The sequence below is a fragment of the Streptomyces sp. NPDC049837 genome (assembly GCF_040674455.1).
Lineage (GTDB): Bacteria > Actinomycetota > Actinomycetes > Streptomycetales > Streptomycetaceae > Streptomyces.
In genome coordinates this window covers 171,451-226,280 of the sequence record NZ_JBFAMP010000006.1, presented here as the reverse complement: position 1 = coordinate 226,280, position 54,830 = coordinate 171,451, and the positions used below count along the sequence as shown (strand labels likewise).

At 73.4% G+C, this 54,830-nt stretch carries 54 protein-coding genes and 1 other RNA gene (2 of these 55 only partly in view); 24 read left to right on the top strand and 31 right to left on the bottom strand.

The genetic code is table 11. From position 1 onward, the window contains the following. On the top strand, nt 1-291 hold the end of the coding sequence (locus AB0J57_RS18715) for an RNB domain-containing ribonuclease (RefSeq protein WP_366129305.1). The gene continues 1,152 nt to the left of window position 1, outside the view; the window shows 291 of its 1,443 coding nt (coding positions 1,153-1,443); its start codon lies beyond the left edge, outside the window; the stop codon is at nt 289-291. Here the strand turns inward: AB0J57_RS18715 and AB0J57_RS18710 are convergent. Further along, complete coding sequence (locus AB0J57_RS18710) at nt 242-1,069, bottom strand: hypothetical protein (protein WP_366129304.1); 828 nt, start codon at nt 1,067-1,069, stop codon at nt 242-244. The two genes, AB0J57_RS18715 and AB0J57_RS18710, sit on opposite strands and share 50 nt — an antisense overlap. Next, nucleotides 1,066-1,845 carry a MerR family transcriptional regulator gene (locus AB0J57_RS18705; RefSeq protein WP_366129303.1) on the bottom strand — a complete coding sequence of 260 codons (780 nt, stop codon included), beginning with the start codon at nt 1,843-1,845 and terminating at the stop codon, nt 1,066-1,068. Before AB0J57_RS18705 ends, AB0J57_RS18710 begins: the two co-directional genes overlap by 4 nt. A 78-nt stretch (nt 1,846-1,923) precedes the next feature. On the opposite strand from AB0J57_RS18705, the gene rnpB reads away from it, so the two are divergent. Together rnpB and AB0J57_RS18695 are read left to right on the top strand one after the other, a co-directional pair. After that, nucleotides 1,924-2,323, top strand: an RNA gene (gene rnpB, locus AB0J57_RS18700) — RNase P RNA component class A. Between the two features lie 127 nt (nt 2,324-2,450). Continuing rightward, the gene (locus AB0J57_RS18695) at nt 2,451-3,056 is read left to right on the top strand and encodes a response regulator transcription factor (protein WP_366129302.1); all 606 of its coding nucleotides are present in this window, start codon (nt 2,451-2,453) and stop codon (nt 3,054-3,056) included. Here the strand turns inward: AB0J57_RS18695 and AB0J57_RS18690 are convergent. The 4 genes from AB0J57_RS18690 to lanKC all read right to left on the bottom strand — a co-directional run bounded on the left by AB0J57_RS18690 (nt 2,986) and on the right by lanKC (nt 9,488). Beyond that, nucleotides 2,986-4,803: an ABC transporter ATP-binding protein gene (locus AB0J57_RS18690; protein WP_366129301.1), complete on the bottom strand. Its 1,818-nt coding sequence runs from the start codon at nt 4,801-4,803 to the stop codon at nt 2,986-2,988. The genes AB0J57_RS18695 and AB0J57_RS18690 overlap by 71 nt on opposite strands. Next, nucleotides 4,800-6,566 (bottom strand): ABC transporter ATP-binding protein, encoded by a 1,767-nt coding sequence (locus AB0J57_RS18685; RefSeq protein WP_366129300.1) that lies wholly within the window; start codon nt 6,564-6,566, stop codon nt 4,800-4,802. Before AB0J57_RS18685 ends, AB0J57_RS18690 begins: the two co-directional genes overlap by 4 nt. Nucleotides 6,567-6,642: 76 nt before the next feature. Next, nucleotides 6,643-6,786, bottom strand: a complete 144-nt coding sequence (locus tag AB0J57_RS18680) for a SapB/AmfS family lanthipeptide (protein ID WP_366129299.1) — start codon at nt 6,784-6,786, stop codon at nt 6,643-6,645. Next, entirely contained in the window at nt 6,783-9,488 is a 2,706-nt protein-coding gene (lanKC, locus tag AB0J57_RS18675) for a class III lanthionine synthetase LanKC (protein WP_366129587.1), read from the bottom strand. The genes AB0J57_RS18680 and lanKC overlap by 4 nt, the downstream gene beginning before the upstream one ends. A 224-nt stretch (nt 9,489-9,712) precedes the next feature. Between lanKC and AB0J57_RS18670 the strand changes: the two genes are divergently transcribed. Then, nucleotides 9,713-10,195, top strand: coding sequence for an SRPBCC family protein (locus tag AB0J57_RS18670; protein WP_366129298.1), 483 nt, complete (start codon nt 9,713-9,715; stop codon nt 10,193-10,195). Between the two features lie 124 nt (nt 10,196-10,319). Next, on the top strand, nt 10,320-10,643 hold the full coding sequence (locus AB0J57_RS18665; protein WP_366129297.1) for a nuclear transport factor 2 family protein: 324 nt from the start codon (nt 10,320-10,322) through the stop codon (nt 10,641-10,643). Between the two features lie 24 nt (nt 10,644-10,667). On the opposite strand, the gene AB0J57_RS18660 is transcribed toward AB0J57_RS18665, so the two are convergent. Beyond that, a complete protein-coding gene (locus AB0J57_RS18660; protein WP_366129296.1) occupies nt 10,668-11,423 on the bottom strand; it encodes an SDR family oxidoreductase in 756 nt (251 codons plus the stop codon). Between the two features lie 121 nt (nt 11,424-11,544). Between AB0J57_RS18660 and AB0J57_RS18655 the strand changes: the two genes are divergently transcribed. Continuing rightward, nucleotides 11,545-13,182: an alkaline phosphatase D family protein gene (locus AB0J57_RS18655; protein ID WP_366129295.1), complete on the top strand. Its 1,638-nt coding sequence runs from the start codon at nt 11,545-11,547 to the stop codon at nt 13,180-13,182. Nucleotides 13,183-13,249: 67 nt separating this feature from the next. Next, on the top strand, nt 13,250-14,587 hold the full coding sequence (locus AB0J57_RS18650; RefSeq protein WP_366129294.1) for a multidrug effflux MFS transporter: 1,338 nt from the start codon (nt 13,250-13,252) through the stop codon (nt 14,585-14,587). A gap of 22 nt (nt 14,588-14,609) precedes the next feature. Here the strand turns inward: AB0J57_RS18650 and AB0J57_RS18645 are convergent, their stop codons facing one another. Continuing rightward, nucleotides 14,610-15,917, bottom strand: a complete 1,308-nt coding sequence (locus tag AB0J57_RS18645) for a hypothetical protein (protein WP_366129293.1) — start codon at nt 15,915-15,917, stop codon at nt 14,610-14,612. Nucleotides 15,918-16,047: 130 nt separating this feature from the next. Here AB0J57_RS18645 and AB0J57_RS18640 point away from each other — a divergent pair, with 130 nt between their 5' ends. After that, the gene (locus AB0J57_RS18640; protein ID WP_366129292.1) at nt 16,048-17,037 is read left to right on the top strand and encodes a small ribosomal subunit Rsm22 family protein; all 990 of its coding nucleotides are present in this window, start codon (nt 16,048-16,050) and stop codon (nt 17,035-17,037) included. Nucleotides 17,038-17,149: 112 nt separating this feature from the next. Next, complete coding sequence (locus tag AB0J57_RS18635; protein WP_366129291.1) at nt 17,150-17,656, top strand: hypothetical protein; 507 nt, start codon at nt 17,150-17,152, stop codon at nt 17,654-17,656. Between the two features lie 47 nt (nt 17,657-17,703). Here the strand turns inward: AB0J57_RS18635 and ddaH are convergent, their stop codons facing one another. Together ddaH and AB0J57_RS18625 are read right to left on the bottom strand one after the other, a co-directional pair. Beyond that, nucleotides 17,704-18,567 (bottom strand): dimethylargininase, encoded by an 864-nt coding sequence (gene ddaH / locus AB0J57_RS18630; RefSeq protein WP_366129290.1) that lies wholly within the window; start codon nt 18,565-18,567, stop codon nt 17,704-17,706. Nucleotides 18,568-18,624: 57 nt separating this feature from the next. Beyond that, nucleotides 18,625-18,804: a DUF6243 family protein gene (locus AB0J57_RS18625; protein ID WP_366129289.1), complete on the bottom strand. Its 180-nt coding sequence runs from the start codon at nt 18,802-18,804 to the stop codon at nt 18,625-18,627. 120 nt (nt 18,805-18,924) lie between these two features. On the opposite strand from AB0J57_RS18625, the gene AB0J57_RS18620 reads away from it, so the two are divergent. Further along, nucleotides 18,925-19,542: a TetR/AcrR family transcriptional regulator gene (locus AB0J57_RS18620; RefSeq protein ID WP_366129288.1), complete on the top strand. Its 618-nt coding sequence runs from the start codon at nt 18,925-18,927 to the stop codon at nt 19,540-19,542. Between the two features lie 173 nt (nt 19,543-19,715). After that, complete coding sequence (locus tag AB0J57_RS18615; RefSeq protein ID WP_366129287.1) at nt 19,716-20,453, top strand: bifunctional DNA primase/polymerase; 738 nt, start codon at nt 19,716-19,718, stop codon at nt 20,451-20,453. A gap of 12 nt (nt 20,454-20,465) precedes the next feature. Here the strand turns inward: AB0J57_RS18615 and AB0J57_RS18610 are convergent, their stop codons facing one another. From AB0J57_RS18610 to AB0J57_RS18595, 4 genes are all read right to left on the bottom strand, one after another. Next, complete coding sequence (locus tag AB0J57_RS18610) at nt 20,466-21,461, bottom strand: hypothetical protein (RefSeq protein ID WP_366129286.1); 996 nt, start codon at nt 21,459-21,461, stop codon at nt 20,466-20,468. 75 nt (nt 21,462-21,536) lie between these two features. Next, a complete protein-coding gene (locus tag AB0J57_RS18605; protein ID WP_366129285.1) occupies nt 21,537-22,373 on the bottom strand; it encodes a heme ABC transporter ATP-binding protein in 837 nt (278 codons plus the stop codon). Beyond that, on the bottom strand, nt 22,370-23,461 hold the full coding sequence (locus AB0J57_RS18600) for an iron ABC transporter permease (protein ID WP_366129284.1): 1,092 nt from the start codon (nt 23,459-23,461) through the stop codon (nt 22,370-22,372). Before AB0J57_RS18600 ends, AB0J57_RS18605 begins: the two co-directional genes overlap by 4 nt. Beyond that, complete coding sequence (locus tag AB0J57_RS18595; RefSeq protein ID WP_366129283.1) at nt 23,458-24,468, bottom strand: ABC transporter substrate-binding protein; 1,011 nt, start codon at nt 24,466-24,468, stop codon at nt 23,458-23,460. Before AB0J57_RS18595 ends, AB0J57_RS18600 begins: the two co-directional genes overlap by 4 nt. Nucleotides 24,469-24,561: 93 nt before the next feature. Between AB0J57_RS18595 and AB0J57_RS18590 the strand changes: the two genes are divergently transcribed. Genes AB0J57_RS18590 through AB0J57_RS18580 form a run of 3 tightly spaced genes read left to right on the top strand, consistent with a single transcriptional unit; the run spans nt 24,562 to nt 28,155 of the window. Then, complete coding sequence (locus AB0J57_RS18590) at nt 24,562-25,923, top strand: HtaA domain-containing protein (protein WP_366129282.1); 1,362 nt, start codon at nt 24,562-24,564, stop codon at nt 25,921-25,923. A gap of 38 nt (nt 25,924-25,961) precedes the next feature. Next, entirely contained in the window at nt 25,962-27,473 is a 1,512-nt protein-coding gene (locus AB0J57_RS18585; RefSeq protein WP_366129281.1) for an HtaA domain-containing protein, read from the top strand. Nucleotides 27,474-27,504: 31 nt separating this feature from the next. Next, nucleotides 27,505-28,155: a PhzF family phenazine biosynthesis protein gene (locus AB0J57_RS18580; RefSeq protein ID WP_366129280.1), complete on the top strand. Its 651-nt coding sequence runs from the start codon at nt 27,505-27,507 to the stop codon at nt 28,153-28,155. On the opposite strand, the gene AB0J57_RS18575 is transcribed toward AB0J57_RS18580, so the two are convergent. Next, entirely contained in the window at nt 28,145-28,810 is a 666-nt protein-coding gene (locus AB0J57_RS18575) for a biliverdin-producing heme oxygenase (RefSeq protein WP_366129279.1), read from the bottom strand. The genes AB0J57_RS18580 and AB0J57_RS18575 overlap by 11 nt on opposite strands. Nucleotides 28,811-28,944: 134 nt before the next feature. Continuing rightward, a complete protein-coding gene (map, locus tag AB0J57_RS18570) occupies nt 28,945-29,802 on the bottom strand; it encodes a type I methionyl aminopeptidase (protein WP_366129278.1) in 858 nt (285 codons plus the stop codon). A gap of 57 nt (nt 29,803-29,859) precedes the next feature. Here map and AB0J57_RS18565 point away from each other — a divergent pair, with 57 nt between their 5' ends. After that, nucleotides 29,860-30,090 carry a hypothetical protein gene (locus AB0J57_RS18565; RefSeq protein ID WP_366129277.1) on the top strand — a complete coding sequence of 77 codons (231 nt, stop codon included), beginning with the start codon at nt 29,860-29,862 and terminating at the stop codon, nt 30,088-30,090. Nucleotides 30,091-30,489: 399 nt separating this feature from the next. On the opposite strand, the gene AB0J57_RS18560 is transcribed toward AB0J57_RS18565, so the two are convergent. Further along, the gene (locus tag AB0J57_RS18560) at nt 30,490-31,104 is read right to left on the bottom strand and encodes a hypothetical protein (protein ID WP_366129276.1); all 615 of its coding nucleotides are present in this window, start codon (nt 31,102-31,104) and stop codon (nt 30,490-30,492) included. 90 nt (nt 31,105-31,194) lie between these two features. Here AB0J57_RS18560 and npdG point away from each other — a divergent pair, with 90 nt between their 5' ends. Next, complete coding sequence (gene npdG / locus AB0J57_RS18555; RefSeq protein WP_366129275.1) at nt 31,195-31,869, top strand: NADPH-dependent F420 reductase; 675 nt, start codon at nt 31,195-31,197, stop codon at nt 31,867-31,869. An 80-nt stretch (nt 31,870-31,949) separates the two neighbouring features. After that, the gene (locus AB0J57_RS18550; protein WP_366129274.1) at nt 31,950-32,120 is read left to right on the top strand and encodes a hypothetical protein; all 171 of its coding nucleotides are present in this window, start codon (nt 31,950-31,952) and stop codon (nt 32,118-32,120) included. Here the strand turns inward: AB0J57_RS18550 and AB0J57_RS18545 are convergent. Next, complete coding sequence (locus AB0J57_RS18545; protein WP_366129273.1) at nt 32,110-32,916, bottom strand: site-2 protease family protein; 807 nt, start codon at nt 32,914-32,916, stop codon at nt 32,110-32,112. The two genes, AB0J57_RS18550 and AB0J57_RS18545, sit on opposite strands and share 11 nt — an antisense overlap. A 92-nt stretch (nt 32,917-33,008) precedes the next feature. On the opposite strand from AB0J57_RS18545, the gene AB0J57_RS18540 reads away from it, so the two are divergent. Then, entirely contained in the window at nt 33,009-36,425 is a 3,417-nt protein-coding gene (locus AB0J57_RS18540; RefSeq protein WP_366129272.1) for a BTAD domain-containing putative transcriptional regulator, read from the top strand. Nucleotides 36,426-36,431: 6 nt separating this feature from the next. Here the strand turns inward: AB0J57_RS18540 and AB0J57_RS18535 are convergent, their stop codons facing one another. From AB0J57_RS18535 to panB, 4 genes are all read right to left on the bottom strand, one after another. Next, nucleotides 36,432-37,241 carry an ABC transporter permease gene (locus AB0J57_RS18535; RefSeq protein WP_366129271.1) on the bottom strand — a complete coding sequence of 270 codons (810 nt, stop codon included), beginning with the start codon at nt 37,239-37,241 and terminating at the stop codon, nt 36,432-36,434. Next, nucleotides 37,238-38,236, bottom strand: coding sequence for an ATP-binding cassette domain-containing protein (locus AB0J57_RS18530; RefSeq protein ID WP_366129270.1), 999 nt, complete (start codon nt 38,234-38,236; stop codon nt 37,238-37,240). The genes AB0J57_RS18535 and AB0J57_RS18530 overlap by 4 nt, the downstream gene beginning before the upstream one ends. Before the next feature lie 110 nt (nt 38,237-38,346). Further along, entirely contained in the window at nt 38,347-38,715 is a 369-nt protein-coding gene (locus AB0J57_RS18525; RefSeq protein WP_366129269.1) for a cupin domain-containing protein, read from the bottom strand. A gap of 123 nt (nt 38,716-38,838) precedes the next feature. After that, nucleotides 38,839-39,702, bottom strand: a complete 864-nt coding sequence (gene panB, locus AB0J57_RS18520) for a 3-methyl-2-oxobutanoate hydroxymethyltransferase (RefSeq protein ID WP_366129268.1) — start codon at nt 39,700-39,702, stop codon at nt 38,839-38,841. A gap of 293 nt (nt 39,703-39,995) precedes the next feature. Between panB and AB0J57_RS18515 the strand changes: the two genes are divergently transcribed. Then, nucleotides 39,996-41,021 carry an endonuclease/exonuclease/phosphatase family protein gene (locus tag AB0J57_RS18515; protein WP_366129267.1) on the top strand — a complete coding sequence of 342 codons (1,026 nt, stop codon included), beginning with the start codon at nt 39,996-39,998 and terminating at the stop codon, nt 41,019-41,021. Between the two features lie 70 nt (nt 41,022-41,091). On the opposite strand, the gene AB0J57_RS18510 is transcribed toward AB0J57_RS18515, so the two are convergent. Continuing rightward, nucleotides 41,092-42,912 (bottom strand): NAD+ synthase, encoded by a 1,821-nt coding sequence (locus AB0J57_RS18510; protein WP_366129266.1) that lies wholly within the window; start codon nt 42,910-42,912, stop codon nt 41,092-41,094. A 47-nt stretch (nt 42,913-42,959) separates the two neighbouring features. Between AB0J57_RS18510 and AB0J57_RS18505 the strand changes: the two genes are divergently transcribed. Next, nucleotides 42,960-43,850, top strand: coding sequence for an alpha/beta hydrolase (locus AB0J57_RS18505; RefSeq protein WP_366129265.1), 891 nt, complete (start codon nt 42,960-42,962; stop codon nt 43,848-43,850). A gap of 36 nt (nt 43,851-43,886) precedes the next feature. On the opposite strand, the gene AB0J57_RS18500 is transcribed toward AB0J57_RS18505, so the two are convergent. From AB0J57_RS18500 to AB0J57_RS18480, 5 genes are all read right to left on the bottom strand, one after another. Further along, nucleotides 43,887-44,306: a CBS domain-containing protein gene (locus tag AB0J57_RS18500; protein WP_366129264.1), complete on the bottom strand. Its 420-nt coding sequence runs from the start codon at nt 44,304-44,306 to the stop codon at nt 43,887-43,889. Between the two features lie 154 nt (nt 44,307-44,460). After that, complete coding sequence (locus AB0J57_RS18495) at nt 44,461-45,102, bottom strand: DUF305 domain-containing protein (RefSeq protein ID WP_366129263.1); 642 nt, start codon at nt 45,100-45,102, stop codon at nt 44,461-44,463. Continuing rightward, entirely contained in the window at nt 45,099-45,749 is a 651-nt protein-coding gene (locus AB0J57_RS18490) for a DUF3105 domain-containing protein (protein WP_366129262.1), read from the bottom strand. The genes AB0J57_RS18495 and AB0J57_RS18490 overlap by 4 nt, the downstream gene beginning before the upstream one ends. A gap of 63 nt (nt 45,750-45,812) precedes the next feature. Continuing rightward, nucleotides 45,813-46,229: a hypothetical protein gene (locus AB0J57_RS18485; protein WP_366129261.1), complete on the bottom strand. Its 417-nt coding sequence runs from the start codon at nt 46,227-46,229 to the stop codon at nt 45,813-45,815. A gap of 66 nt (nt 46,230-46,295) precedes the next feature. Continuing rightward, nucleotides 46,296-47,375 (bottom strand): PP2C family protein-serine/threonine phosphatase, encoded by a 1,080-nt coding sequence (locus tag AB0J57_RS18480; protein ID WP_366129260.1) that lies wholly within the window; start codon nt 47,373-47,375, stop codon nt 46,296-46,298. Between the two features lie 119 nt (nt 47,376-47,494). Between AB0J57_RS18480 and AB0J57_RS18475 the strand changes: the two genes are divergently transcribed. After that, entirely contained in the window at nt 47,495-48,856 is a 1,362-nt protein-coding gene (locus AB0J57_RS18475) for a glutamine synthetase family protein (protein ID WP_366129259.1), read from the top strand. A 58-nt stretch (nt 48,857-48,914) separates the two neighbouring features. Here AB0J57_RS18475 and AB0J57_RS18470 read toward each other — a convergent pair whose 3' ends face one another. Then, on the bottom strand, nt 48,915-49,316 hold the full coding sequence (locus tag AB0J57_RS18470; RefSeq protein ID WP_366129258.1) for a DUF4234 domain-containing protein: 402 nt from the start codon (nt 49,314-49,316) through the stop codon (nt 48,915-48,917). Nucleotides 49,317-49,547: 231 nt separating this feature from the next. Here AB0J57_RS18470 and AB0J57_RS18465 point away from each other — a divergent pair, with 231 nt between their 5' ends. Together AB0J57_RS18465 and AB0J57_RS18460 are read left to right on the top strand one after the other, a co-directional pair. After that, nucleotides 49,548-50,996 carry an MFS transporter gene (locus AB0J57_RS18465; RefSeq protein WP_366129257.1) on the top strand — a complete coding sequence of 483 codons (1,449 nt, stop codon included), beginning with the start codon at nt 49,548-49,550 and terminating at the stop codon, nt 50,994-50,996. A gap of 11 nt (nt 50,997-51,007) precedes the next feature. After that, a complete protein-coding gene (locus AB0J57_RS18460; RefSeq protein ID WP_366129256.1) occupies nt 51,008-51,520 on the top strand; it encodes a DinB family protein in 513 nt (170 codons plus the stop codon). Here the strand turns inward: AB0J57_RS18460 and AB0J57_RS18455 are convergent. Both AB0J57_RS18455 and AB0J57_RS18450 read right to left on the bottom strand, forming a co-directional pair. Further along, nucleotides 51,517-51,948 (bottom strand): VOC family protein, encoded by a 432-nt coding sequence (locus AB0J57_RS18455; protein ID WP_366129255.1) that lies wholly within the window; start codon nt 51,946-51,948, stop codon nt 51,517-51,519. The two genes, AB0J57_RS18460 and AB0J57_RS18455, sit on opposite strands and share 4 nt — an antisense overlap. 59 nt (nt 51,949-52,007) lie before the next feature. Next, complete coding sequence (locus tag AB0J57_RS18450; protein ID WP_366129254.1) at nt 52,008-54,008, bottom strand: PIG-L family deacetylase; 2,001 nt, start codon at nt 54,006-54,008, stop codon at nt 52,008-52,010. 462 nt (nt 54,009-54,470) lie between these two features. Between AB0J57_RS18450 and AB0J57_RS18445 the strand changes: the two genes are divergently transcribed. Next, on the top strand, nt 54,471-54,830 hold the 5' portion of the coding sequence (locus tag AB0J57_RS18445) for a bifunctional [glutamine synthetase] adenylyltransferase/[glutamine synthetase]-adenylyl-L-tyrosine phosphorylase (RefSeq protein ID WP_366129253.1). 2,625 nt of this gene lie beyond the right edge of the window; 360 of the gene's 2,985 nt are visible here — the first part of the coding sequence; it begins with the start codon at nt 54,471-54,473; its stop codon lies off the right edge, out of view.

Sequence of the window (54,830 nt, the reverse complement as noted above, 5' to 3'; positions counted from 1 at the left end):
CTCCCGCAGCGGATGGCGGAGGGCTCACGCCGAGCGGGCACCGTCGAGCGGGAGTGCGTCGACATCGTGGAGGCCGCCCTGCTCAAGGGCCGGGTCGGCGAGGTCTTCGACGCGTACGTCATCGACGTCCACGACCGGGACCCGGCGGTCGGCACCGTCCACCTGGAGGCCCCGGCGGTGGTGGGTCGCGTGGAGAGCGGCAACGAGGCGCTCCCGCTGGGGCAACGGCTGCGCGTACGGCTCACGCAAGCCGATCCGGGGCGGGCGAAGGTGCTGTTCGCCCCGGCGTGAGCGCCCGCCCGAGCGCGGCCACCAGGGCCCGCGCGTCATCGGCGTGGCACCGCACCGTACGCACGTCGTGCCGCTTGCCCAGCAGCCGCACGGCCGTGACCGGCTCGGCGAGCTCGATGGTGACGGACGTCTGCGAGGCCACCGCCAGATTGAGCACCCCGTCCTCCTTCTCGTGCGAGAACAGCAGCTCGTGGCGCACGGCGGCGATCCGCTCCAGCGGTATCGACACATCGACATGCCCGCCCTGCCGCACCCGCAGCACACCCCCGCCCAGCACGTGCGGGCGGGTCACGGACGCGGCGTGCAGCCCCACCACGAACAGCACGGTGTACACGTCCAGCACCAGGACCACCGCGTGGACGACCGGCCGGGACGCCAGCAGGTACGACATGCCGGCCGTCTCCACCACGCACACGAAGGCGAACCCGTACATGTACGCCGCCTGGTCCCGCGCGTGCCCGAACGCCCGCAGCCCCGGGCCCGTCCCGTGCGGCCGCCGCGCCACCCACCGCACCAGGCTCACCATCAGCCGCAGCTCGTGCCCGATCAGCCGCACCACCGGCTCCGGCACCAGCTCGTACACCGCCTCCCGCCGGGACAGCCCGCGCCGCCGAAGCCGCACGAAGACCAGGACCTCAGCCCCCAGCAGCGCCAAGGCCGCCAGCTCCGCCGCCACGAGCGCCGCGCCCGGTATCCGCACCCCCGCCACCAGGAGGACCGCCAGCACCACCTCGGCGGGCAGCACCGCGTACGCGACCCCTCGCAGGACCCGTCTCACCGCGCACGCTCCCCGGCGATCCGCAGCGCCCGCCGGACGGCCTCGGCCTGCGCGGCCGAGAAGTCCGCGAAGAACGCCCCGGGGAACGACCCGTTCTCCAGATCCCCCAGGTCGTCCGGCACCACCTCGTCCGGCAGCAGCGCCGCCAGCGCCCGCGCGGCCTCCTCCACCCGTACGTCGTCGGCCGCCGCGTCCGCGAGCGCGTCGAGCAGCGCGTACACCTCGTACGCCCGCTCCATCGCGCCCGGCTCCTCGGTCATCCGCCGCATCGCGCCCAGCAGCCGGGCGCCCTCCTCCTCCGGCATCACCGTGTCCAGCAGGGCGAGCATCTCCCGGTCCCGGGCGGCCATCGCCGGCTCGGGCCCCGGCAGCTCCGCCGACGCCCTCGCCATGTCCCCGAACAGCTCCGCCAGCCCCGGCGACACCGGCCCCTCGGCGGGCAGCCGCCCCGCCCTGGCCTGCTCCAGCAGCACCCCCAGCCGCTCCCGCCGCGCCCCGATCTCCTCCTGCTGCCGCGCCAGATCGGCGTCCAGCTCCTCCAGTACGTCGACGAGCTCCCGCCCGGCGTCATCGGCGAGCACGTCCCGCACCTCGTCCAGGCCCAGCCCCAGCTCGGTCAGCCGCCTGATCCGTGCGAGCAGCACGGCGTCGCGCAGCGTGTAGTCCCGGTAGCCGTTGGCCAGCCGCCGGGGCTCGGGCAGCAGCCCGAGGTGGTGGTAGTGGCGTACCGCACGCGATGTGATGCCGACGAGGCCGGCGATCTCTCCGATCCGCATGACACTCAGTAGAAACGTTGACGTCGCGACAGGGTCAAGCGCGCGCCGGCCGACCGGTACCATGGTCGACACGGCAGACGAGCCGGGCGGACGGCCGCGTGGAGACCCTTCGGGGCTCCCCGAGGAACGTCCGGGCTCCACAGGGCAGGGTGGTGGCTAACGGCCACCCGGGGTGACCCGCGGGACAGTGCCACAGAAAACAGACCGCCGGGGACCTCGGTCCTCGGTAAGGGTGAAACGGTGGTGTAAGAGACCACCAGCGCCTGAGGTGACTCAGGCGGCTAGGTAAACCCCACCCGGAGCAAGGTCAAGAGGGGGTGCCTCGGTGCCCCTGCGCGGACGCATCAGGGCTGCCCGCCCGAGTCCGCGGGTAGACCGCACGAGGCCGGTGGCAACACCGGTCCTAGATGGATGGCCGTCACCCCGACGACCGCGAGGTCCCGGGGCACAGAACCCGGCGTACAGCCCGACTCGTCTGCCTCATCCCCACCTCGTCCCCCTTGGCTCCAGCCGCACCACCCTGAGCTGCTCCGACTGAAATTCCCGGCATGGGCGGGGATAATGATGTTCGGGGCCAGGTCTCATCGGGGCCGCAGGGAGCCACATTGATCCGTGTTCTTCTCGTAGGGAAGACCCGCCTGGTGCGGGGGGCGCTCGCCGCTCTGCTCTCCCGCGAGGAGGACATCGACGTCGTCGCCGAGGCCGAGGGGGACGGCGACGTCCTGGCGAGGGCGCTGCTGTGCCGGCCCGATGTGGCCGTGATCGACGTCGACTGCGAGGAAGGCGAGGAGTTCGCCGCGAACGGCGAGCTGCCGGCCCGACTGCCGGACTGCCGGATGCTGCTGATGATGGCCTCGCCGACTCCCGACCACCTCCGCCGCATGCTCGATGTGCACGCCGCCGGGGTCATCAGCATGAACGCCCCCGCCGACCGCCTGGTCCATGGGGTGCGCAAGCTGGTACGGGGACAGCGGTTCATCGACCCGGAGTTCGCGCTGGCCGCGCTGGAGGCGGGTGACAATCCGCTGACCCCTCGGGAGGTGGAGGTCCTGCGCCTGACCGCGGACGGCACGCCCACGGCGGAGATCGCCGCGAGGCTGTCGCTGTCCGTGGCCACGGTCCGCAACCACCTGGCGGCGATCACGAAGAAAGCCGGGGCGCGGAACCGGATCGACGCGATCCGGATAGCGCGGGAGTCCGGCTGGGTGTGACCGGGGACGTGGCCGGAGCCGTGGCGGGCGAGGGGTCCGCCGCGTCCCAGTGGCCGACGAGGTCGCGGTAGAGCGCGGAGCCGGCCATCAGCTCCTCATGGGTGCCGACGCGGACCCGCGTACCGTCCATGACCAGGACCCGGCCGGCCCGCAGCGCCGAACTGATGCGGTGGGCGACGACGACCAGGGTGCCGGGGGCACGGGCGAAGGCCCTCTCGGCGACCGCCTCGGCGGCCGGGTCGAGGTGGCAGGTGGCCTCGTCCAGCAGCGTCAGGCGCGGTACGGGGAGAAGGGCCCGCGCCAGGGCGATGAGCTGGCGCTCGCCGGCCGACAGCCGCTTCGGGTCCAGCGGCACGTCGTAGCCGCCCAGGCGCTCCACGAGCGGTGCCGCGCCGACCGCGCGGACCGCCGCCTCCACCTCGGCAGGGGCGGCACCGGGCGCGAGGTAGGTGAGGTTCTCGCGGAGCGTGCCGGCGAAGACGTACGCCTCCTGCGGGATCAGCACCCGGTGCCGGGCCAGGTCGTCGCCGTCCAGGGCCGCCACCGGTGCACCACCCAGGCGCACCTCGCCGGCCTGCGGTGCGAGGACCCCGGCGGTCAGCGCGGCGAGGGTCGACTTCCCCGCGCCGCTCGGGCCGACCACGGCGAGGTGTTCGCCGGGGGACAGGACGAGGTCGAGGTCCTGGACGACCGGGGCGGCGGAGCGGGCGTAGCCGAAGGTGACGGCGCGCAGTTCGACGCGCGAGTCGCGGGGGCGCGGGGACGGCCCGGGGCGCGCCTCGGCGGCTGCGGACGGTTCGGGCGCCACCTCCGCGATCCGGCCCGTGGTGACCAGCAGCCACAGCCCGCTGCTGCCGAGTTCCTCGATGAAGTTCTGAAGCGCCGGATTCAGGCTCTGCGACACATAGGTGAGCGCTCCCAGGACCGCGCCCGCCGTCACGCCGTTGCGCACCAGCCAGGGCGCCCCGGCCAGGATGAGGACGAGCGGCACCCGGCCGCCGATCCCCAGGGCGGCCGTGCGCAGTGCGGTGAGCCGCGCCAGGGCCCGGGTGGCCCGCGCGGCGGCGTCCACCTCGGCGCCGGTCCGGGCGCGGACGCGCTCCTCGGCACCGCACGCGACCACGTCCCGCAGCCCGCCGGTCACCGCGCTCGCGGTCTCGGAAATGCCCTCGTTGGCCAGGATGACCGCCCGCTGCCTGGCCGCCATCGCCCGCAGGGCCGCGAGGAACAGCCCGAGCCCGAGGAGCAGCGGTGGCAGGACCAGGACGAGGAAGGCGGGGTCCAGGGTGGCCAGCCCCAGCGTCACGGTCACCACCGTGATGGCGAAGCCCTGGACGAACATGACGACCGCGCCGTACGCCTCCCGGGCGATCTCCACGTGCTCGGTCAGGCGCGCCACCCCGGCCGTGTCGGCGGGCCGCCCCAGCTCGGTGGAGCGGTGCAGCGTGCCGGTGGTCACGAGGGTGACCATCTCGTCCCGGAACGGCTCGACCAGCGCGGCCAGTCCCAGGACGGCGTGCCGGGTCGCCCACGCCCCGACGACGAAGACGACCGCCAGCACGCCCAGCCAGGTGAAGCCGACGGCGGGCCGCCCGGCGAGGAAGCCCTGGTCGACGGCGCGGGCGACGGCGAGGCCGGACAGGAAGCCCGGCACCGCCTGCACCAGGGACCAGCCCGTGAGCCGCAGGTGCTCCCGGCTCCGCCGGCGCAGTGCGGAGCGGAGGATCGCGCCGGGCCGCCCGTTCACCGCGCGCCTCCCGCCACCGCGTTCAGCGGCTCCTTCGGCGGGGCGGAACCCGGTTCCTTCCCCGGGGCGGGGTCCGGCCGGAACGCGGCGCGGTAACCGGGCTCCGCCCACAGGTCCCGGTGCCGCCCCCGCGCGCGGACGCCACCGTCGGCGAGCCACACGACGAGGTCCGCCCGGGCGGCGGTGGAGGCCCGGTGCGTGACGATGAGCCGGGTGCGGTCGGCCAGGGCGCCGGTGAGCACCTGGCTGATGTGGTGTTCCGTCACGGTGTCGAGGCTGGCGGCGACGTCGTCGAGCACAAGCACCCGCTCGGCTTGCGTGAACGCCCGGGCGAGCCCCACGCGTTGCACCTCGCCGCCCGACATGGGGGCGTCGGCGAGCCGGGTGCCGTAGCCGTCGGGCATGTGCCGGATGAACGCGTCCGCCCGGGCCGCCGTGGCATGGTCCACCAGTTCGTCCCTGGACGGGGTGCGCGGCCCGAAGCCGATCGCGTCGGCGAAGGTCTCCCCGAGCAGCGCGGGCCGCTCGAACCCGTACCCCACCGCCCGCCGCAGCTCGGTGCGGTCCACCCGGCGCAGCGGCACGCCGTCCAGCAGTACGTCGCCCTCGTCCGGGTCGACGAGCCGGCCGGCCAGCGCGGCCAGCAGCGACTTTCCCGCCCCGGAGCGCCCCACGACGGCGACCAGGGAGCCTCCTGGCAGGGTCAGGTCGAGGTCCTGGAGGACGGTGTCGCCGCCCACGCGCACGGTGACGCCGCGGAACTCCAGCCGTCCGCCGCCGTCCAGGGGCTCGGGGAGGCGCTCGGAGCCGTACTCCACGGGCGGTTCGGCGAGCACCTCGGCGAGCCGCCCGGCCGCCGAACGCGCCTGCACGAGCTGGTTCAGGGTACCCACCACCGAACTCAGGCCGGTGGCCATGACCACGTACTGACTGGCCGCCAGCACGTCTCCGGGCGTGATGCGGCCGTGCGACAGTTCCAGGCCCGCCACGGCGAGCACGGCGACCATCAGCAGGGGGACGATGAGCGTTTCCCGGGCCGACATCCGGGCCATGGAGCGCCACATCCCCATGCCGTGCCGGTGCAGCTCCGGCAAGGGGGCGAGCACGCGGCGCGTCTCGCGGTCCACCGTCCGCGCCGCCGCGATCGTCCGGCTTCCGGTCAGGGCGTCGGTGAGCCGTGCCGCGATCCTGCCCTGCGTGGTGAGGTAACGGTCGTTGAGGTCGGAGATGTCACGGATGAAGGCGCGTATCAAGGGCACCAGGACGGGCAGTCCCACGACGAAGGTGAGGCACAGCCAGGGGTCGATGAGTGCCAGGGCGACGACGGCGCCGACCGGTGGCACGAGGTTCATGACGACCCAGATGAGGCCGGCCGCCACCTGCCCGGTCTCGGAGGCGTTGCCCACGAGGCGGGTGACCAGGTCGCCCGGCTCGAACCGGCGGGTGGCGCGGGTGCCGAGCGCGAGGACGTGTTTCAGCAGCGTGTGGCGCAGCCACGCGGTGGAGCGGGCCTCGGCCACGTCGCTCACGAAGTCGTCCAGCGTTTCACAGACCACCAGGACGAAGATCAACCCGGCGGTCAGGGACAGCCACCGTGCCGCGTCATGGCCGCCGAGCACGGCGTCGAGGGTCTGCCCCATGACGGCGGGCAGCACGACACCGGCACCGCTGATCAGCAGTGACGTGATCACCATGACACCCACCCAGGGGCCACTCCGCCGGAACGCCGCCAGCAGCAGGCGGTCCGCAGCGCGTCGGTCCACGTGGTCCTCCTGACCGACCTCTGACCGATTCGGCCGATGGGTACGGCGGGGACGCTCCGAGCGCCCCCGCCTCTGTTCACAGGACGTTGACCCTGAGGAGTTTCTTCTTGCCGAGCTTGATCCTCACGCGGACGCAGATGAACGACGAGTTGGAGCCGGAGCCACCGTTGCCGAGTTCTGAGTCCGGCATGTCCAGGCCCTGCAGATCGAGGAGCGTCATGTGATGTCACCTCCCTTCTTCGCTGGGACGGATGGTTCGGCCGTGTGCCGCGTCCCGCCGGCGGCGGCCGGCGGAAGGAACGGCAGGTGTACGGGGGCGTCGTGGAAGGCGGCGCCCAGGGCGAGCAGCACGCCGGCGCTGCCGGTGGCCAGGTCCATCGAGAGCCGCAGGAGCTGCTCGCCGGGGAAGACCAGGTGTCCCCGGTGGGTGAGGGCTTGCCGCGAGAGGTGGCGCACATGGCCGGCGACCTCGGGGTCCCGCTCGGCGGCCGTGCCGGGCGGATGGGCGCGGCTGAGGCCGAGGATCATCCCGGCCGTGCCGCGGAAGAGCCCCGACTCGGCGGAGAACTGCGCCGACGCCGCCCTGCGGATCTCGGCGGCCGCAGTCATGAACCGGTCCTCCCGGCGGTGGACGAGGTAGTCGTCCAGGACGAGGCCGATCCCCGCGCTCCCCTCGGCGAGGTACGGCACGGTCCGCCAGCCCTCGTCGACGTGCAGCCCGCCGTTCTTGCGGACGACGCAGCGGCGCAGGTCCTGGTCCAGCGCGGTGGCGGCCGGCTCCAGGAAGGCCGGGTCGCCGGTGTGCTCGTACAGCCGGACGAACAGCAGGGCCGGTCCCGAGGAGCCGCGCATCAGTCCGGCGTACGGGTGTTTGCCGCCGCTGGTCTCCGGTACGCCGTCGGCCGGGCCGAGCCGGCCGGCCACGATCCCGGCGACGGTCATGGCGGCGTCGTGGAACGCGGGGTCGCCGGTGACGGCGGCGAAGTGCTGGAGGTTCAGGCCGATGCCCGCCAGGCCGCCATGCAGGTCGAGGCCCAGCTCCCGCCACTGGTCGTCGCCCATGCACCGGTCGAGGACCTTCAGGGCCTCGTCGCGGTGACCGAGGTGGTCGAGCACGTACGCGACACCGTGCAGGCCGTCGTAGAAGCCGAAGCGGGTCCCCGGCTCCGGGCCGAGGGCCTGCCGTACGAGCCACTCCTCGTACTCCGGGTGGCGCCCGGCACCGGTCGCGTCCAGCGCGTACAGCACACCGGCGGCGCCGTACGCGACGCCCAGGCCCCCGCCCGGCGCCCTGAACTGCTCGATGTCGCCCGGGAAGAGCCGGTCGTCGCGGTCCGGTGTGGCGGCGGCCAGGACGGCGGCGGCCATGGACTCCCGGGCGCGCAGCCAACTGTCGTGGTCTGCCTCCGGGCGCGCCCCGCCGTCGGCCTCTGCCGCCGTACCACTGCCGCCTCCGGTGATGACCCGCACCGCCTCCTCCAGGAAGGCGGGGGGTACCGGGAACGTCCGGCGGGCCTCTCTCGCCAGTTGCCCGGCCTTGGCCGTGTCCAGCGCGATCAGCGGGGTCAGCGGCATGAACATGTGCAGGCGCAGGCAGGCCAGGGCGTAGCGGTCGATGTCGAACCCGGTCACGTCCTCCGGCGCCATGAACCCGGGGGCGGCGAGGGACTGCGGGCGCTGCTCCGCCGCGTCCGCCGTGCCCTCGAAGTCGATCAGCACCACCCGGCCGTCGGGGCGGACCAGGATGTTGGACGGGTGGACGTCACCGAGGACCAGGCCCCGCTCGTGCACGGCGGCGACGGCCCGCTCCACCCGTTCCACGAGGTCGACGGCCCACGAGGTGTAGGCGACGGCCGCCGTGTCGTCGCCGTCCGACGGCGACAGCGGGTACCGCTCGCGGAAGACGTCGGTGAGCGGCTGCCCGTCGATGAACTCCTCGACCAGGAAGTGGTGGTCGCCCAGGACGAAGTGATCGCGCAGCGCGGGTACGCCGTCGAGGCCGCGAAGCCGCTCCAGGGCCTCCCGCTCGCGGTGCAGCCTGGTGACCGCGTCCGCACCGTCCAGCGTGAGCCCCGCGTACGGCCGGGCCTCCTTGAGGACGACCCGCTCTCCGGTGCGGGTGTCCTGACCGGCGTAGAGACCGCCGCCGTTGGAGAAGTGCAGGGCTTTCTCGATCCGGTAGGGCAGGTCGGCGACCGTCGTCCTGGCCCGCTCGGCGACGTGGGGTTCCAGGAAGGCGGGCAGCGTCACCCAGTCGGGCACCTGGAACACCGGCGCCCGCAGGTCCGGTACGAGCCGTCCCGACTCGTCCTCGATCGCCAGCACGGTCTCGCCCGTCGTGGGCGAGACGCAGTAGCGCTGGGCGAAGCCCCCGTACCTGACGTACAGCGGTCCGGACGCCCAGCGCAGGTCGCTGAGGATGTACGGGCCCGGCCGGCCGTGCAGGACGCCGTCCAGGTCGGTGAGCACCCGCTCCAGGGCGGCCTCGTCCACCGGGTAGATCGTCACGAACTTGCCGCTCGCGCCCCGCCACGCGTACTTGATGTTGGCGTTGAACAGGGCGTCCATGCCGTGGAGGAACTTGAAGGCGATCCGCCGGGGGACGCAGTAGTCCCACACCGCGTCGAGGATCTCCTGCGCGTTGTCGAGGCTCGCGGAGACGTGGATCTTCCAGCCCTGCGCGGGCAGATCGGCGCCGTCGGGGTGGTAGAACACCCAGTTTTCGAGCTCGGACCGCGTCCACGTGTCGGGCACCGGGCACCGGGCCTGCCGGAAGTCGCCGCCCCCGTCGTTTACGCCGACTACGCTGTCCGCGCCGTCGCTCTCGCCGTCAGTGACCGGAATCTCGCCGTCCGCCGGCCGGACACGGAAGGGCGTGTCGTAGAAGAGCGAGTCTGTGAGGCAGTAGGCCTCGTAACGCATATCCACGGGAGTCTCCACTCATGGGCTCGGGCTCGGTGCCCGTTTCCGCCCGGGATCACTAGCGAGGATTGCAGAGCCGACCGCCGCGAAAACACCACTGTTCCTCACGTGTGCGGTGGGCGAAGTCACTCGCGGGGTGGGAGAAACGCCCGGGTGGCGGCCCGTACGGCCCGGGTTCGCGCGTCACCGGGCGGGTACTGGGCCGGTTCGGTGACAATCCCGACATGGACCACACACCACAGGTCACCGCCGTCACCGTCGAACGGCGCATCGCCGCCCCGCGCGACCGCGTCTGGGAGGCGCTCACCGACCTGCACGGCATGCCCGGCACGCTGAGCGGCGTCACCCGGGTGGAGGTGCTCACCGAGGGCCCCTTCCAGGCGGGCACGCGGTGGCGGGAGACGCGCCGGATGTTCGGCAAGGAGGCCACCGAGGAGCTGTACGTGACGGCCTGCCAGGCCCCTTCCCGCTATGTGGTGGAGGCCGATTCGCGGGGCACGCACTACGTCTCCGAGTTCACGGTCCGCGAGACCGCGCCGGGCGAGACGCTGGTACGGACCTCCTTCACGGCCCGCCCGCCCGGCGGCCTCGGCGGCCTGCTCGCCAGGCTCCTCGGCGGTCTCGGGCGCAGGGCCGTCGCCAAGGCGGTCGAGCGGGACCTGGCGGACGTGGCGGCGGCGTGCGAGCGGCGCCCGGGCGGGGCCTAGGCGGGCCCAGGACCCGTCCGCCGGGGTGGACTGACGCGCCACGGGTGGCGCAAGGTCCACGGGGAGCGGGGTACGGGGGTGTACGGCTGAGGCACCCGCGTACCCGCTCACCCGAGGAGACCCCGTGACCATCGCCCCCAACCGGCTCACCGACCCCGCCGTACGTGTCTTCGTGACGGCGGTCAACGCCCACGACCAGCAGGCGTTCTACGAAGCGCTCACGCCCGACGCCACCATGTCCGATGACGGCTCCGACCGGGACCTCCGGCAGTGGGCCGAGCGGGAGATCTTCTCCGCCAACGGACACATGGACATCGAGTCGCAGGAGGCCGACGGCCGCGCCCTTGTCGTCAACTACCGCAACGACACCTGGGGCGAGATGCGGACGGCGTGGCGGTTCATGGTCGAGGGCGGGAAGGTGAGCCGTTTCGAGACGGGCCAGGCGTAGCGCCCGGGGTGACGCCCGGCGGGGTCAGCCGCGGCCGATGTAGGGCATCGTCGTGGCCATCACCGTCGCGAACTGGACGTTGGCCTCCAGCGGCAGGGCCGCCATGTGGGCCACCGTGCGGGCCACGTCCGCCGCGTCCATGACCGGCTCGACCGCCAGTTGGCCGTTCGCCTGGAGGATGCCGGTCTCCATGCGCCGGGTCATGTCCGTCGCCGCGTTGCCGATGTCGATCTGGCCGCACGCGATGCGGTAGGGGCGGCCGTCCAGGGACAGCGACTTCGTCAGGCCGGTCATGGCGTGCTTGGTCGCGGTGTACGCGATCGAGTGCGGCCGGGGCACGTGCGCCGAGATCGAGCCGTTGTTGATGATCCGGCCGCCCTGTGGCGACTGCTCCTTCATCTGGCGGTACGCGGCCTGTGCGCACAGGAACGCGCCCGTCAGGTTGACGTCGACGACCGAGCGCCACGTCTCGTGATCGAGGTCCTCGACCGGCGTGCCGCCACCGGCGAAGGTGCCCGCGTTGTTGAAGAGCAGGTCCACGCGGCCGAACCGGTCCCGGACGGCCGCGAACAGGGCCGTCACCGCGTCGGGCGACGTCACGTCGGTCGGGACGCAGAGGGCGTCGTCCGCGCCGGCGAGCGACGCCGTCTCCCGGAGTGGCTCCGCCCGGCGGCCCGCCAGTGCCAGGTCCCAGCCGTCCTCGGCCAGCGCCAGCGCCACGCTCCGGCCGATGCCCGAGCCGGCCCCCGTCACCACCGCGATCCTCCGTACAGCGCTCATGGGCCGCAGCGTACGGGAGAGTCCGGCACGCGGAACTCATGTGGCCGACATGTGGATGTTGTGTACCCGACAATCAGTGCTACTGAGATGCCCCTGACACACGCCATCAGGGGAGGGGCCCATGACGCCCGCAGACCGGTCCAGTGCTCACCACTCACCCGAACTCCGCGCCGCCGCCCGCCACTTCGGCCGCCGCGGCTTCCTCACCGTCACCGGGGCCGCCGCCGCGCTCGCCTTCTCGGTGAACCTCCCGGGCAGCGCCCACGCCGCCGAGGCCGATGCCCGGACGATCACCGAGGACCCGTTCACGCTCGGCGTGGCCTCGGGCGACCCCCTGCCCGGCTCCGTCCTGCTGTGGACGCGCCTCGCGCCCCGCCCCTACGAGCCCGGCGGCGGCATGCCCCGGGCCCGCGTCCAGGTCCGCTGGGAGCTCGCCCACGACGACCGGTTCACCCGGATCGTCAGACGCGGGCACGCCACCGCCCACCCCGAGCTCGACCACAGCGTCCACGCCGAGGTGTCCGGCCTCGACGCGGACCGCGTCTACCACTACCGCTTCCGCGCCGGCACCTGGATCAGCCCCGCCGGCCGCACCCGCACCGCGCCCCGCCCCGGCGCCCGCCCCGGCGAGCTGAAACTGGCCGCCGTCTCCTGCCAGGCGTACCACGACGGCTACTTCACCGCGTACCGCCACCTCGCCGACGAGGACCTCGACGCCGTCTTCCACCTCGGCGACTACCTGTACGAGTACGCCGTCAACGCCACCGGCGGCGCCCGCAACTACACCGACCGCCGGCTCCCCGCCCACTTCAACCGCGAGACCATCACCCTGGAGGACTACCGGCTGCGCTACGGCCTCTACAAGTCCGACCCCGACCTGAAGGCCGCGCACGCCGCGCACCCCTTCGTCGTCACCTGGGACGATCACGAGACCGAGAACAACTACGCGGGCGGCATCCCCGAGAACGACGTACCGCCCGAGGAGTTCCTGCTGCGCCGGGCCGCCGCGTACCGCGCCTACTGGGAGAACCAGCCGCTGCGCACCCCCCAGCGGCCGGCCGGCCCCGACATGCGGCTGTACCGGCGGCTGAGGTTCGGGAGCCTCGCCCAGTTCGACATCCTCGACACCCGCCAGTACCGCTCCAACCAGGCGTACGGCGACGGCTGGCAGACCCCCGGGCCCGAGTCCGAGGACCCCTCGCGCACCATGACCGGCGCCGAGCAGGAACGCTGGCTGCTCGACGGGTGGCAGGAGTCCGACGCGGTGTGGAACGTCGTCCCCCAGCAGGTCACCTTCGCCCAGCGGCGCAACGTCCCCACCCCCGACTTCAAGCTCTCCATGGACGCCTGGGACGGCTACCCCGCCTCCCGGAGGCGCGTCCTGGACGGCGCGGCGGCGGCCGGGATCGAGAACCTCGTCGTCCTGACCGGCGACGTGCACGTCGGCTACGCGTTCGACCTGAAGGCCGACTTCGACGACCCGGCCTCGCGGACCGTCGGCACCGAGCTCGTCGCCACGTCCATCGCCAGCGGCAAGGACGGCGCCGACCGGCCCGCCAACTGGGACAACCTCACCCGGGCCAACCCGCACCTGAAGTTCTACAACGGGCGGCGCGGCTATCTGAAGGTCACCCTGACCGGCGAGCGGGCCCGGGCCGACTACCGGACCGTCTCCGCCGTGACGACGCCCGGCGCGCCGGTGACCACGGCCGCCTCGTTCGTCACCGAGGCGGGTGACCCGGGCCTCAAGCCCGTGTGACATTTGAGGTTTCAACGACTGGCGTCGAGCTGAGAGCATAGGGCCGGACCTCACAACAGGAGATGAGATGCCGGAGAGCGGCCCGAGCACGCCAGGACACATACCGACCGAACGCCCGCAGGCCGCCACACCGGCCTCCACCGCGCCCGGTGACCCCCTGGGCGCCGGGGCGCCGCCCGCAGCCCCGCCCGCCGCCGCCCGGCGGGCGGGGCTGCTCGTGACGCTGGTCCTCGGCGGGCTCACCGCACTGCCGCCGCTGTCCATGGACATGTACCTCCCGGCCCTGCCGGAGGTCACCCAGGCCCTGCACGCGCCCGCCGCCACCATCCAGCTCACCCTCACCGCCTGCCTCGCCGGCATGGCGGCCGGCCAGCTCGTCGTCGGGCCGATGAGCGACAAGTGGGGGCGCCGCCGCCCGCTGCTCGTCGGCATGCTCGTCTACATCGCCGCCACCGCCGTCTGCGCCCTGGCGCCGACCCCCGAACTGCTCATCGCCTTCCGGCTGCTCCAGGGCCTCGCGGGCGCGGCCGGCATCGTGATCGCCCGGGCCGTGGTCCGTGATCTGTACGACGGCGTCGAGATGGCCCGCTTCTTCTCCACCCTCATGCTGATCTCCGGTGCGGCCCCGATCGTCGCCCCGCTCATCGGCGGCCAGATCCTCCGGGTCACCGACTGGCGCGGGGTCTTCCACGCCCTCACCCTCGTCGGGGTCCTGCTCACGTTCGTCGTCTGGAAGTGGCTCGGCGAGACCCTCCCGCCCGCCCGGCGGCACGGCGGCGGGGTCGGCGAGGCGCTGCGCACCATGCGCGGACTGCTCGCCGACCGGGTCTTCTCCGGCTACATGCTCGCCGGCGGCCTCGCCTTCGCCGCCCTGTTCGCCTACATCTCGGCCAGCCCGTTCGTCGTCCAGGAGATCTACGGGGCCTCGCCGCAGACCTTCAGCCTGCTGTTCGGCGTCAACTCCGTCGGGCTCGTCGCGGTCGGGCAGATCAACGGCAAACTGCTGGTGGGCCGGGTCAGCATGGACAAGGTGCTCGGCTTCGGCCTCGCGGTGATCGCCCTGGCGGCCGGGGCGCTGCTGCTGATGACCAGCGGGGTCTTCGGCCCCGTCGGCCTGGTGCCCGTCGCGGCCGGGCTGTTCGTCCTGATGTCGGCGATGGGCCTGGCGCTGCCCAACACCAACGCCCAGGCCCTGATGCGCACCCCGCACGCGGCCGGCTCCGCCTCCGCGCTGCTGGGCACGTCCTCGTTCCTGGTCGGCGCGGTGGCCTCACCGCTCGTCGGCATCGCGGGCGAGGCGACGGCGGTCCCGATGGCCGTGGTCCAGCTCACCTGCGCGCTGGGCTCCGTCGCCTGCTTCCTGGGCCTGTGCCGCCCGTGGCGGAAGGAACCACAGGAGCACTAGGGCGGCCAGTGGCGCAGGGCCCTCAGCCGCGCCGCCCGTAACCGGTCAGGTGGACGCGGTCGCGTGCGTCCGTCCAGCGGAAGACACCCACGCCGGCCACCTCCGCCGCCGGGAGCCGCACACTCGGCGCGAGCGCTTCGGGCACCCCGGTCGCCAGGTCCACGGCGACCGGGCTGCCACCGCCGGCCAGGGCGTCCGCCGCGCTGCGGGCGCCGCTCGCGCCGTACGCCACACCGCCGTCCGTGACGGTGGTCAGCGTCAGCGGCTTGGAACCGTCCGCCTCCTCGAAGCACCGGCCGGTCCGCGCGTCCAGGTCGAAGGCGAGGCTCCCGGCGATCAGGTACCGCCCGCCCGGCGACACCACCGCCTGCGGGTACTCGCCCGGTTCGATCGCCGGCCTCCGGCACTCCGCCTTCACCAGCGGCCTGCCCGTCCGCGCCTCGTGGACCGCCCAGATGTCGTGCGTGGCCGCCCGCGCCGCGCCCTTCTTGCCCCGCCACCGGGCCAGCACGTGCCCGGACGTCACCGAGGCGGGCACCCCGCTCGCGGGGTCCGCGCCCGCCGGGGCCCGGTCGCGGCTGAACCAACCGCCGGGCACCCAGAACCCCCGCGCACCGCTCACCAGCAGGCCCTTGGCCGTCACCCCGCGCACGGCGGTCAGCCGCCGGCACTCGGCGCAGCCCTTGGGGTGACCCAGGCGCTGCGGCGGGACGACGCTCACCTCGCCGGTGTCCGGGGCGACGACCGCGCTCCTCGCCCGGCCGTCGCTGATCAGTACGCCGGGCCCGCTGCCGGTCACTATCGGTACGTCGGCCCAGGGCACCTCCACGCGCCGGCGGGAGCCGTCGGCCGCGTCGTACACGTCGAGCGACACGAAGCTGCCGGCCGTGGTCAGCGGGTCGTCGCCGGTCCGGCCGTACGACCAGGTCACGAAGAACTGCCGGTCCTCCTTGGCCACGGCCAGCAGCCCGGGAACGGCCTCCGGGCCCCCGAGCGGCCGCCAGGGCCTGCCCGCCCAGCCGTGGCGCCCGGTCCGCGCGTCGAGGGTGCGGAGGCGGTACCGGGTGCCGTTGACGCGCTCCAGGTACGCGATCACTCCGGTGGCGCGGGCGATGACGTACTCGGGGGAGAGGCCGGTGACCTCCCAGCCCCGGGAGGTGTCGTACGCGCCGGGGACGGTGAGCCGGGTGACGGGCGGGGCGGACCGTGCGGCCCTCGTGGCGGAGGGGGCCGTGGGCTCGTCGTCCGTTCCGCAGGTGGCGAGCAGGACCAGCAGGGCCAGGACGGCCGCACCGGCCACCAGGGCCATGCGCACGATCCTCTGTCTCATGGTCCCCCACCCGGTCCGACGGGCGGCCAGCGTAGCAACTGCCGCAGGCCGCCGAGCAGTTCGCGTCGCACGGGCCGGGGCCGTTTCCGGCCGTTCCGGAGGGACCGGCCCGCCCGCCTACCATGTATCGGTGAACGCCCACCTCTCCACCGCGGAAGCCCTGCGCGGCGCCCTCGCCGGGCTGCTCGACGGGCTCCCGCCGACGCAGGCGGCGCAGGCCGTCGACCGGCTCATCGCCCACTACCGGGGCAGCGTCCCGACCGACGCCCCCGTGCTGCGCGACCGGTCCGACGTCGCCGCCTACGCCGCGTACCGGATGCCCGCGACCTTCGAGGCCGTACGGGCCGCCCTGGACGCGCTGCGGGAGGCCGCCCCGGAGTGGGTGCCGGGCACGCACACCGACATCGGCGGCGGGACGGGCGCGGCGAGCTGGGCGGTCGCCGAAGCGTGGGACGCCGCGGCGCGCACGACCGTGCTGGACTGGGCCGAGCCGGCGCTGGTGCTGGGCCGCGAGCTGGCGGCCGCGTCGGGCATCCCCTCCCTGGCGGGCGCCACGTGGCAGCGCGCCCGTATCGGCGCGGCGCTCCGCGTCGAGAGCACCGACCTCGTCACCGTGTCGTACGTCCTCAACGAGCTCACCGAGCAGGACCGCACCGCCCTCGTCACCGAGGCCGCCCGGGCCGCCCGGGCCGTCGTGATCGTCGAGCCGGGCACCCCCGACGGCTACGCCCGGATCATCGCCGCCCGCGACCTGCTGATCGCCGCCGGGCTGACCATCGCCGCGCCCTGCCCCCACAGCGGCGCCTGCCCCATCGAGCCGGGCACCGACTGGTGCCACTTCGCCGCCCGCGTCAGCCGCTCCTCCCTGCACCGCCAGGTCAAGGGCGGCTCACTGGCGTACGAGGACGAGAAGTTCTCCTACGTCGTGGCGACCCGGTTCCCGGTCGCGCCCGCCCCGGCCCGGGTCACCCGCAAGCCCCAGATCCGCAAGGGCCAGGTCCTGCTGGACCTGTGCACCGAGGGCGACGGGCTGCGCCGCGACACGGTGACCAAGCGGCACGGCACGCTCTACAAGGCGGCCCGCGACGCCGCGTGGGGTGACGCCTGGCCACCCCGCTGACGGGGTGACAGTGCGCGACCACGCGGGTGATGTCGTGCCGGTGGCAATTGCCCAGGAGGTCGCGGCGGAGTTGAGGTGGGCTCGTTCGCGCTCCTCACTCCCTGGAGGTTCCATGCTGCGCATCCGCTCACGCCGGCTCACCGCCTGTGCGCTGACCGCCGTGTCCGTGGTTCTCACGACCACCGCCCTGACGTCCACCGCCGGGGCGGCGCCCAAGCCCGCCCCGAAGGACTCCGTGAAGGTCCTCGACTGGCTCTCGGTCAGGCAGAACAGCACCAAGCCGGAGCGCCTGCGCGTCGGCGCCGACTGGACGAGCCACGGCCACCTGTACACCCACAAGAAGGGCCGGCTCGGCAAGAAGATCGGTGACATCTCGTCGCACTGCAGCATCGCCGACCGCAACCGCCACGGGTACGTCGCGCTGTGCCACCGGGTGCTGCGCACCGACCACGGCAGCATCAGCCTGAGCGACGCCTTCGACCGCTTCGACCGCTACCCGCACGGCGGGCGCTCGGCGGTGACCGGCGGCACCGGCGCGTACGCGGACGCCGAGGGCCAGGCCGAGATCACCCTCTTCGGCGAGGGCCGCGCCCGGTTCCTCATCAAGCTCGACGACTGACACCCGAGCGCACGGGGCCGGTCCCGCCCGGGACCGGCCCCGCCCTGTCACTCGCGCAGCTCCTGCGTACAGCACTTCACACTGCCGCCGCCCTTGAGCAGCTCGCCCAGGTCCATGCCGATCGGCTCGAAGCCGCGTTCGCGCAGCGGCCGGAACAGTCCGACCGCGGCCTGCGGCAGCAGCACGTGTCTGCCGTCGCTCACCGCGTTCAGCCCGAGCGCCGCCGCGTCCTCCTCCTCGGCGATCAGCGCGTCGGGGAAGAGCCGGCGCAGCACCGAACGGCTGCCGGGGGAGAACGCGCCGGGGTAGTACATGATCTCGCCGGCCGCGTCGTCCAGGACGCACAGCGCCGTGTCGAGGTGGTAGTACCGGGGGTCCACCAGGTCCAGGCCGATCACCGGCCGCCCGAAGAACTCCTGTGCCTCGTCGTGCGACAGGGGGCTGGAACGGAAGCCGCGCCCGGCCAGGATGTAGGAGGCGGTGACGGCGAAGTCGCCCTCGCCCTCGTTGACGTGGTCGGGTTCGTGGACGTCGGTGAAGCCGTGCGCCCGGAACCACTCCCGGTGCACCGCGGCCTCGGCGGCGCGCTCGGCGAAGGCGAACCGGGCGCCGAGCACCCGTCCGTCGATGACGGTGGCGCCATTGGCGGCGAACACCATGTCGGGCAGGTCGATCCGGGGTTCGAGCAGCTCGACGGTGTGGCCGAGGGACACGTACCGGTCCCGCAGGTCTTCCCATTGGGTCAGGGCGAGCGGCAGATCGACCGGTTTCGCCGGGTCCATCCAGGGGTTGATGGAGTACGTCACCTTGAAGTGCGCGGGTGGGCACATCAGGTAGCGGCGGGGTGTGGCGTCACGAGGCAAAGAAGGCTCCTCACGGACGGCGGCGCACGGTGTGTGCGTGGATGCCATGGTGCGCCGTGAGGAGCCTTCGCGCAGTGGTCCGTACGGGTGAGTTCACACGAGCGCTCATGAAGCGTCGGGTGTCGTACGTCCTTCCTTCAGCTTCCGCAGCAACTCCCGCTTCTGGGCGGCCGGGTCGATGCCGCGGCCGATGCCGCCGCCTTCGCCGCCGCGCAGCGCCCGGCGGGACAGCTTCTTGCGGGTACCGCCGACACCGAGCATGTTTCCTGCTCCACCACGGGGCATGGGTGGGCTCCCTTCGTCGTGCGTTCGTCCGTCTCGCTGACGTACTCAACAGTGGACGAGACGTATCGTCTTGTCAAGAGACGATACGTCTCGCCTCGCTCTCCTGCTAGATTGAGACGCATGGCTGAGACCAAGGCACCCGACTCCACGCGCCGCAGCGAGCGCTCCCGTCGCGCGATCTACGACGCCGCCCTCGCCCTCGTCGGCGAGGTCGGCTACGCCAGGACCACCATCGAGGGCATCGCGGCCCGCGCCGGGGTCGGCAAGCAGACGATCTACCGCTGGTGGCCCTCCAAGGCGGCCGTCCTCCTGGAGGCCTTCGTCGACCTCGGCGTCCAGGCCAACGAGGCGCTCGGCGGCGACGAGAACAGCGGGATCCCGGACACCGGTGACCTCGAGGCCGACCTCAAGTACGTGCTGCGCGCCACCGTCGACGAGATGAACGACCCCACCTACGACGCCCCCTCCCGGGCGCTCGCCGCCGAGGGCGTGGTCAACCCCGAGCTGGGCGCGCAGTTCGTCGAGCAACTGCTGGAACCGCAGCTCCAGCTCTACGTCAAGCGGCTCACCGCGGCCCGGGAGGCCGGACACGTCCGCCCGGAGATCGACCCGCGCATCGCGCTGGAGCTCTTCGTCGGCCCGCTCGCCCACCGCTGGCTGCTGCGCACCGAGCCGCTCACCCACGCCTACGCGGACAAGCTCGTCGAGTACGCCCTGTACGGCCTCGCCCCCCGGTGAGCCCGGCCGTGGAGCTCCTCACGCCCGGCGGCCCGTAGCGGGGTACGAATCACCCCATAGTCCACCAACGCGCCGGGTCACCCCCCTCCGGTTGGGGACTCCGGTCACCGGAGGCGCCGGATGGTGGGACCATGGCAGGGACCGCAGGGCCTGGCAGAGGTGTGAGGGGATAGATGGGCGACGGTATCGGCCGCTACCGCGGCACGGAGAACAAACTCGCGCAGTGGCTGCGCCGGCGCCCGAGGAAGACCGCCGCCGAGGCCCCGAGCCGCGAAGATCTGCTCCGGGCCACCGCCGCCGCAGGCCTGCCGCTCGCCCCCGCCGCGTACCCCGTCGGCTACCGGTGTTCGTGCGAGCGCATCGGCTGTCCCACGCCGGCCCGCCATCCCGTCTCCTTCGCCTGGCAGACCCAGTCCACCACCGACCGCGCCCAGATCGAGCGGTGGGCCCAGGGCCAGCCGCAGGCCAACTTCATCACCGCGACCGGCATGGTCCACGACGTCCTCGACGTTCCGCTGGAGGCCGGTCGCGCCGCGTTGGAGCGTCTGCTCGGCGAGGGCGTCGACGTCGGCCCGGTCGCCGAGTCCGGGGACGGCCGGATGCTGTTCTTCACCGCCACCCGCGGCACCCCCGAGGACGAGGACGAGTGGTGGCCGTGCGAACTGGACTGCCACCCCGAGACGATGGACGAGCACCCGGGACTGCGCTGGCACTGCCGCGGCTCCTACGTCCTCGTACCGCCCGCCCGCCTTCCCGGTGAGCTGGGCGTCGCCTGGGTGCGCGGCCCGGAGCACCCGCTGCCGGACCCGCTGACCCTGCTGGAGGCGCTCACCGACGCGTGCGCGCGCCACGCCGACCAGTACGACGAGCACGACGACCACCACTCGGTGGCCTGGCCGCTCAGCCGGTAGGGGCCCGGAGCGCTACGACCCCGTCGCCGACGTCACGCCCTGGAGCCGGCTCACGACCGTCACCTGGTCCGACTGGGCGCCGGCCGGCTTCACCAGCACCGCCTGGCTGGACACCCACTCCTTGGTGAGGGTGCTCCTGACCTCGCCGGTCATCAGCGCCCGCACGTCCGGGTTCACCTTCGGCCGGTAGCCCTTGGCCGCCACCTGACGGTCGTAGAACCGCGTCGCGAAGAAGACCAGCGCGCCGCCGTCCTCGGTGGTCAGCCCGAGCGGGGCGTAGTCACCGGTGTCCAGCGGCTGGTCCACGTACTGGGTGGCCAGCCCGGGCCGCTTGGCGACGTTCGCCCGCTCGTCGCGCCACATCGAGGTGTGCGGCCCGGCGGCGAAGTGGGCCGGCTTCCCGGTCTGGAGGTACGTCGAGTACTCCTCGCTCAGGTTCTTCGGCGCCACCGCGAGGGCGGCCGAGTCCGGCTCGGCGGGCTGGGCCCACCCGTCCTGGTCCGCCTTGAACCGCGGCACGCCGCCGGCGGGGAGGATCTGCAAGTACGCGACCTCCCACAACTGGTCGGGGCCGTTGCGGACGAAGACCAGCACCCAGCGGGTGTCGTCGGCGCCCTGGTCGGCGTCCCGGTTGGAGTCGGTGTCCGCGACGAACCAGCGGGGCCAGCCCGCCTTCTTCGGTATGGCGTACCGGACGTCGGTGAGCTCCAGCGGCCGGTGGTCGGGGTTGCCGCCCGGGCTGGTGATGCTGCGGGCCTTCAGCCCGGCCTGGTTGATGGCCCCCAGCGCGCCGGTGACCCGGCCCGCGTCGAGGGCGGGGTCGTAGGCCTTGTCGGCCTTGTTGTACGCCTCGGTGAAATCCTTCAGCGCCCGCGCGGCCTCGTCCTTCGTCGCCGTCGGCACGACCTCCAGCTCGCCGTGCACCGTCACGCACCCGCTCGCCGTCAGCGCCAGCACCGCCGTCGCCGCGAGCGCCGCCGCCACCCGCCCTGGGACCCGCCTTCTCATCGGTTGCCTCTGCTCCTCGACCCCCACATGACCGTCCGAACCCTACCGGGGTCCGGAGCGGACGGAGCGCCGGGTTCAGGTTCCCTCCGCCCGGTCCCGTACCGGAACGACGAGCGGCGCCCCGCCGCGCGGGTGCGGCAGCACCTCGACCGGCTGCCGGTAGACCGCGCTCAGCAGCTCGCCGCGCAGCACCTCGCCCGGCGGCCCGTCCGCCACGATCCGCCCGCCGTCGAGGACGGCCACCCGGTCCGCGTACGCGGCGGCCAGGCCCAGGTCGTGCAGGACGACCACCACCGCGTCCCCGGCGGCCGCCCGCTCCCGGCACAGCCGCAGCACCAGCTCCTGGTGGCGCAGGTCCAACGCCGCCGTCGGCTCGTCCAGCAGCAGCAGCGGCGCCCGCTGGGCCAGCACCCGGGCCAGCGCGACCCGCGCCCGCTCGCCCCCGGACAGCGCCGGGAACGGCCGCCCGGCCAGGGCGCCGACCTCAGTGGCGGCCATCGCCCCGGCGACGGCCTCCTCGTCCTGCTCCTCGCACCCCGTCCCCGCCCACGGCGCCCGGCCCATGCGCACCACCTCCGCGACCGGGAACGGGAACGCCAGCGTGGCCGCCTGCGGCAACACCGCCCGCCGCAGCGCCAGTTCCGCAGCGCCCCACTCGCCGACGGCACGCCCACCGATCCGCACCTCGCCCGCCGCGCACACCAGGTCCCCGGCCAGCGCGCCCAACAGCGACGACTTCCCCGCCCCGTTGGGCCCCACCAGCGCCAGCACCTCACCGGCCCGTACGCCGGCGTCCACCCCGTCCAGGACGTCCCGGGCCCCGAGCCGTACCCGTACCGCACGTGCCTCGGCCGCCACCGTGCCGGGGGAGACGGGCTCCGGCAGCTCGCGCCCCCGTCGCGGGAACCTCACGCCCAACCACCCTGCCTCCGCCGCGTCCTGCGCAGCAGCCAGAAGAAGAACGGGCTGCCGAGCAGCGCGGTCAGCACGCCCAGCGGCAGCTCCGCCGGGGCCGCGACCGTGCGCGCCGCCAGGTCCGCCGCCACCAGCACCACGGCCCCGCCCAGCGCGCTGCCCGGTACCAGGAACCGGTGACCGGGGCCCGCCGCCATCCGCAGCAGGTGCGGCACCACCAGGCCCACGAACGTGATGACGCCCGCCACGGCCACCGCGGCCGCCGTCAGCAGCGCCACCACCAGGATCAGCACCACACGCAGCCGCTCCACGTCCACGCCCAGGTGCCGGGCCGGGCGTTCGCCGAGCGCCAGCAGGTCCAGTTGGCGGGCGTACGGCGGCGCGAGCGCCAGTCCCACGACCGCGCACGGCAGCACGGCCAGCACCTTGGGCCAGGTCGCCTGCGCCAGCGAGCCGAGCTGCCAGAAGGTGATCTGGGTGATCTGCGCGTTGTCGGCGAAGAAGACGAACAGCCCGATGAGCGCGCCCGCGAAGGCGTTGACCGCGATCCCGGTGAGGATCAGCGTCACCACCTCCGTACGGCCGCCCTCGCGTGACATCGCGTACACCAGCAGCACGGTGGCGAGCCCGGCCACGAAGGCGCACGCCGAGACCGTCCACGTACCGAGGAAGCTCCAGCCCAGCGCGATCGACCCGACCGCGCCCACCGCCGCGCCCGCCGAGATGCCGATGACACCGGGCTCGGCGAGCGGGTTGCCGAACACGCCCTGCGTCAGCGCGCCCGCGCAGCCCAGCGAGGCGCCGACGAGCAGTGCCAGCACCACGCGGGGGAGGCGGATGTTCCACAGGACGCTCTCGGCGGACCGCTCCAGCGCGTGACCGCCCACACCGACGCGGCTCCGTACGGAGGCGAGGACGTCGCCGAGCGGGATGTCGTACGCCCCGAGCCCCGCCGACAACAGGGCGAGCAGCAGCAGGGCGGCGAGCATCGCGACGGTCAGGAGCCAGGCGGTGCGGGCGGTGGTGTGGGCGGTGGTGTGGGCGGTGGTGTGGGCGGTGGTGTGGGCGGTGGTGCGGGCGGTCACTTCACGCCGTCCTCGTACAGTTGCCGCACGAGCGAGGCGAGCACCTGGTCGGTCCTCGGCCCGTAGTTGAGCAGGACGCCGTCGTCGATGGAGACGATCCGGCGGTCCATGGCCGCCGGGGTCTCGGCGACGCCCGGCACCTTGAGCAGCCCGTCCACGCCCCCGACCGAGTCCAGGCCCTTGCGCATCACCAGCAGCGCGTCGGGCGCGGCGTTGGCCAGCGCCTCGCTGGTGATCGCGGTGAAGTCCTTGGTCAGGCCGGACTCCTTGCCGGCGTCGACCGCTCCGGCCGCCTCCAGCAGCGAACTCGCCCCCGACTCGCGGCCGCCGAGCAGATAGACGGACGCCGAGCCACGGAGATAGAGGAACGCCACCCGCGGCTTGTCGTGCCCGTGCGCCGGGATCTTCTTCTGTACGGCGCCGATGCGCGCCTGCGTACGGGACTTCAGCGCGGTGCCGGCGGCCGGGACGCCGAGCGCGGCCGCGACGGCGTCGATGCGCGGGCCGACGTCGGCCAGGGCCTTGGCGGGCTTCACGACGACGAGCGGGACGCCCGCGTCCCGGATCTGGGAGAGGGCTTCGGCGGGGCCCGTGGTCGTGTCGGCGAGGACGACGGTCGGTTTCAGGGACAGGACGTTTTCGGCGGACACGTCATGACCTCGCGTCACCACGGGGAGGGCCGCCGCCTGTTCGAAGGTGGCGGTGATGTCGCGGGCCACGACGTGCTCACCGAGTCCGAGCGTGAAGACGATCTCGTTGAGTGAGCCGGTGAGCGGCACGATCCGGTCGGCGGAGGTGACGGTGACCCGTCTGCCGTCGGCCGAGGGGACGGTGACGGGCAGTCGGCGCTCTGCGGTGGGGGTGGTGAGCGGTTCGACGCGGTCGGGCGCGGCGGCGGGTCCGGTCCTCAGGTCCGTACCGCTGCCGTTGCCGCCGCAGCCGGTGAGGGTGAGGGCGAGTGCCGATACGGCCGATATGAGGGCGCCGGTCAGGCGGGATCTGCGCACCGAAGCACCGTCCTGTCGTCTCTTGTTGTTTCCGTCGCGCGGACGTAGCTTAGGTTAGCCTTACCTCAGTGGCCAGCCCTTGGAGGGGGATCCATGCCGCCGTCGTCCGGACCGGCCCGCACGCAATTCCAGGTACTCGCCCTCGCCGTGGTGGCGGCGCTGGCCGCCGTGCTGCTGCCGGCCACCACGGCACAGGCGGCGGACCGCACGGTGCAGGGTGGCAGGCTCGACTGGGGCATCAAGTCCTCCTTCCAGAGTTACGTCACCGGGCCCATCGCACACGGCAGTTGGAGCTTGACGGGCGGCGCCGGGACCACCGGCGGCAGCCGGTTCCGGTTCCACTCAGCCCAGGGCTCGTACGACCCGGACAGCGGCGCCTTCGATGCCGCCTTCTCCGGCGGCGTCCACTTCCTCGGCCACCGCAAGGCGGACGGGACGCACCAACTCGACCTCACCGTCAGCCGCCCCCGCGTCCGCGCCGAGAACGGCAACGGCACCCTGTACGCGGACGTGGGCGGGAGAACCGTCCCGTTCGCCTCCCTCGACCTGTCCGGCATCGACATGCGCGGCGGCGGCTCACCGATCGCCCTCACCGCAGTCCCGGCCACGCTCACCGCCGAGGGCGCGCGGGCCTTCGCCGGGTACTACACGGCGGGCACGCCCCTCGACCCGGTGAGCCTGTCGGTGGACCTCCGAGCGCCTCGCCCTTCCACGCCGTCCTCGTCCGCCACCGCGACGGAACCGTCCGCCACCGCGACGGAACCGTCCGCCGCCGCGACGGAACGGCCCTCCGCCGGCTTCCGGGACGCGGCCGTCGACTGGGGCGTACGCCGCACCTTCCGCGAGTACGTCACCGGCCCCGTCGCCAAGGGCCGCTGGACCCTGAGCGGGGGCGCCCAGGACGGCGGCGCCCTGTTCCGCTTCCCGCGTGGCACGGGCACGTACGACCCCCGTGACGGCACCCTGGACGCCGGCTTCGCGGGCAGCGTCCGCTTCACCGGCAGCCACCTGGACCTGACCCTCACGGCGGTCGCCGTCCACGTGAAGGGCGGCCGGGGCACGCTGAGCGCCGACGTCACCAGCGCGGGCCGGACCGACAAGGCGGTCCCGCTGGTCACCTTCGCGGCCGGGCGCCTCGCCCCGGCGAACGGCCTCGCGGCCGTCACGGAAGCGCCCGCGATCCTCACCGCACGAGGGGCGGAGGCGTTCGGCGGGATGTACCGGGCCGGCACCGCGATGGACCCCGTCTCCCTCGCCGTCGCCGTCGGCGCGACGGCCCGCGTGCCCGCCCTGCCGGACCTGGGCAGCGACACCCCTTCGCCCGCCGCCGCTCCCCGTGCGGGCACGGCGACCGGATCCACGACCACGTACGTCGCGGCAGGCGCCGCCGCCCTGCTCGTCGCCGCGCTCACCGCGTACGCCGTCGTACGCCGACGCCGTACGCGCATCCACTGACCCCCCTTACCGCCACCCCCCCGAGGAGACCAACGACCATGCGCTCCACAGCCCTTGCCGCCGCCGTCGCCACGGCGGCCGCGCTCGGCCCGATCGCCCTCGCCGCGCCCGTAGCGGCGGCCGACCCCGCCGCGCCCGCACCCGCGGCGGCCGCGCCCGCGCTCGAACTCAAGGACGGCACCCTGGACTGGGGCTTCAAGGAGTCCTTCCGCAAGTACCTCGCCTCTCCCTTCGCGCACGGCCGCATCACCGTCGAGGACGGCGCCGAACAGTCCCCGGACAACGGGCCCTTCAGGTTCGTCGACGGCACCGGAACGTACGACCCGGCCACGCACGCCACCAGCAACACCTTCCGGGGCGGCGTCCACTTCGAGGCGCACCAGGGCGTCCTCGACATCAAGCTCTCCGACCTGAAGCTCTCCACCAAGGGCTCCGCCGCGCCGACCGGCGAGATCACCGCCGACGTCGTGGCGAAGAACAAGGACGGTGTCGTCGAGACGAAGCAGGACGTCGCCATCGCGGCGCTCGACATGACGGGCATACGGCCGGGCCAGGGGCAGGGCGGTGCCATGGTCTTCAAGGACATCCCGGCGAAGCTGACCAAGGGCGGCGCGGAGGCGTTCGCCGGTTACTACAAGGAGGGCGACCAACTGGACCCGGCGACCCTGACGGTCAGCCCGGCCGCCAAGCCGACACCCACGCCCACGCCCACGCCGACCCCCACCCCGACGCCCAAGCCCACCCCCACACCGACCGCGACCGTGACGGCCGCACCGACCGTGACGGCGACACCGACCACCGCGCCCAGGCCCACCGCGTCACCCACCGCGCCCGCCTCCCACGTCGTCGGCGGCAGGCTGACCTGGGGCGTCAAGCAGTCCTGGCGTACGTACGTCACCGAGACCTGCGGCGGTACGGTCACGCCCGCCGGGGGCGCCGCCGCGAACGGCGCCGCGTACGACTTCCGCTTCGGCCGGGCCGACGTGGACGCGAAGGCCCGTACCGCCGACGCCGCGTTCGACGGCAGCCTGCGCTTCGCGTGCGCCGCGCACACCATCGACTGGACCATCGGGGACGTGAGGATCCAGGCGTCCGGCGACCGCGGCACGCTGCTCGCGGACGTCACCACCGCCAAGGGCACCAAGAACGACGTGAAGTTCGCCGACCTCGATCTGACCAAGGCCGACTACGCGGCGGTGAACGGCGTCGTGTCCCTCCGGGACGTCCCGGCCACCCTCACCGCCGACGGCGCGGCGCAGTTCGCCGGGCCGGGCGGCGAGGCGTTCTACAAGCCGGGTACCGCGATCGACCCGGTGACGGTGGTTCTCTCGCTCGACAAGGCGGCCACGCTGCCGCCCGCGACCGGAGGAGCGGCCTCCGGCGGTGGCGGCACGGTTGGCGGGGGTGGCGGCACCGTGGGAGGCGCGTCCGGCTCCCTGGCCACGACCGGCGCCGGTCTGCCCGCCGGGTCCGTGACGGCCGCCGCCGCGGCCACGGTCGTGGCGGGCGCCGCCGTGGTGTTCGCGGTACGCCGCCGCCGTACCGCCTGACCGGTCATGGGCCGCGTGCTTCAATGCCCGGGTGAACAGTGCATACGAGGTGCTCGCCGTCTTCTGCGGAGGTGACGGCCGCCACGGCAACCTCCTCGGTGTCGTACGCGACGGACGGCTCCACCCCGACGAGGCGTCCCGGCAGGCGTTCGCCAAGCAGCTCGGCTTCAGCGAGACGGTGTTCGTCGACGACCCCGAGCGCGGGGTCGTCGACATCTACACGCCCGGCGTGCGGCTGCCGTTCGCCGGGCATCCGCTCGTGGGCACCGCCTGGCTGCTGGACCTGGAGGTGGTGAACCCTCCGGCGGGGGAGGTGTGGGCGCGCCAGGACGGCGAGTTCACGTGGATCACCGCCCGGGCGGAATGGGCGCCGGCGCGGACGCTGCGCCAGTACGGGTCGGCCGGCGAGGTCGACGCGCTGGACGTGCCGCCGCCGGGCGAGTGGGTCTACGCCTGGGCGTGGGAGGACGAGGCGGCCGGCCGGGTGCGGGCGCGCGCCTTCCCGGGGCGGGGCGACGGGATCGACGAGGACGAGGCGACCGGCGCGGCCGCCCTGCTGCTCACGGCCCGGTTGGGCCGGGCGCTGAACATCACGCAGGGCCGGGGGTCGCAGTTGCTCACGGCCCCCGGCCCCGACGGCACGATCGAACTCGGCGGCCGCGTACGGGAGATCAGGCGCTGAGCGGGAACTCGTCGCCGAGCTGACGGAACACCGCGCCGTTGAACTCGAAGGCGCGCTTGCACTCGTCGATGATCCGCTGCTTCTCCAGGTCGTCGGCGTTCACCCGGTCCAGCAGCTCCCGGTAACCGCGCTTGAACGCGGCCGGGTTGGGGATGCGCTCGAAGACGTAGAACCGGACGCCGTCGCCCTTGCGGGCGAAGCCCCACGTCCGCTCGGCCTTGTCGCGGATGATCTGGCCGCCGGACAGGTCGCCCAGGTAGCGCGTGTAGTGGTGCGCCACGTACCCGGCGGGCCAGGTGCGGGCGCACTCCTCGACGCGGGCGGCGTACGCGGTGGTGGCGGGCAATGGGGTGGCCGTCTCCCGCCACCCCGGGCCGCGCAGGTGGGCCAGGTCCCGCTCCAGCTCGGCGGTGCGGAAAAGCTCCGGCTGGATGAACGGCCCCGCGACCGGGTCGTCCCGCAGCGCGTCGGCGGCTCCTTCCAGGGCCCGGTATACGAACCAGAGCTGCTCGGTGTAGCGGGCGTAGGCCTCCACGCCGAGCCGCCCACCGAGCAGGTCGCTCATGAAGGTCGAGTTCTCCGCTTCCGTGTGCTGCTGGTGCGAGGCGGTGCGGATGAGCGTGGAGAACGGGGTGGCGGTGCCGCTTGCGTCCAAGGCGGGCCTCCGGGGACCGAGGGGACGGGGACGTGGCAGCCGTGACCGCCACTACCGCCGATCTTCCTACTTAGGCTTACCTAAGTCAATTGGTTCCCGACGGTCTGTCGGTAAAACGGTACCCGCCGTGGGCGTCAGGGCAACGTCAGAATCTCGGCACCCGTGTCCGTGACGACGAGCGTGTGCTCGAACTGCGCGGTCCGCTTGCGGTCCTTCGTCACCACCGTCCAGCCGTCGTCCCACATGTCGTACTCGTGCGTGCCGAGCGTCAGCATCGGCTCGATCGTGAACGTCATGCCGGGCTGGATCACCGTGGTGGCGTGCGGGGAGTCGTAGTGCGGGATGATCAGGCCGGAGTGGAACGAGGAGTTGATGCCGTGCCCGGTGAAGTCCCGCACCACCCCGTAGCCGAAGCGCTTGGCGTACGACTCGATGACGCGGCCGATCACATTGATCTGGCGACCGGGCTTGACCGCCTTGATGGCGCGGTTGAGCGACTCGCGGGTCCGCTCGACGAGCAGCCGCGACTCCTCGTCGACCTCGCCGCACAGGTAGGTGGCGTTGTTGTCGCCGTGGACGCCGTTGATGTACGCCGTGACGTCGAGGTTCACGATGTCGCCGTCGCGCAGGACGGTCGAGTCGGGGATGCCGTGGCAGATGACCTCGTTGATCGAGGCGCACAGGGACTTCGGGAAGCCCCGGTAGCCGAGCGTCGACGGGTAGGCGCCGTGGTCGCACATGTACTCGTGCGCGACCCGGTCCAGCTCGTCCGTCGTCACGCCCGGCGCGATGTGCTTGGCGGCCTCCTCCATCGCCTGCGCGGCGATGCGGCCCGCGATGCGCATGCGCTCGATGGTGTCGGAGTCCTGCACCTCCGGGCCGGTGTACGGCGTCGGGGCGGGCTTGCCCACGTACTCGGGGCGGCGGATGGATCCGGGAACGGAACGGGTGGGGGAGAGCTCCCCTGGTACGAGCAGCGACTGGCCAGACATGCCAGCGAGTCTAACCAGGCCTCGCGGGGCACCATTGCGACAGAGGAAGGAGCCGAGATGGCCCTGTTCAAGAGGCGCACCGTCGGAAAACCGGGCGAGTGGTACTACTGCCTGAAGCACCAGAGGGTCGAGGAAGGCCCGGAATGCCGCGCGGCGGACCGCTTCGGCCCGTACGCCACGCGCGAGGAAGCGTCCCACGCGATGGAAACCGCCCGGGAGCGGAACCTGGAGTGGGAGACGGACCCCAAATGGCACGACACCCCCCGGGGCGGCGACGACACCCCCTGAGGGGCCCACCCCTGTCCCCGCTCCCGTTGTGGGCAGTCGCCCCGCCGGGGGCGGCCCCCCTCCGTTGTGGGCAGTCGCCCCGCCGGGGGCGGCCCCCTCCGTTGTGGGCAGTCGTTCCGCAGGGCGATGGGGGTCCCCCCTGCTCGAGCGGAGCCGAGAGCTTGGGGGAGGGTGGGCACAACGGGACAGGGGTGGTGCCTGTTTCCGGTGACCCCGGGTGCGGGCCGGTGGGCTGGGCGGTGACCCCCGGTGGGTGGGGGCGAGGCCCCTCCGGGCTCACCTCCCCGAGGCCGGCGGCCTTGGGTCACGCGCAAGGGAGCCCCGGCTTCGCCGCCAACCTCTGTGGGGGCGACCCTGCACGGCCCCACCCCGGCCGGATGCCGGGTGCGGGCCGGTGCCCTACCAGCGCTGCGGCGGTGGAGCCGTCAAGTGGTCCGCCAGGCGCGCCAGGCGGTCGCGGAAGCGGCGGCGGCCGGGCCGGGCGGCGGACGGGCCCGGCACGGTGTTCTCGCCGGCGGCGGCGCTCACCAGATGCTGGACTATGTCGAGGTCCACGTCGTCCGCCTCCGCCACCGACAGCGCTTCGTGCGCCAGCCCGTGCACCTCCCGGTCGCCACCGTCCAGCGACAGCACCGTCGCGCCGGCCCGCCGCGCGTCGTGCACCCGTTCCAGCAGGGCGCCGTCCGGCCGCTCCGGCGCCACCACCAGCAGCGTCGCGCCCCGCCCGGCCGCCTCCAGCCGCCCGAGGCCCACCGCCAGGTGCGCCGGGTCGGCGGGCCGCACCCGGTGCCGAACCAGCGTGGGCGCCAGCTCCGGCCGCCCCGACCAGGCCGCCTCGTCCACCAGGTGCGCGGCCAGGTGCCACGGCTCGTACCGGGCCGTGCCCACCAGCAGCAGCCCGCCGCCCTGCGGCACCACCGAGGACCGCAGCGCCGCGGCGAACCGGCGGGTCGCCGCGGGCCACTCCGTACCGGCCAGGACCTCACGCAGCAGTGCGACACGTACGGCATCCATGGCGCCGTATCGTGCCCCTGCTCGGGTGCTCCGCGCGGGCGTTCGGCCGCGCGTCACCCGGACGGGGGCGCGCCGCGTAGTGTCGGGACCATGACTACTGATCCGTACGAACTCCCCGACGTCTCCGGGCTCGTCGTCGGTGTCCTCGGCGGCACCGGCGACCAGGGCCGTGGCCTCGCCCACCGCCTCGCCCGCGCCGGCCAGAAGGTGATCATCGGCTCGCGGGCCGCCGAGCGCGCCGAGGCCGCCGCCGCCGAACTGGGCCTGGGCGTCGAGGGCGCCGACAACGCCGAGTGCGCGCGGCGCAGCGACATCGTGATCGTCGCCGTGCCGTGGGACGGGCACGCCGCGACGCTGACCGCGCTGCGCGAGGAGCTGCGCGGGAAGCTCGTCGTCGACTGCGTCAACCCCCTCGGCTTCGACAAGAAGGGCGCCTACGCCCTCAAGCCCGAGGAGGGCAGCGCCGCCGAGCAGGCCGCCGCCCTGCTGCCGGACTCGCGCGTGACGGCCGCCTTCCACCACCTGTCCGCCGTCCTGCTCCAGGACGAGACGGTCGAGGAGATCGACACGGACGTGATGGTGCTGGGCGAGAAGCGCGCCGACACCGACATCGTGCAGGCCCTCGCCGCCCGTATCCCCGGCATGAGGGGCGTCTTCGCGGGCCGGCTGCGGAACGCCCACCAGGTGGAGGCGCTGGTCGCCAACCTGATCTCGGTCAACCGCCGCTACAAGGCCCACGCGGGCCTGCGCGTCACCGACATCTGACCGGCAGCGGGGGCGGGGCGGGGCATGGGGGACACTGGACGGGCACGTTTCACGCCGTACCCGGACAGGAGCCGACCCCCATGCCCCGCCTCGCTCTGTACGCCCTCGCCGTCTGCGTCCTCGCCGTCGCCGCGGCGGTGGTCTCCTTCTTCCAGGGCACCTGGCTCGGTATCGTGTGGGTGCTGCTGGCCGGCGTCTCCTCGAACATGGCGTGGTACTACCACCGCCGCGCGAAGAACGTCACCGGCTGACGACCTCCTGGCAGAGCGCGTTCTGCTCCTGCCAGAACCGGTACAGGTCCTGCCCGCAGTACGTCTCGGCGTCCTGGACGCCCAGCGCCTGGAGGACCGTGTCGACCAGCCCGAAGAAGGCGTGGTTGATCTCCGGGACGAACAGCAGCGCGAAGACGGCGAGCAGCCCGAAGGGGGCGAACGGCTCCACCTGGCGGCGGATCTTGTACGACAGCCACGGCTCGATCACGCCGTAACCGTCCAGACCCGGCACCGGCAGGAAGTTCAGGATCGCGGCCGTCACCTGGAGCAGCGCCAGGAACGCCAGCGCGAAGCGGAAGCCGAACGGCACACCGTCCAGGGCGCCCAGCCAGAACGGCGCGGTGCACACGACGGCGAACAGCACGTTCGTCAGCGGGCCCGCCGCGGAGATCAGGCTGTGCTTCCACCGCCCTTCGATGCGGTGGCGCTCGATGAACACGGCCCCGCCGGGCAGGCCGATGCCGCCCATGATGACGAAGACCACCGGCAGCACGATGCTCAGCAGCGCGTGCGTGTACTTCAGCGGGTTGAGCGTCAGATAGCCCTTCGCGCCGATGGTGAGGTCGCCGCCGTGCAGGGCCGTGCGGGCGTGCGCGTACTCGTGGAGGCAGAGCGAGACGACCCACCCGGACGTCACGAAGAGGAAGACGGCGAGGCCCAGGTTGGCCGAGAAGCCCGTCCACACCGCCCATCCGGTGACCGCCATGATGGCGGCGATCCCGAGGAAGACGGGGCTGATCCTCCGGTCGCTGTGGCGGGAGGTGGCGGTGGCCATGGGCGGCGCTCCTGGAGGTCGGGCGGGCGAGGTACGGACCGGTCGACCGTACCGGACGGGGCGCGCGCGGCGGCGGGAAGGAGAATGGGGCGGTGCGCATCTCCGTACTCGGTCCCACGCAGGTCCACCACGCCGACGGCTCCGCCGTCCCGCTGGGCGGGGCGCGGCTGCGCGCACTGCTGACGGTACTGGCGCTGCGCGCCGGGCGGACCGTCCCGGCCGGGCTCCTGATCGACGAGGTGTGGGCCGGTGAGCCGCCCGCCGACGCGCCCGGCGCGCTCCAGGCCCTGGTGGGGCGGGCGCGGCGGGCCCTCGGGCCGGGCGCGGTGGTCTCGGCGGCGGGCGGGTACCGGCTCGGCGCCGACCCCGGCGACGTGGACCTGCACCGCTTCGAACGGCTCACGGCCGAGGGCGTACGCGCCCTGGAGGCGGGCGACCCGGCCGGGGCGGCGACCGCCCTGGACGACGCGCTCGCCCTGTGGCGAGGCGGGCCGCTCGCGGACCTGCCCGACCGGACGGCCGAGGCGGCCCGCTGGGAGGCGCGCCGCCTCCAGGCCCGCCGGGCCAGGCTCCAGGCGCTGCTCGCCCTGGGCCGCCCCCAGGAGACGCTGCCCGAACTGGCCGCCCTGTGCGGCGAGTTCCCGCTCGACGAACCGCTCCAGGAGCTGCGCGTCCAGGCCCTGCGCGCCGCGGGCCGCCCGGCGGAGGCCCTGGCCGCCTACGAGGCGGTACGCCAGGACCTCGCCACCCGCCTGGGCACCGACCCGGGCCCCGGACTGCGCGCCCTCCACGCCGAGCTCCTCCGCCCGGACGGGGACGCGCACGACCCCGCCGCCCCCGCGGCCGGCGCCCGTTACGAGCCCGCCCGCCCCTCCGCCGGCGAGACGTACGGGCCCGGAAGCCACGCGGCCGCCCACGGCGCCGGGGCCGGCCACGGCGGGGCGCCCCGCCCCGGCAACCTGCGGGCGCGGCTGACCAGTTTCGTGGGGCGCGAGGAGGACATCGGGGTCGTCCTCGACGACCTCGCGCGGGCGCGGCTCGTGACGTTGCTCGGACCCGGCGGCGCCGGGAAGACGCGGCTGTCGCAGGAGGCCGCCGAGCGTGGTGCGCGGGCGTGGCCCGACGGGGTGTGGCTGGCCGAGCTCGCGCCGGTCGAGGACCCCGACGCCGTGCCGGATGCGGTGCTCACCGCGCTCGGGGCGCGCGAGACGGTACTGCGGGGCGCCGGGGCGGAGGAGCTGCGCGCGGCCGAGCGGCACGGCGACGCCGGCGACCCGCTCGTACGGCTCGCCGAGCACTGCTCCCGGCGCCGCATGCTGATCCTGCTCGACAACTGCGAGCACGTCGTGGCCGCCGCCGCCGCGCTCGCCGAGCGGCTCCTGGGCGAGTGCCCGGGGCTCACCGTCCTCGCCACCAGCCGCGAACCCCTCGGCGTACCCGGCGAGACCGTGCGCCCCGTCGACCCGCTGCCCGACCCGATGGCGCTGCGGCTGCTCGCCGAGCGCGGGTCGGCCGCCCGGCCCGGGTTCGACGTGGCCGACGACCCCGACGCGTGCGCCGAGATCTGCCGGCGCCTCGACGGCCTGCCCCTGGCCATCGAGCTGGCCGCCGCCCGTCTCCGCATGCTCACCCCGCGCCAGATCGCCGACCGGCTCGACGACCGTTTCCGGCTGCTGACCACCGGCAGCCGCACCGTCCTGCCGCGCCAGCAGACGCTGCGCGCGGTCGTCGACTGGTCCTGGGACCTGCTCGACGAGCCGGAGCGGGCCGTGCTGCGGCAGTTGTCGGTGTTCTCCGGCGGCTGCGGCCTGGACGCCGCCGAGGCCGTCTGCGGCGGCCCGGACGCGCCCGACACGCTGGACCTGCTCGGTTCGCTCGTCGACAAGTCGCTCGTCGTCGCCGAACCCGCCCCGGGCGGCGGCGACATGCGGTACCGGCTCCTGGAGACCGTCGCCGAGTACGCCGCCGAACGCCTCGACCAGGCCGGTGACCGCGCCGCCGCCGAGCGCCGCCACCTCGTCCACTACCGGGAGCTCGCCCGCACCGCCGACGCCGAGCTGCGCGGCCCGGGCCAGCGCGCCGCCCTCGCCCGGCTCCAGAAGGAGTACGAGAACCTCCGCACCGCGCTGCGCCGTGCCGTCGCCGCCCGTGACGAGCAGGAGGCGCTCTGCCTGGTGCTGTCCCTCGTCTGGTACTGGCAGATGCGCGACCTGCGCATCGACGCCCTGCACTGGGCGGAGTCCGCCGCCGCGCTCGGCCCCGACCCGTACGCCCCGCCCATCGCCCCCGCCCCGCCCCTGGTCGAGCGCTGCACCGACGCCCCGCCGCCGATGGACGACGAACAGCTCCAGGAGGCGCGCCGGGGCGTCCGCCTGATCCAGTTGGTCAACATGGACCACCAGACGTCCACCTGGACCAGCCCGGAGGGCCTGGAGCAGTTGCGCCGCATGCGCAGCGCGTACCGGCCGGGCCTGCCGCAGACCTGCCGCATGCCCGGCATGCTCTGGTGGTACGCCGTGCTGCTCACCGGTGACCCCGCCGAGCTGCGCGGGCTGCTCGACGCCACCGTCGACGCGTGCCGGGAGTTCGGCTACGAGTGGGAGCTGGCCCACATCCTCCAGATGCGCGCCAACGTGCTGGCCAACCGGAGCGACTGGGCCGGTGACGCCGGCCGGGACGCCGATGAGAGCCTGAAGATCTTCGAGCGGCTCGGCGACTCGTGGGGCGCGGCCGAGGCCCTGGCGGCGCGTGGCGAGGCCCGCGAGCGGCGGGGCGAGTTCGAGGGCGCCGCCGAGGACTACGCGGCCGCCGTCGGCCACGCCGAACGGCTCGGCGCACAGGCCCAGACGGCGCTGCTGCGCGTGCGGTATGCCGAGACGCTCAACGAGATCGGGCGGGGCGCCGAGGGCGAGGCGATCCTGCGCGAGGTCCTGGCCCGGGGCCGCAGCGCGGGGCACGAGGCCGTCCCGGCCGCCCGGCTGTACCTGGCGCTGTGGCTCGGCCGCACCGGCCGCACCGGTGAGGCACGCGAACAACTGCGCCTGGTCAGGGAGGAGTTCGCCTACGATTCGCTGTCGCTCTTCGAGGGCTTCACGCTCGGCGTGCTCGCCTGGCTCGACAACCTCGACGGCCGGTACGCCGACGCCCTCCGGCATGCCGTCCGCGCCCTGGCCCACGCCCTGAAACCGCTGTCGATGATGGTCGCGCCGCACATGCCTGCCATTCACCTGGTCACCGCCGCGTGGGCGCTCGCCGGACTGGGCGGCCGCGACCGGGCGCGGACGGCGGCCGTGCTGCTCGGGACGCACGCCGGGCTCCTCCCGGACGGGCACGTGGCCACTCCGATGGAGCGCGAGAGCCTGGCCACGGCCACCTCGGAGGTCCGCGCCGCCCTCGGGGACGACGCCGCCTTCGACGCCGCCCACGCCGAGGGCGGCGGCCTCACCGCCGAGGAGGCCGCCGCCCTGCTGGACGCCGTGGACGCCATGGGCGCCACGGACGCCGTGTGACGACGCTCAGGTCCGCTTGCGGAACCTGGCGACCGCGAGGGGCGCCGTGACGAGCGTGATGCCCGCAGCCCAGGCGAGCGTCATCCACACCGAGTGGGCGACCGGCCCGCCGTTGATGAGGTTCCGCGCGGCGTCGGCCAGGTTCGACAGCGGGTTGTAGTCGGTGAACGTCTTCAGCCAGTCGGGCATCGACGTCGGCGGGGCGAAGATCGACGAGCCGAACTGAAGCGGCATCAGCACGAGCATGGCCACCCCCTGCACCGCCTGCGTCGTGGGCATGGTGAGCCCGAGCAGGATGAAGATCCACATCAGCGAGGCGCCGAACACCATCGACAGCCCCACCGCCGCCAGCAGGCCGAGCACCGACGTCTTGATCTCCATGCCCAGCAGGAAGCCCATGCCGAGCAGGATCGTGGTGGCGATCAGCATCCGGCCGACCTCGACGACGATCTTCGCGAGGAGGACGGACGACCGGGCGATCGGCATCGTCCGGAACCGGTCCATCACCCCCTTCTTGAAGTCGTCGTTGACCCCGGTGCCGACGGCCATGGCGATGTTGATGCCCATCATCGCCATCAGGCCGGGAGTGACGTAGTTGACGTAGTCCTGCTGGTTGCCCTTGCCCGCGATCGCGCCGCCGAAGACGTACACGAACAGCAGGATGAAGATGACCGGCATGAGCACGGCGTCGAACATCGACTCCGGGTCCTGCTTGATCTGGAGGGCGTTGCGGCGCACCAGGGCGCCGATGTGGCGGGCGTTGGCCCGCAGGCCGATGCGCCCCTCGGCGGGCGCCGTCGTCGTCACCGTACTCATGCGGCGACCTCCTCGGGGATCGTGTCGGACGCCGCGGATGACGTCTTCTCGCCGGTGATGGCCAGGAACACCTCGTCCAGGCTGGGCAGATGGGTGCCGATGTGCGCGATGCCGAAGCCGTGGGTGCCCAGCAGCCCGACCACCGCGGTCAGTTGCTGGTCGCTGAGAATCGGCACGTACAGCAGGCCCTCGTCGGGGACGACCGTCGCCCCCGCGACGCCGGCCAGTCCGCTGTCGCCCAGGGCCCTCGCCATCGCGGGCAGTTGGGCGGGGTCCACGGGCCGTACCTGGAGCGTGCGGCCGCCGACCTTGGCCTTCAGCTCGTCGACCCCGCCGTGCGCGATGACCCGCCCCCGGTCGATGACGGTCAGCTCGTGCGCGAGCTGCTCGGCCTCCTCCATGTACTGGGTGGTGAGCAGCACGGTCGCGCCCTCGGCGACCATCCGCTGGACCTCGTCCCACACCTCGTTGCGGGTACGGGGGTCGAGGCCCGTCGTCGGCTCGTCCAGGTAGAGGACGGCCGGCCGGCCGATCATGGACGCGGCCAGGTCGAGGCGGCGCCGCATACCGCCGGAGTACTGCGTCGCCGGGCGCCCCGCGGCCTCCGTCAGCGAGAACCGCTCCAGCATCTCGTCGGCGCGCCGGCGGGCGTCCTTGCGGGACAGGTCGAGCAGCCGCCCGATCATGTACAGGTTCTCCCAGCCGGACAGCTTCTCGTCGACCGACGCGTACTGGCCGGTCAGCCCGATGGTGCGGCGGAGCTGCCGCGGCTGGCGTACGACGTCGTACCCGGCGACGGTGGCCGTCCCGGCGTCCGGGACGACCAGGGTGGACAGGCAGCGGACGAGGGTGGTCTTGCCGGCGCCGTTGGGGCCGAGCACGCCGAGGACGGTGCCTTCGCGGACGTCGAGGTCCACCCCGTCCAGCGCCTTGGTGGCGCCGTAGTGCTTGACGAGGCCCCGTACCTCGACGGCGTTGGTGTCGGATCGTGTCATGCCCCCATGGGAGCAGCGGCCACCGACATCTCACCGACATCTCACCGACAGCGCGGACACGTCACCGACGGATCACCGACAGATCGCCGACGGACGCCGGCGGAGGGTCCTCAGGAGGACCGGACGGCGTAGTCGCCGAAGCCGACCCAGTCGAGCATGACGCAGGGCTCGTCGCCGAGCACCCATGCGTCGTGCCCCGGCTCGATGGCCGCGAAGTCACCGGGGCCGACCTCGCCCTCGGTGCCGTCGTTCATGACCACCTTCATCCGGCCGCTGACGACGTAGCCGGCGTGCGCGGCCTGGCAGCTCTCGGTGCCCGCGATGGGCTTGACGTGCTTGGACCACTGCCAGCCCGGCTCGAAGACCGCCCGGCCGACCGGGCCCCTGTCGGTGTGGAGCAGATCGAGCTTGCCCTTGCCGTCCTCGAACGGACGGGTCTCGTCTGCCGAGTCGAAGTTCTTGCGCACGATTCCGGGCATGTGTACCGCCTCCGGGCGGGTGCGAGACGTCCCCCGAGTCCTCTTCCAGGCTACGCCCGGCCCGACATGCCGACAGCCCGCCGATGGGGGAAGTCGGCGGGCCGTCGTCTGTACCGGGAGTGGCTAGTGGAAGGTGTGCTCCTCCTGCGGGAACGTTCCGCCGACCACCTCGTCGGCGAACGCCCGCGCCGCGTCACCGAGCGTCCGGCGGAGGTCGGCGTACTGCTTGGTGAAGCGCGGCACCTTGCCGCCGGTCAGGCCCGCCATGTCGGTCCAGACGAGCACCTGCGCGTCGGTGTCGGGTCCGGCGCCGATGCCGATGGTCGGGATGTGCAGGGACCGGGTGACCTCGGCGGCCAGTTCGGCCGGGACCAGCTCCAGGACCACCGCGAAGGCGCCCGCCTCCTGCGCGGCCTTGGCGTCGCGCAGCAGCCGGTGCGCGGCCTCGTCGCCGCGGCCCTGCACCCGGTAGCCCATGGTGTTGACGGACTGGGGGGTCAGGCCGAGGTGCGACATCACGGGGATGCCGGCCTGCACCAGCATCTCGGTCTGGGGCAGCGACCGCTCGCCGCCCTCCAGCTTGACCGCGCCGACGCCCGCCTCCTTGACCAGCCGGGTGGCGGACCGCAGCGCCTGCACGGGGCCCTCCTGGTACGAGCCGAAGGGCAGGTCGCCCACGACGAGGGCCCGCTTGGTGCCCCGTACGACGGCGGCGGACAGGATGGCGACCTCGTCGAGGGTGACGGGGACGGTGGACTCGTAGCCGAGGTGGCAGTTGCCCATCGAGTCGCCGACGAGCATGACCGGGATGCCCGCCTCGTCGAACACGGAGGCGGTCATCGCGTCGTAGGCGGTCAGCATGGGCCACTTCTCGCCGCGCTCCTTGGCGGCGGCGATGTCGTGGACGGTGATGCGGCGAGTGCCCTTGCCGCCGTACAGCGCCTTGCTGCTGTCGGCGGGCTGCTTCCGGGCAGCCTGAAGCGTCATGTGAAACGGCTCCTTCGTCATCTCGAGGCGCCCTTACGGCGTCCCCGGACCACGTCCATGGTGGCACTTCGTGCCGCGCGGGGGGAAGTGGGCTCACGGCCATCTCCGCGGCCGCGTCCCAGGGTCCGTTTGTGCGCGTTCTGTCACAGCCGCCGCCGGGGCCGCAACCCCCGGAACCCGGCGCGCCGCCTCATCGTCCTCGTGGCAGTACGGCCGTCTCCCCATCCCCTAGGGTCGGGTCCGGGGCGGGGCGTACGACAGAGCACGACGAGCAAGGCAGTGAGGACGGCGGCATGGCGCGGGTGGACGTGACGGAGACGGGGAACGGCAGCGCGCAGGGGCCGCGGCGCACCGGGTCCCGGGTCCGGTCGGTGGTCGACCGCTGGCGCCGTGATCCGGGCATCTGGCGGCGTGGCGCCCTGCTGGCCGGGTGCGCGGTGCTGCTGGCCCTCCTGATGGTCTTCCACGCCCAGATCCCGAACAAGATCGGCAACCTGGGCAGCCTGACCGAGACGTTCCTGCCGTGGCTGGGCGTCTTCGTCCCGGTGATCCTGGTCGCCGCCCTGCTGCGCCGCTCGGCCACCGCGCTGGTCGCCGCCCTGCTGCCGGGTGTGATCTGGCTCAATCTCTTCGGCGGGCTCGTCACCGACAAGTCCGGCGCCGGCGGCGACCTCATGGTCGTCACGCACAACGTCAACGCCGACAACCCCGACCCCGAGGGCACCGCCCGCCAGATCTCCGGTTCCGGGGCGGACGTGGTGGCCCTGGAGGAGCTCAAGCCGGGCATGGTCCCGGTCTACGAGCAGGCGCTCGCCGACACCTACCCGTACCACTCCGTCCAGGGCACGGTCGGCCTGTGGAGCAAGTACCCGATGAGCGACAGCCGGCCGGTCGACATCCGGATGGGCTGGACGCGGGCGATGCGCGCCACCGTGACCGCGCCCAAGGGCGAGGTCGCCGTCTACGTCGCCCACCTGCCGTCCGTGCGGGTCAAGCTGAACGCCGGGTTCACCGCCAACCAGCGCGACGACAGCGCGGACGCGCTCGGCGAGGCCATCGTCCGCGAGGACCTGGGCAAGGTGATCCTGCTCGGCGACCTGAACGGCACGATGAACGACCGGTCGCTGAACGCCGTCACGTCCCAGATGCGCTCCACGCAGGGCGCGGCCGGCGACGGCATGGGCTTCAGTTGGCCGGCCGCGTTCCCGATGGCGCGGATCGACCAGATCATGGTGAAGGGCGTCGAGCCGGTCGCCTCCTGGTCGCTGCCGGCCACGGACAGCGACCACCTGCCGATCGCGGCACGCGTGACGCTCTGATCCGGCAGAACACGCCGAAGGGGCCTCCCGGGTCGTCGCGGGGGCCCCTTCGCTCTTCAGGTCCGGCCGGTCAGCCCGTCGTCGTCTCGCGCCAGCGGTTGGTGATCGGCAGGCGCCGGTCCTTGCCGAAGCCCTTGGCCGAGATCTTGGTGCCCGGCGGGTACTGGCGCCGCTTGTACTCCGCCGTGTCCACCAGGCGCAGCGTCCGCGTCACCAGCTCCTCGTCGTAGCCGGCGGCGACGATCGCGTCCTTGCCCTGGTCCCGGTCGACGTACAGCTCCAGGATCCGGTCCAGGACGTCGTAGTCCGGCAGCGAGTCGGTGTCGACCTGGCCGGGGCGCAGCTCGGCGCTGGGCGGCTTGGTGATGGACGCCTCGGGGATCGGCGGGGTCTGCCCGCGCTCCTCGGCCGCCCGGTTGCGCCACCGCGCCAGCCGGAAGACCGACGTCTTGTACACGTCCTTGATCGGCCCGTACGCGCCGACCGAGTCGCCGTACAGCGTCGAGTACCCCACCGCCAGCTCGGACTTGTTGCCCGGCGCGAGCACGATGTGGCCCTCCTGGTTGGAGATCGCCATCAGCATCGTGCCGCGCAGCCGCGACTGGAGGTTCTCCTCCGCCAGCCCGGTCAGGCCGAGCGAGCCCATGTACGCGTCGAACATCGGCTCGATCGGTACGGTGCGGAAGTTCAGCCCCGTGCGGCGGGCCAGCTCGGCCGCGTCGCCCTTGGAGTGGTCGGAGCTGTACTTGGACGGCATCGACACGCCGTAGACGTTCTGCGCGCCCAGCGCGTCGCAGGCGATCGCGGCGACCAGCGCCGAGTCGATGCCGCCGGACAGGCCGATCAGCACGGAGCGGAAACCGTTCTTCGCGGCGTACGCGCGGAGGCCCACCACCAGCGCGGTGTACACCTCCTCGTCGTCGTCCAGCCGCTCCGCGTACCCGCCGGTCAGCTCCGGCTCGTAGGCGGGCACCGGCTCCTCCGACAGCACGACGCGCTCGATGGTCAGGCCGTCGTCGACGACGCCGGTGGGCGCGTCGGCGGACGCGGCGGGCAGGTCGAGGTCCAGGACCACGCTGCCCTCGGCGAACTGCGGCGCCCGCGCGACGACCTCGCCGTCCTTGTCCACGACGATCGAGTCGCCGTCGAAGACCAGCTCGTCCTGCCCGCCGATCATCGCCAGGTACGCCAGGGTGCAGCCGGCCTCCTGGGCGCGCTTGCGCACCAGGTCCAGGCGGACGTCGTCCTTGTTCTGCTCGTACGGCGAGGCGTTGATGGACACCAGCAGCCCGGCGCCCGCGCTGCGGGCGGCCGGGACGCGGCCGCCGTCCTGCCACAGGTCCTCGCAGATGGCGAGCGCCACGTCGACCCCGCGGACCCGGATCACCGGCATGGTGTCGCCGGGCACGAAGTACCGGAACTCGTCGAAGACCCCGTAGTTCGGCAGGTGGTGCTTGGCGAACGTCAGCACCACCTCGCCGCCGTACAGCACGGCCCCGGCGTTCTGCGGCGCCCCGGCGGGCTGGCCGAACCGGGGCTGGGCCTTCTCGGAGCGGTCCAGGTAGCCGACGACGACCGGCAGGTCCCCGAAGCCCTCGGCCGCGAGGCGCGCGGCGAGCGCGCGCAACGCGCTGCGGGACGCCTCGACGAAGGACGACCGGAGGGCCAGGTCCTCGACGGGGTAACCGGTCAGCACCATCTCGGGAAACGCCACGAGGTGCGCTCCCTGCTCGGCGGAGTGCCGGGTCCAGTGCACGACCGCCTCGGCGTTCGCGGCGAGATCGCCGACGGTCGAGTCGATCTGATTCAGGGCGAGGCGTAGTTGAGGCACGCGGCCAGTGTAATCGTCAGAGCGACACGATGTCCCGGAGGTCCGCGTCACACCGGGCATGGCAGGCTGGCGTCCATCCGGGCGCACGCGGTGACGAGGGGGAACGGATGAGTTTCGTACGGGTCGGGGGCGTGCCCCACCACGTGGTCGTCGAGGGCAGCGGCCCGGTCTGCGTGCTGAGCGCCGGGCTCGCCATGAGCTGGTTCGACTGGGACCCGGTCGTCCCGCTGCTGGCCCCGCACCGCACCGTCGTCCGCTTCGACCGCCCCGGCCACGGCCTGAGCGGCCCGCCCGCCGTGGCGCCGTCCGCGTCCGGTGAGGCCCACCGGATCGCGGGCGTCCTCGACGCGCTGGGGCTCGACGGGCCGGCGACCGTCGTCGGGCACTCGATCGCCGGGTTCCACGCGGAGGCGTTCGCCCGGCTGCACCCGGACCGCACCGCCGGCGTCGTCCTCGTCGACGCGTCCGTCGAGGAGCACGCGCGCGTGCCCGCCGCCCCCGCCGTGCGTACCGCCCTCGCGCGTACCGTCGCCACCGTGCTGTCCGCCGCCGGGGCACCCGCCGCGCTCGGCCCGCTCACCCGCCGCGCCGTGGTCCGCCTCTCCCGCCCCGGCCTCGCCCCGGACCCGGCCCCCGCCGCGCTGATACGCCGCTGCTACGCCACCTCACGGGTGCTGAACGGCGCCCTCCTGGAGAACACCCACTACCGGGCCGTCGCCGCCGAGCTCCTCGCCCTGCGCGAGCGCCACCCGCTCCCGCCGGGCGTCCCCGTCACCGTGCTCGCCGCGCCCGCGTCCACCCGCTGGACGCGCCGCCAGCGCGCCCTCGCGGACCTGCTCGGCGCCCGCTTCGAGGCCGTGCCGGGCACGGGCCACCTGATGATGCTGGACCGGCCGCCGGCCCTGGCCGAGGCGGTGCTGGGCCGGCAGCTCCAGGGCTCCCTGGCCGGGCCGGCCGAGGATGCCGCGCCGCCTCCGGCGCACGCACCGGGGGCGTGACGCGGCACGCGCGTCACGCCCCGGTGGACATGGCGGTCATCCCTGTTCGTAGACCTTCTCCGCCCAGTTGGCGACCTGGGAGTCCGACAGGTGACGGGCGAGGTCGGCCTCGCTGATCATGCCGACCAGCCGCTTGTTCTCGATCACCGGAAGCCGGCGGATCTGGTGGCCCTTCATCTCGCGGAGGACCTCCTCCACGTCCGCGTTGGCGTCGATCCAGCGCGGGGTGCCCTTCGCCATGTCGCCCGCCTTGACCTGGGCCGGGTCGTGGCCCATGGCCACACAGCCGACGACGATGTCACGGTCGGTGAGGATGCCGCAGAGCCGTTCGTTCTCGTCGGCGATGGGCAGGGCGCCGACATTGAGATCGCGCATCATCTGCGCGGCACGGTCGAGGGTCTCGTGTGCGGGGAGCCAGTGGGCTCCGGGGTGCATGATGTCCTTGGCGGTGGTCATGGGGTTCTTGCCTCCGGTAACGCCATAGAGCGCCGTACGTCGGTCCCCGAGCGCCTCCATTCTCGCCGCGCCCCCACCACCCCGCGACCGCTGCACCGCCGTACGGCCGCCCCGGGACACCCGGAGCGGCCGCACACACGGACGGCGAGAGCCGCTACGGCTTCGCGCCCCGCTTCTTCAGCAGGTCGGCCATCAACAGGATCTCCGACTCCTGGGCGTCGACCATCCCCTGGGCCAGGTCCCGCTCCACACCGGGCCGGCACTTGTCGACGCAGCCCTGCGCCATGTGCACCCCGCCCTTGTGGTGCTCGGTCATCAGCCGCAGGTACAGGACCTCCGCCTGCCGCCCGCTCGCCGCCCGCAGTTGGTCCATCCGGGCCGCCGTGGCCATCCCCGGCATCAGCCCGCCGGAGTGCGACCCCCCGCCGGAGTGCGAGGGCCCGTGGGACGGCATGCCCATCCAGGCCATCGGCTCAACTCCCGGCGCGACCTTCGGCAGGCCCCACATGTCCAGCCAGCCGAGCATCATGCCCCGCTGGTTGGCCTGCGTGTTGGCGATGTCGTACGCCAGCCGGCGCACCTCCTCGTCCTTCGTGCGGTCCCGCACGATGAACGACATCTCCACCGCCTGCTGGTGGTGCACCGACATGTCCCGCGCGAACCCGGCGTCCGCCGAGTCCGCCGCCGGTGCCGTCTGGGCGGAGGGCTCCGGGCCCGCCGAGGCGACCGTCGCCGCCCCGGCGAAGAGCAGCGCCAGCACCACCGCGGTGACCGAAGCCCACTGCGTACGCGTCACTGCTGGCCCAGCCCGTTGGTGCACGCCGCGCCCGGCTCGGGCGTCTGCGGGCCCTGCACGTACTTGGTGAAGAAGGCGTCCACCCTCGGGTCGTCGGCGCCGTCGACCGTCACCTGCTTGCCCCACGCGCTGAGCATGATCGCGCCGGCCTGGTCCTTGACCGGGCTCATGAAGGAGTACGAGGTCTTCCCGACCTTCTCCTCCAGCTTCTTCACGTCCGCCGCCGGCGCCTTGTCGTTGTACGTCACCCACACCGCGCCGTGCTCCAGCGAGTGCACGGCGTTGCGCTCGGGGATCGGCTTCTTGTAGACGTCACGGTCGCAGTTCATCCACACCTGGTCGTGGTCACCGCCGACCGGGGGCTTCATCGGGTACGTGACGGCCTGGGTGACGTGGTTGCGGCCCAGCTTCTTGGCGTCCCAGGACTTCTCGTCCGCGATCGGCGCCTTGGCGGCGGCCTCCCGCTGCTCCTGCTCCTTGTTCTCCTTGTTCAGCACGTATCCGCCGAAGCCCACGAGGCCGGCGACCACGAGCGCGCTGACGGAGATGGTGATGATGCGGTTGCGGCGCTCGCGGGCCTTCTCGGCGCGGCGCATCTCCTCTATCCGGGCGCGGCGGTCGGCGGTCGAGGATCGGTTGGCAGCCATGGTGGTGGTTCCTTTTCGGGGGAGTGGGAGGTGGTGGTTGCATCCGGAACTGCGGCGGGCCGCCTAGGTCCGCAGAACCTGGAGGACATGGAGGTCCGGCGCGCGCGGCCGCGCCTCGTGGGCGGCGGGCCGGCCGGCGGAGGGGGACAGCGCGACCCGGACGAGGCCGTCCGCGTGCGGGGGCGGGTCGAGGGGAGGGGCGGTGAGGACGGCGGGGGTGAGGTAGGGGAAGAGCCGGCAGTCACCCCGGTCGTACGGACAGGTGTACTCGGAGACGGTCTGCTCCGCCGTCGCCACAGGCGTCATCGCGACGAGCGTCGTCCCGCGCCCGTGGTCCCGGTCCGGGCCGCCGTCCGCACCGCCCTGCCACGCGCGCCCGTGGCCCCGGTCCCTGTCCTGGCCGCCCTCCGCGCCGCCGTGCGGCGCGAGACAGACGAAGAGCGCGGCGAGGAGCGTCGCCACGGCGCCGATGGTCGCCATGGGACGCACGATGCGTATGAGCCGCTGGCCCCCCATGGGCGCTGATGTTAATGGGCGGCCGTCCGGTCAGCCATGGCCGTCCGGTGTACTGAGCGCGAGCAGGGCCACGTCGTCGGCGACCTCACCCGCGTACGACGACAGATCGCGCCACACCGCCCGCACCAGCTCCACCGGCGAGGCGGGCCGCGTCCCCGTCCCCAACCGCGCCGCCAGCGGGTAGAACGCGCCCGTCTCGTCCCGCGCGTCCGTCACCCCGTCCGTGTGCGCGAGCAGTACGTCCGTGGGCCGCATCGGCACCGTCACCGGCTCCGGCGCCCGGAACTCCGCCAGCCCCAGCCCCAGCGGCGCGCCCGGCGCCAGCTCCACCTCCCGCGCCCCGCCGCCGTCCACCAGCAGCGGCGCCGGATGACCACAGCTCAGCACCCGCACCGCCGTGCCGTCCGGCGGGAACTCCATCAGCACCGCCGTCGCGAACACCTCCGTGTCGCCCCGCCCGGCCGCGTCCACCACCAGCCGCCGGTCCAGCCGTGCCGCCACCCCCGCCAGCTCCGGCTCGTCGAGCACCGCCTCCCGGAACGTGCCCAGCAGCGCCGCCACCGTGCCGACCGCCGCCAGCCCGTGCCCCTGCACATCGGCGACGATCGCCCGTACCCCGTACGGCCCCCGCTGCACGTCGTACAGGTCGCCGCCCACCAGCGTCCCCCGCTCCGCCGCCCGGTACAGCGCACCGCACCGCACCGGACCCACCCACTCCGGCATCGGCGGCAGCACCGCGAGCTGGGCCGCCTCCGCGACCGTCCGCACCGACACGAGCTGCGCGTCCCGGCGCGCCCGCACCCACGCCAGCACCACGCTGACCACGCCGATCAGCCCGAACGCCAGCAGGTCGCCGTGCGTCACGTCGTCGGCCCGGATGACCGGGAAGAGCAGCAGCCCGAACATCGCGGCCGCCACCAGGGCGGTGCCGAGCATCCCGTACAGCAGCGACGTCAGGGGCGGCACCACGGCGAACGCGAAGCCGAGCTGCACGCTCTTCGGCGTGGTGAGCTGGACGACCACCAGCAGGACCATCGTCAGCCACGGCAGCAGGCGCAGCCAGGCCGGCGGTGTGCCGGCGCCGGGCAGCTCCCGTGTGCCTCGGTCCATGGGACCAGTCTGCGAGGCCTCCGTTACCTACGCCACAGAGCTCCATGCACTATGGGTTCGCAACGTGCACGAAACCGTGTGGTGGCATGCTGGCCTGATCAGCGAGGATGGGTGTGGAAATGGACAAGCAGCAGGAATTCGTACTCCGTACGCTCGAGGAGCGCGACATCCGCTTCGTGCGTCTGTGGTTCACGGACGTGCTCGGCTTCCTGAAGTCCGTCGCCGTGGCCCCCGCCGAGCTCGAGCAGGCCTTCGACGAGGGCATCGGCTTCGACGGATCGGCGATCGAGGGCTTCGCCCGGGTGTACGAGTCGGACATGATCGCCAAGCCCGATCCGGGCACCTTCCAGATCCTGCCGTGGCGGGCCGAGGCCCCGGGGACGGCCAGGATGTTCTGCGACATCCTGATGCCCGACGGCTCCCCGTCCTTCGCCGACCCCCGGTACGTCCTGAAGCGGATCCTGGCCAAGACCTCCGACCTCGGGTTCACCTTCTACACCCACCCCGAGATCGAGTTCTTCCTGCTGAAGGACAAGCCGCTGGACGGCTCCCGGCCGAGTCCCGCGGACAACTCCGGCTACTTCGACCACACCCCGCAGAACGTCGGCATGGACTTCCGCCGCCAGGCCATCACCATGCTGGAATCGATGGGCATCTCGGTCGAGTTCAGCCACCACGAGGGCGCGCCGGGCCAGCAGGAGATCGACCTCCGGTACGCCGACGCCCTGTCGACCGCCGACAACATCATGACGTTCCGCCTGGTCATGAAGCAGGTCGCGCTGGAGCAGGGCGTACAGGCCACCTTCATGCCGAAGCCGTTCTCGGAGTACCCCGGCTCGGGCATGCACACCCACCTCTCCCTCTTCGAGGGCGACCGCAACGCCTTCTACGAGTCCGGTGCCGAGTACCAGCTCTCCAAGGTCGGCCGCTCCTTCATCGCCGGCCTGCTGCGCCACGCGGCGGAGATCTCGGCCGTCACCAACCAGTGGGTCAACTCCTACAAGCGCATCTGGGGCGGCTCCGCCCGCACCGCCGGCTCGGGCGGCGAGGCCCCCTCCTACATCTGCTGGGGCCACAACAACCGCTCCGCACTGATCCGCGTCCCCATGTACAAGCCGGGCAAGACCGGCTCGGCCCGCGTCGAGGTCCGCTCCATCGACTCGGGCGCCAACCCCTACCTGACGTACGCCGTCCTCCTCGCCGCCGGCCTCAAGGGCATCGAGGAGAGCTACGAACTCCCCGCCGGCGCCGACGACGACGTCTGGGCCCTCTCCGACGCCGAACGCCGCGCCATGGGCATCGAACCGCTCCCGCAGAACCTGGGCGAGGCGATCTCCCTCATGGAACGCAGCGAACTGGTCGCCGAGACGCTGGGCGAGCACGTCTTCGATTTCTTCCTCCGCAACAAGAAGCAGGAGTGGGAGGAGTACAGGTCGGAGGTCACCGCCTTCGAGCTGCGCAAGAACCTGCCGGTGCTGTAGGGCCGCGGCGGGGCCGGCGGTCGTGGACCGCCGGCCCCGCGGCGCCTCACTCCGGCGGTCAGGCGGCGACGGGGACCTGCTCGCCTTCCTCCACGTGGCCGTAGTGGGCCCAGATCTGGTTCATCTCGTGCTGGTAGTACAGCGGGTAGAGGCTGAAGATGAACACCAGGATCAGACCGATCCACGGATTGCAGGTCGGCTGCATCCCGGCCGCCCGCTGCATACGCGCGATGCGCTCACCCGTGTTGTACACCGAGATGAACGGTGGCACGATCACGATCCAGCCCAGCGCGATGGCCACCACCGCCATCCCAGGCCGGACCTCGATGCGCTTGTCGAAGTCACGCGCCTCGCGGTTCACCTTGTAGTACCAGACCAGGTGATAGATCCCCAGGGTGATCAGCGGCCAGACGAGCCACACGAGAACGATATTCCGGATCTTGCCTACGCGGCCGGTCATGAGCACCTCCGCTGTGGGTCCTCCTCTTCCAGTGCAGCACGAGGGACTTCATGGCGCGCGTCAGGGGATGCGGGGCGCCGGGGTGACCCACGGTCCCGGCGCAGTACGCGCGGCCGGGGCCGATGCCGTCGAGGGCCGTTTCGCCGTTTCCGCAACGTTGCTGGGCCGCCGGTGTCGTACGCGGCGAGCATGGCCGGGCCAGCCGCTTTCCCGGACCCGAGAGGCAGACCCGTGACCACGACGCTTCATCTCCCTGGGCCTCGGCCCGCGTTGAGTGCCCGGAGGCGCTGGACGGTACTGGCCGTCTGCTGCCTCAGCATGTTCCTGGTGGGCCTGGACACCACCATCGTCAATGTCGGTCTGCCGGAGATCGGGCGCGCCCTGGGCATCGGCACCCAAAGCCTTGAATGGACGGTGGACGCCTACACCGTCGTCCTGGCCGGGCTGCTGATCTCCTCCGGTGCGCTGGCGGACCGGTTCGGACGCCGACGGGTGTTCCAGGCAGGGCTGGCCGTCTTCGGCGCGGCCTCGCTGGCCTGTGCCGTCGCCCCGTCGGTGGGCGAGCTCATCGCGGCCCGCGCCGTCCAGGGCATCGGCGCCTCGATGCTCAGCCCGGTGGCCCTCGCCATCGTGGTGAACGCCATGCCCGACCCGAGGGAGCGGGCGAGGGCGATCGGCGTGTGGGCGTCGGTCTTCGGGCTCAGCATGGCCGTCGGCCCCGTCGTCGGCGGCGCCCTCGTCGCGGGCCTCGGCTGGCGGTCGCTGTTCTGGATCAACGCGCCGGTCATCGCCGCCGCCCTCGTCCTCACCGCGGTGTTCGTGCCCGAGTCCCGCGCCGAACGGCCGCGGCGCCTCGACCTCCCGGGCCAGGCCCTCCTGACCGTGGTCATCGGCGCGGCGGTCGGCGTCCTCATCGAGGGGCCGCGCATCGGCTGGACCTCTCCCCTCGCGCTGGGCGCGTACGCGCTCGTGGCCGTCACGGCGGCCGCCTTCGTACGGGTGGAGTCCCGCCGTCGCGAGCCGTTGATGGACCTCGGGCTCTACCGGCGTCCCGCCTTCACCGGGGCGGTACTTGGGGCGGTGGTGGTGTTCGTCGCCCTCAACACGACGCTGCTGCTCACCACCCTCTACTTGCAGGACGGCCGGGGCTGGACGCCGCTGGCCGCCGGGCTGGCGACCCTGCCCATGGCGGTCGGCGCGACGCTCTGCGCGCCCTGGTCCGGCCGTCTCGTCGGCCGCGTCGGACCGCGTACGCCGCTCCTCCTGGCCGGCGGGTTCATGGCCGCCGGCGGGCTCTGCCTGGCCGGGCTGGACCAGGACACGAGCGTGCTCCTGCTCCTTACGGCGTACGCGCTCATCGGCATCGGGTTCGGCTTCGCCAACGCCCCGATCACCAACACCGCGGTGAGCGGCCTGCCGCCCGCCCGCGCAGGCGTGGCCGGAGCGATCACGTCCACGGCGCGCCAGTTCGGCGCCGCGGTCGGCATCGCCGTCGCCGGCGGCCTGGTGGCGGGCGCCGCCCCGGCGGGTCTGGCGCACGCGTCGCGGCCGGGCTGGCTCCTGGTCGCGCTCTGCGGACTGCTCCTGTTCCCCGTCGCCCTCGCGTCGCGGCCGAGGCCCCCGCGCGTGCCGGGCGGGACGGCGGAAAAGCCGGTGCGGGCCATGGCCGGGGTGCGCTAGCGTCCGCGCGCATGACTCTTCATCGTGAACGTCCCCCTTTCGTGGCGGACGAACGCACCCAGCTCGTCGGGTGGCTCGACACGCAGCGCTCGATCGTCCGGTGGAAGTGCGAGGGGCTGTCCGAGGAGGACGCGCACCGGGCCGTCCTGCCGCAGTCGCCGAACATGACGGTCGCCGGCGTCGTCTCGCACCTGCGGTGGGTGGAGCAGAGCTGGTTCGAGGTGCTGTTCCTGGGCGGTCCCGCCGAGGGCCCGCAGTTCGACGAGAGCGGCGAGGACCTCGACATGAAGGTCGAGGGCGTGCCGCTCGCGGACCTCCTGGAGGAGTACGAGCGGCAGTGCGCCAGGTCGAACGAGATCATCGCGGCGCACTCGTTCGACGAGGTCGGCCGCCACCCCGACTTCCGGTCCGCCCAGGCCACCCTGCGGTGGATGCTGATCCACATGGTCGAGGAGACCGCCCGGCACGCCGGGCACCTGGACGCGATACGGGAGCTGCTCGACGGACAGAAGGGCTACTACTAGCGTTCGGAGAGCTCGCTGGGCGCCTCCTGGACCGTCCAGCCGTTGCCGTCCGGGTCCTTGAAGAACACGAACGAGTTCCACGTCTCGCCCTTGCCCTCCGTCCAGCCGCCCGGGCCCACGTGCTGGACGGGGCTCACCTCCACGCCCTGGGACGTCAGCTCCGCGCGCGCCGCCTCGATGTCGGTCACGCAGAGCTGGAGGCCGTGCAGCGAGCCCGGGGCCATGGACTTCTCGCCCGGGGCCAGGGGCATACCGCTCTGCAAGGCGATCGAACAGCGCGAGCCGGGCGGCGTGAGCTGGATGATGCGGACCCCCGGAGCCACCTCCGTGTCCAGGTCGACCTTGAAACCGCACTTCGTGCCGTAGAAGTCCTTCGCCCGGTCCAGGTCGGCGACCGGGACCACGACGACTTCCAGCGTCCAGTTCATGGGCTCTCCTCCATTGGTGAGTACGTCCATGAAAGCCGGACTCGGCGCGCCGCGCCGCCTCATCGCTCCCAGGGGGACCAGTTCAGCCGGCCGTCCAGGCCCACCGTCGCGAAGCCCGCCTCGGTCGCCGCCGGGGCGCCGGCGAACAGCGACCGCCCGGTCACCCAGCCGCCGTCGGCCGGCGTCGCCACCGCGCCCGTGCCCCCGCGCACGGCCAGCCGGCCGCCCGACGCGCCCACCGCGCCGTACCCGGCGATGCCGCCCGCCACGTCCCGCACCGGCGAGGCGTGGCCGCCGCCCGCGAAACGGGCCGTGCGGACGTCACCGGAGGCCGGCTTGCGGAACCAGAGCCGTACGCCGTCGGGGCCGTCCGGCGTCACGCTGAGCGCCACCGTGGTCGCCGGCAGCCCGGTCGCCACCGGGCCGGCCACCGGCCCGCCCGGCGCGGCCTGCGCCCACGCCAGAACCGTCGTCGGGGTCGCCGCGAACACGTAACCGCGCCCCGTGGCGTCCATCGCCGCCACCGGGTCGCCCCGCAGGTCCCGGCCGCCGGCCGGCCGCCACGGCCCCCAGCCGCCGTCCGCCCGCTGGGCGCTCACCCGCATCGTGTGGCCGCCGTCGCGCACGTACACCGTCATCAGGCCCGCCCGGTCCACCAGCACCGCCGGCAGGCTGATGTCGGACGTGGCGGACTCGTCGTCCCGCTCCGGCGTGCCCAGCGATCGCCACGCGCCGAACGCCCCGCCCGGCGCCGACTGCACGGCCGTCACCACCTCGCGGCGGTACTCCCCGTCCAGCTCGGTACGCGTACCGAACACGGCGATCCGGCCGTCCGGCAGCCGCACCGAGGTCACCCCGGCGTCCAGGCCCGCGCCCTGCTGGAGGACCGGCCCGGTCCAGTCCGAGGTGCCTTTCCTGTGCCAGACCGCCAGGCGGCCGTCCAGCACCGAGAACGCGTACAGCTCGCCCTTGCCGGCGCCCTGCTGGACCCAGGAGGCCGAGCCGCCGCGGGCGTAGCGGATCGACTGCGCCCAGCCGTGCCCGGTGGGCCGGGCGGCCACCTTGCGGTCGCCGCAGCCGGCCGGGTCCTCGCAGTAGTCCGTGTGGTCCCACCACGCGTACGTCTTCAGGGTGCGCAGCTTCGCCTCGGTGCTCTTCGGGTCGAGGGAGTGCGGCAGGCTGCCCGTCGAGTAGCCGAGGTAGTTCTGTACGGCGAAGGCCGGGCGGCCGGGCGACTCGGCGTACTCGGCGAGCGCCGCCTGCGCGAACCGGGCGCCGTACATGTGGTCCTGGTGGTCGGAGAGCTTGCCGGTCTTGTCGTTGATGCCCGGCGTCGGGTCCATGAGCCGGACGAAGGTGGGCTTGAAGCGGGCCAGGACACCCGTGATCGTCTCGATGGTCTGGGTCCTGGTGTACGAGAAGTCATCGCGCACCGGGGAACCGGCGGCGAGCTGGGTCTCCAGGCGCTCCACGCGGCCGTCCCACAGGCCGTGCAGGCTGTGCGGGCGGTCGTCCGAGATGCTGCCCGCCTCGCGCAACTGGAGCCACACCAGGCTGATCTGCGGCTTGGCGCGCAGCGTGTCCAGCTCGGCCCGGCCGCCGCCGGCGGTGGCTATGGAGGTGCGGTCCCAGGGGCTGGTGCGGTTGCCGGTGGCCATCTCCGCGTACGCGGCACGTATGCCGTTCTGCCTGGCCTCCGCGTACGCCGCCTTGTCGGCGGCCGGCCGCGGGTCCTGGCGGCGGGCGTTGCGGCCGTCGGACTCACCGGCGGTGAGGTAGACGGACGTGACGCTGTGGCCGGAGGCGATGGACTGGCTGGTGTCCGGGTTCATGAAGAACAGGTCGTCGTCCGGGTGGGCCATGATCTGGAGCACCGACTCGCCCTGGGTGCGGACCGGCTTGACCGCCTGTGCCTCCGGTACGCCCCGGCTCGGCACGTCGGACGCGTCCGACGACCCGGCCGTGAGCGCCAGCGTCCCGCCCGTGATGCCGACGAGCACGGCGATCGGCGCGGCCATGAACAGGCCACGGCGGAATGGGGACAGGGCGGGGCGAGGCATGGGCGGGCTTCCGTTACGCGGTGGAGTGGGCGAACCGGGAGGGAAGACCGGCTTTGCCGCCCTCCGGTTCATAGGCCCCGGTGTGGGGTGCCTCACGCTGCGGGACGCTGCGCTGTGCGGGACGCTGCGCAGTGCGGGTGGTGCGGGGCCTCGCGTCGGTGGTGCGGCGGCTGCCTGTGGGTGGGGGCGTGGCCCCTCCGGGCCCGACCCTGCACGGCCCCGCCCGGCCGGACGCCGGCTGCGGCCCCGTGGTCGCTGCCGCCTGGGCCTGGACATGCGGGGGCGGGGCGGGCCGATAGGCTCGGACGCGTGGAAGGCGAGTGAGCCGAAGGGGCGCGCGGGCGTCGAAAGGGAGAACGCGCGGAGGCTGTGAGGTACGAGCAGCCGAGCACGATCGACCGTCGACGCGCGCAACAGGCGCCCCGGAGGGGAACCGAGCCCCAAGGAAAGGGGAGACGGCGGATGACCGGGCCGGGGCGCAGGAGCAGTACCTTCACCCGACTGCTGCGGCACGGCTTCACCGACCCGTCCGCCGCCGAGCGGCTCCTGGACCTGCCCGTGCTGTCCGCCGTGCACGGTGACCCGGTGCTCCTGGACGCGCTCGGCGCCACCGCGGATCCCGACCTCGCGCTGCGCGGGCTCGTGCGGCTCGCCGAGGCGCAGGGTGATGAGGGCCGGCAGTTGCTGGGTACCGTCCTGAGCGCCAAGCCGCTGCGCGACCGGCTGCTCGGCGTGCTCGGTGCCTCCGAGGCGCTGGCCGACCACCTGGCCCGGCACCCGCGCGACTGGGAGGCGCTCGTCACGTACGAGTCGACCGACCTG

What these genes read in the sequence shown, in the direction of transcription:
- AB0J57_RS18705 (WP_366129303.1), bottom strand. Translation starts at nt 1,845, where the DNA reads ATGCGGATCGGAGAGATCGCCGGCCTCGTCGGCATCACATCGCGTGCG.
- AB0J57_RS18680 (WP_366129299.1), bottom strand. Translation starts at nt 6,786, where the DNA reads ATGACGCTCCTCGATCTGCAGGGCCTGGACATGCCGGACTCAGAACTC.
- lanKC (WP_366129587.1), bottom strand. Translation starts at nt 9,488, where the DNA reads ATGCGTTACGAGGCCTACTGCCTCACAGACTCGCTCTTCTACGACACG.
- AB0J57_RS18670 (WP_366129298.1), top strand. Translation starts at nt 9,713, where the DNA reads ATGGACCACACACCACAGGTCACCGCCGTCACCGTCGAACGGCGCATC.
- AB0J57_RS18660 (WP_366129296.1), bottom strand. Translation starts at nt 11,423, where the DNA reads ATGAGCGCTGTACGGAGGATCGCGGTGGTGACGGGGGCCGGCTCGGGC.
- AB0J57_RS18655 (WP_366129295.1), top strand. Translation starts at nt 11,545, where the DNA reads ATGACGCCCGCAGACCGGTCCAGTGCTCACCACTCACCCGAACTCCGC.
- AB0J57_RS18650 (WP_366129294.1), top strand. Translation starts at nt 13,250, where the DNA reads ATGCCGGAGAGCGGCCCGAGCACGCCAGGACACATACCGACCGAACGC.
- AB0J57_RS18645 (WP_366129293.1), bottom strand. Translation starts at nt 15,917, where the DNA reads ATGAGACAGAGGATCGTGCGCATGGCCCTGGTGGCCGGTGCGGCCGTC.
- AB0J57_RS18635 (WP_366129291.1), top strand. Translation starts at nt 17,150, where the DNA reads ATGCTGCGCATCCGCTCACGCCGGCTCACCGCCTGTGCGCTGACCGCC.
- ddaH (WP_366129290.1), bottom strand. Translation starts at nt 18,567, where the DNA reads ATGGCATCCACGCACACACCGTGCGCCGCCGTCCGTGAGGAGCCTTCT.
- AB0J57_RS18625 (WP_366129289.1), bottom strand. Translation starts at nt 18,804, where the DNA reads ATGCCCCGTGGTGGAGCAGGAAACATGCTCGGTGTCGGCGGTACCCGC.
- AB0J57_RS18620 (WP_366129288.1), top strand. Translation starts at nt 18,925, where the DNA reads ATGGCTGAGACCAAGGCACCCGACTCCACGCGCCGCAGCGAGCGCTCC.
- AB0J57_RS18615 (WP_366129287.1), top strand. Translation starts at nt 19,716, where the DNA reads ATGGGCGACGGTATCGGCCGCTACCGCGGCACGGAGAACAAACTCGCG.
- AB0J57_RS18610 (WP_366129286.1), bottom strand. Translation starts at nt 21,461, where the DNA reads ATGAGAAGGCGGGTCCCAGGGCGGGTGGCGGCGGCGCTCGCGGCGACG.
- AB0J57_RS18590 (WP_366129282.1), top strand. Translation starts at nt 24,562, where the DNA reads ATGCCGCCGTCGTCCGGACCGGCCCGCACGCAATTCCAGGTACTCGCC.
- AB0J57_RS18585 (WP_366129281.1), top strand. Translation starts at nt 25,962, where the DNA reads ATGCGCTCCACAGCCCTTGCCGCCGCCGTCGCCACGGCGGCCGCGCTC.
- map (WP_366129278.1), bottom strand. Translation starts at nt 29,802, where the DNA reads ATGTCTGGCCAGTCGCTGCTCGTACCAGGGGAGCTCTCCCCCACCCGT.
- AB0J57_RS18565 (WP_366129277.1), top strand. Translation starts at nt 29,860, where the DNA reads ATGGCCCTGTTCAAGAGGCGCACCGTCGGAAAACCGGGCGAGTGGTAC.
- AB0J57_RS18560 (WP_366129276.1), bottom strand. Translation starts at nt 31,104, where the DNA reads ATGGATGCCGTACGTGTCGCACTGCTGCGTGAGGTCCTGGCCGGTACG.
- npdG (WP_366129275.1), top strand. Translation starts at nt 31,195, where the DNA reads ATGACTACTGATCCGTACGAACTCCCCGACGTCTCCGGGCTCGTCGTC.
- AB0J57_RS18550 (WP_366129274.1), top strand. Translation starts at nt 31,950, where the DNA reads ATGCCCCGCCTCGCTCTGTACGCCCTCGCCGTCTGCGTCCTCGCCGTC.
- AB0J57_RS18545 (WP_366129273.1), bottom strand. Translation starts at nt 32,916, where the DNA reads ATGGCCACCGCCACCTCCCGCCACAGCGACCGGAGGATCAGCCCCGTC.
- AB0J57_RS18535 (WP_366129271.1), bottom strand. Translation starts at nt 37,241, where the DNA reads ATGAGTACGGTGACGACGACGGCGCCCGCCGAGGGGCGCATCGGCCTG.
- AB0J57_RS18530 (WP_366129270.1), bottom strand. Translation starts at nt 38,236, where the DNA reads ATGACACGATCCGACACCAACGCCGTCGAGGTACGGGGCCTCGTCAAG.
- AB0J57_RS18525 (WP_366129269.1), bottom strand. Translation starts at nt 38,715, where the DNA reads ATGCCCGGAATCGTGCGCAAGAACTTCGACTCGGCAGACGAGACCCGT.
- panB (WP_366129268.1), bottom strand. Translation starts at nt 39,702, where the DNA reads ATGACGCTTCAGGCTGCCCGGAAGCAGCCCGCCGACAGCAGCAAGGCG.
- AB0J57_RS18515 (WP_366129267.1), top strand. Translation starts at nt 39,996, where the DNA reads ATGGCGCGGGTGGACGTGACGGAGACGGGGAACGGCAGCGCGCAGGGG.
- AB0J57_RS18510 (WP_366129266.1), bottom strand. Translation starts at nt 42,912, where the DNA reads ATGCCCGGTGTGACGCGGACCTCCGGGACATCGTGTCGCTCTGACGAT.
- AB0J57_RS18505 (WP_366129265.1), top strand. Translation starts at nt 42,960, where the DNA reads ATGAGTTTCGTACGGGTCGGGGGCGTGCCCCACCACGTGGTCGTCGAG.
- AB0J57_RS18500 (WP_366129264.1), bottom strand. Translation starts at nt 44,306, where the DNA reads ATGACCACCGCCAAGGACATCATGCACCCCGGAGCCCACTGGCTCCCC.
- AB0J57_RS18490 (WP_366129262.1), bottom strand. Translation starts at nt 45,749, where the DNA reads ATGGCTGCCAACCGATCCTCGACCGCCGACCGCCGCGCCCGGATAGAG.
- AB0J57_RS18485 (WP_366129261.1), bottom strand. Translation starts at nt 46,229, where the DNA reads ATGGCGACCATCGGCGCCGTGGCGACGCTCCTCGCCGCGCTCTTCGTC.
- AB0J57_RS18480 (WP_366129260.1), bottom strand. Translation starts at nt 47,375, where the DNA reads ATGGACCGAGGCACACGGGAGCTGCCCGGCGCCGGCACACCGCCGGCC.
- AB0J57_RS18475 (WP_366129259.1), top strand. Translation starts at nt 47,495, where the DNA reads ATGGACAAGCAGCAGGAATTCGTACTCCGTACGCTCGAGGAGCGCGAC.
- AB0J57_RS18470 (WP_366129258.1), bottom strand. Translation starts at nt 49,316, where the DNA reads ATGACCGGCCGCGTAGGCAAGATCCGGAATATCGTTCTCGTGTGGCTC.
- AB0J57_RS18460 (WP_366129256.1), top strand. Translation starts at nt 51,008, where the DNA reads ATGACTCTTCATCGTGAACGTCCCCCTTTCGTGGCGGACGAACGCACC.
- AB0J57_RS18455 (WP_366129255.1), bottom strand. Translation starts at nt 51,948, where the DNA reads ATGAACTGGACGCTGGAAGTCGTCGTGGTCCCGGTCGCCGACCTGGAC.
- AB0J57_RS18450 (WP_366129254.1), bottom strand. Translation starts at nt 54,008, where the DNA reads ATGCCTCGCCCCGCCCTGTCCCCATTCCGCCGTGGCCTGTTCATGGCC.